Here is a 49464-nt window from a genome sequence, read left to right as displayed (position 1 = left end):
CGGGCGATGACTTCGGGGCGGCACTCAAGGTGGTGCGTGAACTACAAACCGGAAAGCGGCGCAAGCTGCCCGATCAGCCACCGAGCGGCTTCACGTAGCCCGGCTGGCGGTAGTTCGTTCTCAATGAGCAAGGGGAATGTGATCGCCACCTCTATGAATTGGGGGTTCTAGCGACCCTGCGCGACCGATTGAGATCGTGGGATGTATACATGGAGCAGACACGCCGATACGCCGACTTCAGCAGCTACCTGATCCCCCTGCCGAATGGGAAACTGCACGGGATGAGTTGTGCCGACAGCTCAGTCTGCCCGCATTGAGTACGGACCGCATCACGCAGCGGATTGACGAACTGGAAACCCTGCTTCAACCCATGCAGGAGTTGCTACTGGCTGGTGGCGATATACGGATTGAAAACGGGGAACTGTTGGTCAGCCGACTTACCGCTCAGGAGGTCTCCCCGGCTGTAAAGCTGTTGCAGCAGGAGATCGGCCAGCGCATGCCCGTGGTCGATCTGACTGACATCCTAGTGGAAGTAAACGCATGGGTGGGCTTCACCGATCACCTGCCGGGCCTGGAAAACGCCCACCGGAATGAGGGTCACCCCACTTTGCTACTGGCGTCCATCCTCGCCGCGGGCTGCAATATCCCCTTAACGGACATGGCTCGCTCGTCAGGACTCGCCTACCAGTCACTGTGGTGGACCTCGTCGAATTACCTGCGTGATGACACGCTCAAATCAGCCAATAACGCGCTGGTCAACGAACACCACCGGCAGGGGCTGGCCGCCTACTGGGGGGATGGCACCTTCTCTTCCTCCGACGGCCAGCGTTTCCCCGTCAGAGGTAAAATTCGTAATGCGCGGGCTCTGCCCACTTACTTCGGACCCGGCAAAGGGGTTACCATGCAGACGCACTCCTCGGACCAGTATGTGCAGTACGGCAGCAAGGTGGTGCCTGCCACCCTGCGTGATGCAACGGTTGTACTCGATGAAATTGTGGGCAACGAAACCGATCTGCGCATCGCTGAACATACCACAGATACGGCCGGCTACACCGATATCATCTTCGCTTTGTTCGATTTGTTGAACTTGAGTTTTTGTCCACGCATCCGGGACCTTGGGGACCAAAAACTGAGCAAAATAAAAGGGAAAGAGTGGATTTACCCAGATCTCAGGTTCACGGGCACGGTAAATCCCGACTACATCAGGCGTCACTGAGACGAACTGATTCGGCTGGCGGGATCCATACAGTCCGGCCGGGTGACGGCCTCATTGTTCATCAGCAAATTACAGGCTTCCCCCCGGCAGAACAATCTAACGTACGCGTTGCAGGAATATGGCCAACTGATTAAGACAAGTTTCATCCTTCGCTATTTGCAAAGCCAGCAGCTTCGTCGGCGCATCAACGCGCAGCTCAACAAAGGCGAAGAACTCCATGCGTTGCGGAGCTGGCTTTGGCTTGGCAGTGACGGCATGATTCGGCGTAAACAGCAAGAATCCCAGAACGACTCTGCCAGCTGCCTAACACTAGTGACCAACATGGTGCTACTATGGAATACGGTCTACATGCAGGACATATTGAAACAGCTTCAGTCCGAGGGCTATGCGATTGATGAAGCTCACTTCGAGTATCTGTCGTCGGGAACATACGAACATATCAATCGGTTGGGTGAATATTCCTTCACAGACCCCAATGAATCAGGTGTTCCGCGTCGACCCTTACGAAATTCAAACAGCACTCTAAATTCGTAAACTAAGGGCTTACCGTATAAATCCGTCCATTTGGAAGTAGAACCCCGAACATAGCGAATAAAAAGGAATAAAAACTAAAAAATCCTCGACGAGCTTTTCGTCAAGGATTTTGCGGGATGCGTGATATGGAAAGCCAGGAGCGATGGCTTGGAACCGATAGCCCAACCCGAAGGGGAATGCCTAAATTGTCGTGGACAAAAGCTTCCTAGATCATTGGATTTTAAAGTATTTTGCGTCGACTTAACTGAGAAATCCTATGAATTCGAAACTGACGATTCAGGAAAAATCGGAGGAGCTCCTCGCTTTTGTCTCCCGGCAGGAACTGGCCTAGAAAACGGCCGCCTTTTTTGCAAGGGAATCTAGAGGGCCGACGGATGGCAGATCATGCAGCAGACCAAGCACCGCATCCGCACAATGATTGACCGCTACACCCGCATCCAGCAGGTTGTTCACCAAAATGTCGCTAGGAAGTTGGGGCTGTGAAGCGAAATTTACGGAGAATAGGGGGTGACCTATAAATCAGACCATCCCAACTCTGCTGTGATAAAAACAGAAAGAATTAATTAAGTTCCCAGTCGAAATCGCTGAGAAATCTCCTTCTTTCGTAAGCGTTCTCGACCGTTCTGATACTCGCCTGGGCCGTGACTCCTCTGTCGTCCACGTTGACGACTTTGAAGTTTCCGTATTCGTTGCGCGAAATGTACAGGTTGTCGGCGATGTAGGTAGAGTGCCTCACCTTGGTACCGGGATACACGGGATTGTAGCCCGTGACCCGGTATCCGTTCAGGGTGTTCTCAAACCGGACAGTCTGCTCGACCATTTGGGTGCCTATGCCCTCGGCATAGTAGCGTACCCTCATCTTGCCCAGGCCACTGTCGAACAGCACGAGGGCGCCGCGGTGTTGGGTCAGGCCTGATGTAAATTTTACTTCAAAAACAGTCTGTGCCCGGCTTACCAGTGGCGAAAGAAACAGAAACAGAGCGATGACGATGTAGTTGGTTTTCATGGTTTTGGTAGTTTGAAAAGTGGGCTGTGTGGAAAAAAAGATTGTTGCACAAAATGGTCTTAGAGTACGGGGCAACCGTCGAGTGCGAAGACCCACTGCGTTCCCCCATCCAAGCAGCCGGATACGTAGATGTCCAGCCGCTTGCCCTTCTTGGGATCATAGAAGACCCGGAAGGAGTCCCGCTTGCCCACGAAGCCGTCGGCGGCGGTTACGGTGCCGCACCTGCCAATGGGCGGAACCTGATTGGGAGCCAGTAACTTGCCTGTGCTTGCGATCCACTCTCCGGCGTAGCGGATATCGATGCGGTCTTTCACAGTGTAGGTGTCGTAGCCGATTGTCACCCAGCCGGGTTTGTCGCCCAACTCATACGAACGTACCGTGATGCCATCCTGGCCTGATACACTGCCCAGCGAGGTACCGCCGGCATTGCAGTAGTCCACGGCAGACACGATTTCCACGCTCATGGTGATAGGCTGGCTCACTCGGCCTTTGTCGTCGTAAATCTGGTAGATCAGTTCAAATTTCCCCGTGAGAATGTGGGCCGGAATCCCGATATCTAGTACGAAGCCGTTGCGCTCGGGGTTGGCATTGGTGCCGTCCGTTCGGGCATTAGCGGCTCGATAGGGAATGTCCCAGTAATTATCGGAACCCCGGACTTGCAAATAAAAGCCCCGCAGTTTGTAGGCAGGGTCGATGCCGTACACGAAAGGAATGAACAAAGAATTATCGCTGGTCACGGATGCACTGGGCTGCGATTTCTCGACCAGCAGCGAACCATCCTTCACGCCGGCGAGGAGTCCGCCGGATTTCAGCTTGCCTCCGGTTTTCAGGGCACCCGTCAGTTGGGTGGGCTGGGTGGACGGGTCGATGGCTTGAGGGGGTACATCGGGATGGTGGCAACTGTGCAACAACAACAAGCTCAAGGCGAAGGCCCAGGTCAGCAAGGGGGGGGCAAAAGCGGGTTTGTTTTTCATGGTTGAGATTTGGTTTTGGTGAAAGTTCACAACCCATTCGCATTTCCGGGTGAAACGTCATCGAACCTAGCCAAAAAAAGTTTTTTCACCATGAGCGGTGACGTTTCGGGCATTCCTGCGAAGAGAGAGCATCACCCACTAACTAACTCACCGTATGAAAACAACCCTCGCTTCCCAATCCTTCCGGGACTTTCTTTCCCAAACCCTTAGAGAGGCACCTCGGAAGTTACCCGCCACGCTGCTGGCCCTACTGGGCTACTACAGCCTGCCGCTCTGCGCCCACCCCTACCTTTTGTTTTCGCTGCCGATGCTAGGCCCCGTATTGGCCTGTGGCCTCGTCTTCCTGACCCAGCCGCTGGCCAGCAAAACCCAACTTCGGCAACCGCAGGACCGCAACACGATGCGCTACCTGATGTGGGCCACCTTGGTCAGCCAAATGGTCACAGTGGCCGAATGGGCCTACTTTTCCCCCGACCACTCCTTTCGGTGGAGTAACGCCGCTATGGGCGGCCTGGCCCTGATGGCACTCGGGCTGGTAGTGCGCGTCGCGGCCATCACAGAATTGGGCAAGTACTTTGCCAACATCGTGTACATTCGCCACGATCATCAGCTGATTCAGACCGGAACGTATAGATACGTCCGTCATGGTAGCTACACCGGTGCTTACCTTATTGCGCTTGGCATCGGCGTGTCGCTGTCGGCTTGGGTGGGGGTGGGCGTGTCGGTGGTGGTGCTGGGCTGGGCTTACTACTACCGCATCAAGCAGGAGGAGAAAGTCCTGACCGACCGCTTCGGAGATGATTACCGAGCGTACCAGCTCCGTACCTGGATGCTGATTCCCTTTGTGCTGTAATGCCGCCGGGGCAGCTTTGTCCCCAAGCTGCCCCGGCTTTCTTACCATTCTTTCCACACCTAAAACATCATTCGTTATGAACCTGTATGTTTCAATTGCTTCAGAGGCGGAGCGTTTGGAAGCCGCTCAACTTTTTCAGAAAGTATATGAAGAAGAATTTCAGCTTGATTTCAAGCGTTTTGACGACGCCTTTCCCCTCGTATTTCCCTCCGACGTTTTGCTGATCCGTCTGCAAGAAAGTCGGCTCGTAGGAACGGCCAGCCTGATGCGCCCGGTCGAGGGGCTGTTTCCTTCGGAGTATATTTTCGGGGCCGACCTCAGTGGACTGGTCGATCCGCTTTCTCTTGCCCAAAGCGTGGAGGTGGGGCGACTAGCGAAAATCAGGGATTTCCCGTCGGGTGTAATCGCCAAAGCTGTGATGCTGGCTACCGACAAGTACCTCCATTCCCGCTGCCTCGGCGGCTGGGTGGCAACGGTGAAGCCGCCGCTGTACCGGATACTGGAAAAAACGGGCCTGACCATGACGCCCGTTGCGCTTTCTATCGAGAAGACGGGCGAGCAGGCCGAATGCGTCCGGCTTTATAAAGGCAGCGGTATCCTGGCGTTCCGGGCTTTGGCAGAAAGTACGGCTGCGGCGTTTGGTACGATGTCGCATACGATCGGGGAGTACGACATTCAGCTTTTGTTCTGACGCCAACGCAGAAACCGCCTCGACTTCGGCAAGCCACCTGGCTTGCCGAAGTCGAGGCGGTTTCTATTTTTATCCAAAAAACAGAATTACTGTTTCTTCAAATAAGCATATTGCCTATGGATAATCAGGCTATAGATCCCCTTGCACAGGCCATCTGATCACAAAAATTGTCAAATAACCAAAAATAAGTCAGCGGAACGATGATGTATTGGTTCAGGATGCGAATTATGAGTAGGCCAAAGGGAGGAAAATCGGAGCCTGGTATCCACTGGATAAAATTTTTTTAAAATTTATCAAACTCCTTTTCAAAATCTATATTTTACGCGTTCAAACCGGAATGCCAATGAAGACTCTGTTCAAGGTATTTGTAAGTCTTTTTCTTTTAAGCTCGCTGACCACCGCAAGCTTCGCCCAGAAAACAATGGGTACTAGTAAAATTTCGGGCGATTCCCGGCGCAAAGCACTGGTGATCGGCAACAAGGCCTATACCCACGTTCGGGCATTGGCCAATACTGGTCGCGATGTGGATAGTGTTAGCAAGGTATTGCGTGGGGTTGGCTTTCAGGTATTTCCCTACCTGGATCTAAACCGGCAGGGAACTGAAAAGGCATTTTCAGATTTCCTTGAGGCGATTTCCTCCTCGCCGACCGAAGTAGTTTTTGTGTATTACACGGGACATGGACTTGGCCTGGGCTCTACCAACTACCTGCTCCCGATCGATACTCGTCTGGATTGTCTGGAACAACTGAAAGGCTATTCTTCGGTTTCTTTAAATGCAATTGTGGAAGCGGTTTCGAAGAAGGAGATTAAACACAACTATTTCTTCATGGATGCTTGTCGTGATTTGCCCAATTTCCAGCATTGTGACAACACCCCCTGGGATGGAAACGTAATGGGCATGGTGGATCCCCTTAAAATAACTACGGGTGCGTTCATCACCTTTGCCACAAGATACGGAAGTGTAGCGGACGATAATACCTACGATAAGGCGAATAGCCTGTTTACATCCGAATTGATCAAACATCTGCCTACCCCCGATATAGATCTCTATGAAGTATTCAAACGGGTGAAACTCTGCGTGATTGCCCGAAGTGGGGACACTCAGGATCCCCAAATTTTGCACGATATCCGGGAGGATTTGATCCTTGTGCCAACCAGCGGCCCGACTAATGCAAATAACCCTAATTGGAACCCTGTGCCTCTGGTATCTAAGACTCTGGAGGTAATTGCTTACAAGCCCAATGGGAAGGATCTGGATTATGAACTTGGAAAAGCCACCGTGGCGGAGTTGAAAAAGAAGTACCCGGAACGAGTGGTAACGCTAAAAGCAAACGGGAAGGGACTCGCCAATTCTGCTACCTTGTGCACCGTAAAACGGCAAACTACGACCTCAAGCAATCCATTCACTACAAATAGGGCCACTTACGACCTTATCAAAGCGGAGACGCAGTTGACTATTTCTTTTCAAACGGGTGGTGAAGAAATTGATAAGATAGAACTGGAGGAGGCCGGCACCGACCATCAGGAACGAGTTGCGATCCAGAATTCCATTGAACGGGCCCTCGGGAAATTACAATCTGTTACCGTTAATCTTGACTAATCGCCGAATACTATGGAACGGATAACCCTGCTGCTACTCTGCCTGGTTGCAATTACCAGTACAGGATTTGCCCAAACGGATCATAAACAGGAACTCAAAAAACTGGCCGAAGACATTATCCAACAGGTCAAAGCCAGGGACGTTAAAAGACTTGCTGTGGCAAGTTTTGTAGATCAACAAAACAACGTAACTGAATTGGGCAAATATCTGGCTCAGCAGTTTAGCGTTAGCCTGATTCAAAATGGCCTTAAAAATGGTCTCGAAATTGTAGACCGAAGTAGAATCGACATGCTAATGGAAGAAAACAAGATGAATTCCCAAGGCTTGCTTGACCCTGAAAACCAAGCAAAATTGCAAAAGCTGGCAGGCATTGAGGTAATCATAACGGGCACCACTACACCGCTGGATAAAACGGTCGAATTGACGCTATCGGGTATTCATCTCAGTAAAGGGAGTGCTATTGCGGCTACCAACGGCACTATTATCCGTACTGAAGCGATCAACAACCTCCTAAGATCCAGTGTAGGTAGAACTGAAGGCGGAAGTAATTCCAGTAAGACTCCCTTTTTACCTGACGCACCGGGACAGAATGAAAACCTTTGGACGATTCTAATGGGTGACAAATTTATTGATATGAAAAAGGAAGATTGCCTGCAAAATGGGATGTACCACGGGCAGGTATGCCTTGAGAATACTACCAAAGAAGCTTTAGTAGTATCTCATATTTACGGAGGAAGTAATTATAAACCCAACATGCTTGTTGCTCCGGGCGCCCGCAATTGTACGGCTAATATTCGCACCCAAAGCACAACGGGTATATTAAGTGTACGTTTTGTTCTCCATACAGTTGAAGAAGACACCAACCGTAAATATGGTAGTATGAATGTCAATGTGGATGGGTGCAAAGTGACTGTCCGGGTGATAGATAATAACCGATTATTCATGAGTAAAACTAACCCAAAATATTAATCATGAAATACGCCCTGATATTCATTTCGATGATTTCGGCCTGCCTCCCGTCCAACGCCCAATATGAAGCCCAAATTAAAAGTATCACCCAGGAGATTGGCAATAAAGTGGCCGAAACTGGCAAAAAGCGCATTGCCGTGGCCGATTTTATGGATGCCAATGGGGTAGTGACAAAGTTGGGGCAATTTCTCAGCGAAGAGTTTAACACCGCCCTCCCAGAGTCCGGACAGGGTTTTCAGGTTATTGACCGCTCTCGCCTGAACGACCTGATGCGGGAAAACAAACTAGGGCCGCTTAGCGACCCTGAAACAGCCGTCAAACTGGGGAAATTAGCTGGCATTGAAGCACTGATCTATGGTACTATCACACCCTTAGGAGAAAGTGTACGGGTTAATATCAAGATACTGGATATTCAACGTGCTGTAATTCTGCGAGCTTTTGCGGGCAACATTACTCGGACGGCAGATATCAATACTCTGTTGGGTGCCAAAGCAGCAATACAAGTTGACGATTTTGATACCTCGTCAAATGATAAATCATCGCCTGATTGCGGCCAAAAAAGAACTTGTACAATATGTATAACCAACAAATCGGAACTAACAATTGAAGCTAAACCAAGCCTCAATACGATTGGAAAAGAAATACTGCTTCATCCAGGTGAGCGAAAATGTTGGACACAGGCGCAATTATCAGGAACAAATGATTATCTCAATACGCAATTGTATTATTATCAAAATCGTACCCTTTTTAAAAGAGAGTCTATTACTATTGAACCTTGTAAGACGTATAACCTATTTTTCACAAAAAAATAATTTTATATGAACAAATTTTTGTGCCTTCTTCTGCTTATCCAACCTGTTTTTACCTACGCGCAGAATATGGATGAGAAAATTAAAACTCTGGCCACTGAAATTGCTGATCAGGCGGTAAAGAACGGCTGCAAAAAAGTGGCCGTTACATCACTTGAATATAAGGGGTGCAATACCGAATTCGGTAAATTTATGGCCGAAGAACTAACAGGTAATCTGTCCGTTTCTGGAAGGAACCTGGTTGTGGTCAACCAGAAATTTTTAGACAACTTGCTCGAACAGAATAAACTGACAGTAAAAGGCTTGTTAGAAGAAAAAAACGAGGCCGCCAAGCTAGGTCAGGCATCAGGCATTGATGGCCTTATCTATGGCACAATCACCACCTTGGGAGAAGAAATCAGAGTATCCGTCAATATTGTGAAGCTCCCAACACTGGCCGTTTTAGGCTACACCAAAGGCGCGTTTTCACTTACGAACGGGATTAAGGAAATGCTGACTTGCATTGAAATGGTTGCCCAAAGTGGACAAAATACAAATCAAGTTAATACTTCTAACAGCAATGTGAATACCCCAAAACCGGCAACCGATTGTGCCACAAAATCTATTTGTGTAGTTTGTGCAACTAATAAGACCAATACCAATATAAAGGTTAAGCCAGGAAGATATGGACTGAAAGATTTATACTTACATCCAAATGAAACAAAATGCTGGGAAGATTTTTCAGTTGGTAATAACGTTGATTATGCAGATGTTTGGGTAGATTTTCAGAATGATGCCAATCAGCGATTAAAATTAGACGAATTTGTTATCGAGCCTTGTAAAACATATATGAGAACCTTAACAAAATAGCGCTATATTTCACCAATTTATAGCTCACCGAAAAAGTCAAGTGAGAAAATGATGGTATTTGCCAAAAACAAGACTATACCCCCCAACAAAAAAAAATATTGATTTTCCAGTGATGCTAGCCCCCTTCTGGCGAATGGGTAGTATAACCAAAACTACCCGACTCCATGAACACACACCATTCCCCTTCCGCTAACCCCTACCGTGACTTCGCCGTCAAAACCCTCCGCGAAGCGCCCGAGAAACTCCCCGCCACCTTGCGGACGCTCGTGATTTACTATGTGTTGCCTCTGTCTTTACACCCCGGTTTGCTGCTTTCGGTCGCCCTAATGGTGCCCATAGTAGATTGTGCGCTTATCTTTTTGACCCAGCCGAAATTTTCCCTGCAACAACTGAATGACCCGTAGGATGGTCAGTCGATGAAATATCTGTTTGGAGCCACCATGCTCAGCCAGATGATTACGGTGACAGAATGGGCCTATTTCACAAGAAATCATCCCTATTGCTGGACTATTGCCTCTGGGATCGGACTTGCCTTTATTGTGGGCGGGCTCATAGTTAGGGTGTGGGCCATTGCGGAAATAGGCGTCTATTTCGACAACCGAGTGCATATCCAGAAGGATCACCAGTTGATCGAAACCGGCCATTACCGCTATGTGCGTCATGGCAGCTACACGGGCGTATATGTGTTGGCGATGGAGATTGCGGTCTACGTATCTGCCTGGATCGGCCTAGTCGTGTCGGCCCTGGTGCTGGGCTGGGCTGGGCGTACCGCTACCGCATTATCTGGGAAGAGCAAACGCTCATTTACCACTTTGGCGACGCCTACCGGGTCTACATGCGCAAAACCCGTATGCTCATCCCCTTCTTACAGTAAACCACAAGTAGGGTAGCCAGCGCAACGGAGCTTCCCACCCAGGCAATTTTCTATACCACCCCTAAATCATTCACACCATGAACTTATTTGTCACTCTCGCCATCCCGAAGCGGGTTTTGTAAATAAAGCACGGCCTTTTTCGTATAGAGAAACCGCTATTCTCTATACGAAAAAGGCCATGGTCAAGTGAACGCCTTGGTATACCCCGACAGGTCCCCTTCGGCTCAGCTGCGGGTTAGCTAATTACAGTTTCTTCAAGTCCGCAAACTGTCCGTAGATAATTAGGCTGTAATTTCCCTTGCCGTTGCTTTGGTTAGGGTAGGCTTCGATGGTGTACACTCCCTTGTTGACGCCTCTAAGAATAAATTCATTGCGACCCGAATTACTATAAGCAACTGCATTACCAACTGGATCCTTAAGCGCTAAATACCCATCGATGTTAGGCGATTTCAAAGATACATCAAGTGAAGTGTTGTCTTCAGTGACACGTAATGTGTACCTATCTATACTTTTGGAATCTGCCCAACTACCCTTGATGGTTTCCGATTGAAATGTTATCTGGGTAAGGTTTTGTACTTTGCCAAAAATATTGATTTCATAAATGCTATTTAGGGCGTCGCGCTGTGTCGTTCCAAGTAGAATTGTATGTTTCCCTTTTGGCAACTCTCTGACCAACCATTCGCTTCTTCCCGAATTAGAATAACCTACTGCTTCTCCAAGTTGGTTATAGAGGATGAAAAATCCGTCATTTACTGACATATCCATACTTATATCTACCAAAGATTTATCCTCAGTTGTTTCAAATTGGTAGTAATGGTTCTTAAAGGTATATGAAGGCGTCCAGTAACCATTCCCCCCCCCTCCGTCCGCGCTGAACTTTACTTTCTCCAACTTCATCCTTTCGTAGGGGATACGGGTCAATCCTGACGTCCCAGTCACGCTCAGTTTGTAAGAGCCGAGTCCGTCTCGCTCACGGCAATTCACCCAAACACTATGAACTCCTTTTTTCAAGATAATCTCCCTCGTCTCCTCGCGACTTGCATTACTGAAAACAATCTGTTGCCCCAATGGATCATAGACATGGAATCTGACATCAGTGTCCGCGCTGAGTTTGACGGTAACGGTTTGGTCGTCGCTTTTGACCTCGAAGCTATACAGGTGATTGCGCGGAGATATAACATCGCCTCCTCCCTTCCCCAACGCCTCGTTCCATTGGCCCGAAGATTTGGCTTCTTTGGGGAGAATATCATTGACAAGGCTACACTGGCTGAAAAACAAGCTCATGGCGAGTAGGAGGGCGAGAGAGATTGACTTTTTCATGTTCGTTGTTTTTTTGTTTTGTTAAATAGGTGTTTGGATTCGTGATGAAAAAAGCTAGTTTCTAGTGGTGGGTATCATGGGTTTGAGAACTATTTTGGCATTCCTGATTTTTTGGCAAATGGCAGCAATCCCGGCGGATTCTGCTGCTGCCCGGTCAATGCCGACGCCCGTTTCGGTCAGTTCTCGGTCGGCCAGTATTTCCTGGCTGTGGGCCGAAACGAAATAGAGCCTGAACTTCACCTCCGCCCGCCATTTTCGGGTGGTGGCATCCTGAGAGTAGGCAGAGGTCGCCCGCGTGACGAAGCAGAAGCAGTCCACCCCGAATTCGTTCGCCAGTCCGCGACTTTTGGGCGGATAACCGTCGATGATCGCAATGACTGTGCCGTCCCGAATTAGCTTTTCCTTCCCCTCCTCAACCCCGTAGTCCGAAAAACTCCGGCGCAAGCTTTCGGTCACCTTTTCCGTCAGCTGCCGATCCATTTCCGACGAACTGCCTGGCAGTAGCCCCAGCACGGCCATTTTTCGGCCAGAAGACGGCTTTTCCTCAGACTCGGCGCAAACGGGCGTTGTGAGCGGGACTTCCTTTTCCTTCATTTTATAGTTAAAAATCGGGTAATCTAGAGCGGAGGGATTGTAGACCCTCGGGTGCTGTGATTCTTGAAAAACACTATCCACGAGATGGGGGACGCGATTCTGGACGTGCTGCGAAAGTTCTCCGACCGTAATTATCCCGTCCTTTTTTCTACCCCGTTCGGCGACGTCGGCGCGGCCCGCTAAACCTTCCAGCAGGGCGAAGGTGAACGCTCCCTGCTGCCATGTAGGATGCTCCCACGATGACTCGCTGCCCGAGCTGCTGGTGATCGTTACGAGGCCCGAAGGCGTTTGGGCCACGATGTTTTGGGCTTCCAGTAGCGTGCCGATCCACTTTTTTTCACCGCCCGCCGCCCCGCTATGGCAGGCGTCAAGCAGGACAATTCGCTTGCAGGGCAGATTTTCGATGTTGCTGATGATGTCTTTTTGGTAGAGCAGCAGCACGTACCGCTCGTCTCGGACGCCGAAACTGGCGTCGTTCGACACCAGCCCGAAGTCCTTGCCCTCCAAACTGCTCGGCGTGCCGTGGCTCGAGAAAAATAGAATCAGTACGTCTTCTTCGGTCATTTCCTCGCGCTGCAAGTCGGACAGCGTCTGGCCGAGCGGGGAGTAGCGGGTGTCCTGCGCGCAGACCAGCAGTTTTCCTTCCACTTTGCCAAACAAATGGCCCTCCTGCGTTTTGAAGCGATTGAAAATGGCCTGGGCGTCGCGCCGGGTGTATCTCAGATTGTATGGTACGCCCACGCAAAGCAAATACAGATTTGGTTTCCTAACCCTCCTGACTATACGCAGCAGCGGACTGCGCATTTTGACCCCCTCCGGCGTGGTCACTTCGGCCTGCCAGGTATTGTCGCCCTCTGCTAGGGGTACGCGCTTGGTAAGAACAACCGTTTGGCCCTCGGCCTTTGGCAGTTTTTCCTCACCCATCCTTTTTTGGCCACTCCCCGCGTACTTCTGTCCATTGCGGATGAGCTGGATCGTGGCTTGTTCGGCGGCTTCGGGATTCGACAGGCTGATTTCCAGCCGCAGCGTCGTGTCGGCCCGCGCGGTGAAGATGGTTGCCCGACCAAACGGCTCGGTCCAGCGCAGACTTTCCCCGCTTTGGCCGAACCCTAAATGGGAGCTCAACAAAATCAACAGCAAGACGGCGTACTTCATAGGAATTTTAAGATCGGTTTTCGTCGCATATTAGCACTGACTGGTGACGTACTTCAGGCGACGGCGGCTGATCGGTAGCCGGGTGCCGCCCGCAATACGGGCGTAGTAGTTCTCGTCGCGCTCCACGATGCTGTTCAGGTAATTCAGGTTCACGATGTGGGAGCGACTCAGGCGAATGAAAGACCCTTTTGGCAATCCGAGAGCTATGCAACCCAGGGTCTTACTGAGTAGAATTCTCTTGCCACATCTTAAATGGATGAACGTGTAGTTCCGGCTGCTTTCGCAGTATACCACCTCCGAAGACGGAAGCTGGATGCGGGCGGTAAGGGTGAGTAAGTCCATGCAGTTGGATTTTTAGAAATTAGTGTGTCAGATGTCGGAAAGCCTACTACTAGTTGCGGTTAGGGGGTGTCGGTGGCCCCAAGACGTTGATGATCGTTTCCTGTCTACGGGCGTCGCGCATATCGCTAGTTTCTTTTTTCTGACCGTCCATCACCAGTTCGAGCATATCCTTACCCGCCTTTTCACGCTCCCGCAGCACCCTCACCTCTTCCTTAAGGTCTTTGTCGGTCATTCGTTCCTGGTAGCCGTCCATCTGGCGCAGCAGTTCATCCACCCCCGCCCTGCATTTCTGTGAGGGAGGAATTTTGTTTAGGTACGCCACGGTTTTGTCCACCTCACGGGCCGCCCAGTGGTTTCTGGCCCGACCCAGATACAGTTGGCAGGAGAAATCGTCGTACTGATTGAGGATTTGATTAATTTTCTCAATGGACGACTGATAGCAACTGTAATTAGCACTGCGAATATTGTAAAGTAAGCCTATTGCCCAGCTGAACTGCGTCTCGGCGGTAATGGCCTTGTCGTTGATGGGACCCTTATTGATAGCCAGCAGGGCTTGGCGGCCCATTAGTTGGGCTTCGCTGATAATCGCTTCGCAGTTGGCGGCGAAATACCGGACAATAGCCTGCCGACTTTTATCGATAAATGCCTGCAAGCGCGGGTTGTCGGCGCGAAGGCTTCGAGCAGCTTCGAGCATTGCCCGCTCCTGTGATTTGCCCACGCCCTTGAGCGAGAAGGTTTCGCTGTTAAAAATAATGCTCTTGCTCTGGTAGCCGTTGGCCACAATTAGGGTCATTTCCAGGTTGACCACTGTCAAGGTCGGAGCGGAGGACGTGAGGTCCTGGCTGAGGATATTGATTTTGGGAAATAGTACGAAGTTGTAACTCTCATACTCGCTCATGCCCGTCTTGCTGACCGCCTGCTGCAAACGGGTCGCAAGCAGACGACCAAAACTTGTGGTGTCGTTTCCCGAAACGACCGAAATCGGGATTTTTACGTCCTGTTCCTGCGTTACGGGCGTTTGCTGGGCAAAAATAGGCGACGCGAAGGTCAACACGACACAAACGGCAAGCAAAAAACAACTTTTCATGACAAATTCGATTTATGTGGAAATTGCCGGGTTCAATTACCCAGAATAATGCGCCCCTCGCCAATGCCCTGCGACACGTTTTTGACTTTGACTTTGCAGGCTTTTTCGACTTCCTTCGCCACATCGCGCACCCAGTCGCGGGCCGAGATACCCCGGTTCTTGACGGGATCGACGTAATCGATCCTGATGTTGCTGATTTGCATTCGTTTCCCGGTCGTGGTGTTACCGCCATTGGGCGTTTCGGAGTCTTTTTTCCTGTGGGCCTCCACCGAATTCATGATAATGTCAATGAATTGCTCGCCCGTCGTGCCGCAGTCGTCTTCAAGGTCGAAATCCGCGTTGCCGTCCACCGACACCAGCAGCCTGATGGTGCGGCCGTTTTTCCTGACATCGGCAGCGTGGCGCACAATGGCGTCGGTGAAGTTTTTCAAGTTATTTTCCACCTGCTCGACCAGCAACGTCGGAACATCGGTTTCCGCGGTTTGCATACCCGGATTCGCGATTGTCGCGATTACCTTTGAGGTGTAGGAATCCTTAGCCACCAGCGAGAAAGTCAGGCGGTTGGTCATGCCTCCCTTTTGCAGGATATAGGACAATTCCAGGATCACATCGGGCCGCACCTGGTTGATCACCTGGGTGATGGCGTCGGTCTGTACTTCCCTAATATCATCCCGGATGGCGTCGTCCTGAGCGGTTTTCAGGGCTTGCTCGAAATCTTCCAGCGGCGGAAATCCCGCTTTCTCGAACTTCCCGGCAATAGCTCCGCTCACAAACCGCAGGTCGATCTGGTCAATGTACGCTTTCTGGTAATTACGCACGTACATGGTCTGCCCCTGGACGTTCTGCTCCGTCAGGCAGTTGAGCCGTTTCAGCAGATCATCGGCCGGGATAACCATCATTCTCGAGGTAGTTTGGGCCTGAGCACAGGGGAATATTTCCACCAACAGACATAGTAAATAGAGCAGGTTTTTCATAAAGTAGGCTATTTGTATTTTTAGAAATTTCTGGTCAGAAACGGGGCTTCTCAATGATGCCCTCATCCATCAAGTGCCGATTCAGGCTCTCGTAGGCCACTTTTGCGTTGATTCCTACACGGTAACCGCCCTTGATCGTGAAAACTTCATTTGGTTCGATGTCGGCTTGCTCGAGGTACTTCAAATAATCGCCGCTCTCGAAGAATTTATTAATCCACTTGCCGTGGTTATCTTGGTCGGCCCGAGAAATGAGCGGATTCTGGGTGGCACTATGGGTTCCCGAAACGCCGCGCAGCAGCACGGCGGCTACGGCGTATTTCTTGGCCAATCCGAAAGCTTTGTCCCGCGTGCTGTTCTCGGCTGCCACCCGCAGGCATTGCACCCCGGCATCCTGCGTTCCGGTGCGGCTGCACACCTGGTTCATATCTTTTACTTCAAACTTACCATCGATGCCTTCCGGAAAATTCACCTTCGCGCAGTTTACACACAGGAAGGCAAGAAATAGAAGGGAAATAGAGATTAGTTTTTTCATTGGGAAGAAGGGTTGTGATGTGGGTTAAAATTCAAAGCGAAGGTTCAGACTTCCTTGCGGTGCGTAGCCGACGACATAGGAGATTTCGGGGGCTAATTTCACCTTGAAGTTGCTCCCTTTGCCGAAGAGATTGAGGTAGCCCATCACGCCCAGCAGTAGGTTTACGTCGTCGTTGAATAGATTGATACCGGCCAAAGGCTTCACGTCGAATTTGCGGGAGATGTACAGCTCGCGGGCCAGGTACAGTTCGCCGATGATGGTACTCTCGTCATCGGGAATATTGTAGCGTTGGGTTACTGCCGCTGAGTTGGGAATTGCCAAATTGGCCCCAATTTTAAACCCGGTAAATGGCATCCGCATTTTCAGCATACTACCAATACGTGCATCCACGCCCACGACTACCGCAGTAGTTCCCAGCCGACTCCCGTAGCCCGCCTGTATGCCCACGCCCCGGTCGTCGTTCTGTTTTACCAAGTCGAACTCCCTGATATCGCCGCCATCGACCTGCTTGAAGACCGACATCGTTTTTGTGTCTTTTTTCATTAAACTGTCGAGTACCCGCTTCTCGATCTGAGACTGCTTGAGCGGCGCCGATTTGGCAACAACGGTAGAATCCCTTTTTCTAGACGTCAGGAGCGGCTTAGAAGAAGTCGCGGACGAGTCGCGCTTGAATAAACTCCCGAGCGAACCGAATTCGGTAGCAGAAGGCATATCATCATTGTTGGAAACAAAAAGTGACCTAAATGAAATTGCGGAGGAGTCGCGCCTGAGCGTCCCTCGGTTGTAATCCTTGAATTTGTCGGTGTTGTCCCCCACCTTGACCACTCTGAGCGTACCGACCCGCTTTTCCCGCATCTTGCCATTTGAAAGATCCTTACGGTATACAAAAAAACGCTGGTCGGTGTAGACGCCCTGCTTTTTGCCGATTTCGGCCGTGATGTAAGGGTCAGTCTTGAAGATAAAAGACTTGACTTTGAGTTCTTCCACCTTCCGTTCCATCTCACTCATCACCCGGTTGGTGGCACCTTGGGCAAATATCCAATCTTCGAGCAGGCCGCTCTCGTCGATCAGGCAGGGCGGCGCATCGTCCGTCGGCGGGGATTTGGCCAGTTGACTGTCGCATTCCGCAATGAGAGCCGTCAGCTTTTCCTTATCCGCGCCGGATGCCCCCGAAGCCAGCACGAATTCATAGTAGTTCTTGGCGCAGGCGTAGTCTTTGTTTTGGTAAAAAGCCTGCGCCTGCTTGCGGACATTGGCCAAGCGGAGGGTGTTGCTTTTTTCCCACAACTCATCGTCCGACCAGGCTCCATACTGCTCTGCGAGTTCTTCACTCATCGGGTCGCAGGTCATTTCACCAAACGACACCTTTTCGACAAATTGCAGGGGGTGTCGGGGCCTGATATCGTTGCCATCCAGATTGGTCGTGTCCACCCGGTAAAGCAAGCCCTCCACTCGGGCCTGGTACGATTCGTAAGTGCGTCCACTCTGGAGTTGTTCCACGACCTTCTCAGGATTGATCAGCACCAGCAAAAGCACATAGTTCTTGCGGAGCAGGTTTTTGAAAACTTCATACTTCAGTGGATCCACCTTTTGACGCTTGTCTGCCTCGGCAACCGAATAGTACAGTCTTTCCATAAGCGTAGTGCGGTTGGTCCAAATTTTCAGGACGTCGGTACCAACGTTTCCCTGGGTCATGTAATCCCGTAGTTTCTCATTCGACTTGTAGGCCGCAATCGCCGCTTTGGTTTGCTCCTCCACGGGGTCTTTTTTCAGGTTTATTTTAGGGATCAATCCATCTTTGGATATCAATTCCTTGGGCGGAGGTGGCAGATCGAGCATGGCGTAGAATGCAATTGAGTCCGACAGCATATCCGCCACCATCGCTTCGGCGTCGAAACGTACTTTGTTGTAGAAGTACTTCTCGCTCACCAGCACATCGCCCGCATGGCTCTTAAGCTTTTGGGCTTCGAAGAGCTGTCGGCGCGTGTAGATCGGCTTTTTGGTTTTTTCATCGACCTTGCCCAGCCCCGGCACAAATAACTGCACGGGTATCACCGTGAGGCTATTGCGATCCATACGGTGGTAGGTAGCTTCCTGGCTTTCTCCGGCCAGCAGGGCTTTGTTCTGCTCCTCGATTTTTTGGAGGTTTTCCTGGCTTTCGGCGTCTTGCCCGTAATCGTCCTGCACGAGGTCTTTCTTTACCTCGACCTTTTGAACCGGAGCGGTTTCGGCGGCTTTCGGTGCCGGGTCGGTAGCGGTTTCCTTTCTCTTAGTCGGGGTGGTAGTCTTGACCTTGGTTTTCGCGGGTGTCGGCTTTTGCTGGGCCTGGACGGCACTGGCCAGGAAAACGAGTAGAGCGAGGGCGGGTAAGAGTCGTTTCATGTTTCGTCAAGTGAGTGGGTGCAACAATCATCGTGACAAAACTAGGGGGCCGAGAACGCCGCCCCTACCCCCATTTTTGGTAAATCCCAAAATTGTTTAAAATATTTTTCAGGTCTCGAACTTAGCCTTGATAATGACCACTGTACCCGTTCTGTTGCTGTCTATGAACATTTTTCCGTCCAAGCTTTGCACACGAGACTTGATTTTTCCTAACCCATAGCCATTCCCGTTTTTTCGAGCTCTTTCGGGATTGAACCCCCGTCCGTCGTCCTCGATAATCGCCTCGAAGAAAGGAGCGTCGTAAGAAAGCTGGGCGTGGATGTGGCGAGGCTGCGCGTGTTTAAGGGCATTGGTGATGACCTCGGAAACCACGTTAAAGAGGATGGCTTCGGCATTCGAATCCAGGATAGTGTTCAGGGGCAGGCCTTCGTGGTCGATGGCGACCTTACTTTCGCCATCGAACCGCTCCGTCAGTTTCACGATTAGGGGCTGCCGTGTCTGGGACTCTTCGAGCTTGTGGGAAAGATCACGTACCAGATTGTAGGCCTGGTCGAGCCACCTGAACACAGCCCCCCAGTCCTCGGAGCTGATACTGTCGCTCCGCTGCATTTCGCCAAGTTTTGATTTGACCAGCACCAGATCCCCGGCGGCTTCGTCGTGAAGTTTGTGGGCGATCGTGTCCACGATTTCGGTGCGAGTCTCCACTTCAATGTCCAGTATTTCGTATTGTAGCCGAAGTTTTTCCATTTCGCTCCGGCGAAACCGATAGACGATACCGCAGGTGAGCAACAGAAGTTCGAATAGGGTGGTGGCATAGTAGAGATCGTGGATGTTCTGGGTGGGAATCTGGTGCAGCGTTGAGAAGGTTTCCAAAATTACGATCACGTTCACCGGAAATGTTGCGGCTAAAAACAGTTTGGCTGGCGCCGTTCTGATCTTGGCAAAAAGGTAATAGAGTGTGATGGCGCTCAGCGCGAACATACTGAAATAGAAGATACCCCGGTAGTCGAAAAGTGCTTCACCAGCCAGCATTAATCCCGCCATAATCAGGTACTGTAGTCCGATGATGCTGCGGCTGGCGATGAACAGCCACGATTGGGGCTTGATGGTTATGCCCAGAAATTTTTCGGCAAAGAGGAGATAAAAAACAGGAACACTAGCGCTGAGGATGCCCAAGGCGTTTTTGTTCCGCACGATCGTAGGCAATTGGTTCGTGAGCAAATACAGGAAATCGTTGTAAACGAACATAATCAGCGCGGCGCACGACACGCAACCCAAGTAGTACCAATAGATTTTTTCTTTGAAAAAATACACCAACGCTAGGCCAAAAAGCAGAATGAGAAACATGCTGCCTAGATAAAGGCTGTAAAAAAAGTGCTTGCGAAAAAGAAATCTGGCTCCGGCTTCGTAACTGTATAGGTCAAAAGGAGAAGCCGACAGGCGGTAGTTCACATTGCGGAGTCTCACCCACACTGAGTAGGTGGTTTGGGGCCGCATCTCGAAAGTCGTGCAAAGAAGCGGACTCACGGTATTCCGCCGAAAAATGGGCGTGTGGCTTCCCGTGGGAGCGAATGCGAAGGCGAGGCCCTTCGCAACGGCAATGTATGTCTGTACGCTATCGATTCCTTTGGTAATCAGCGACACTTTTTGGCTGCTCCGGCTCAGATTTTTGATCCGAAAAAAGAGCCAGTGGGCGTGTTCGGTATCTTTGAAGCTGGGGTACGAATCCCCAATTTCCGTTCCTCGGAAGTGCTTCCTGACATCGGCTATCGTGTGTCCTCCCGTGTAATCAATGGTGTAGGTCAGGTTTTGCTTCAAAGGGATTTTCTCGAAGCCTTCCCGCAGTTCGATCACCTGCTGGGATGCTGCTACCTGCGCCGAAAGAAACAGTAGCCCGATCCAGCACCATGAAGTCGTGGGTATGTTCAGACGCATGCGTTGCCAGAGTTGTGTTTTTGGGGTTAAATATACTTGTAATCGCAGGCTTTTTTGATGAGGTTGGTCGTGTTTTTGGCCCTGAATTTTTTAATGAGCTTCTTGCGGTACTCCTCAATCGTGTACCGGACCAGCCCCAAATGTTCAGCGATTTTCTCGGCGCTCATCCCGTCGCCCAGTAGTTTCAGTATTTCCTTCTCGCGGGGCGTCAGCCGGATTCCCTCTTCGATGAAGCGGCTCTCATCCTGCATCTTGCTTTCGATAATACTTTCGACTTCCTTTTGCAGATATTTCTTGTGAGTGGCCACGCAGCGAATGGCCTCGAGCAGTTCGGGATAGTCGATGTTTTTGAAAACGTAACCCTTGGCGCCCAGTGTCATCGTATTTTTGATGATTTCGTAATCGCGATGGGTCGAGATGACGAGCGAATCCAGAGTCAAGTTCTCTTTCCTGACGTGTTCCAGTAAGTCCAGCCCCGACAGCCGTGACTCCCCGTTCTTGAACCGTAACGGCATACTGAGGTCGAGCAGCAGCACATCGCAAGGATTAGTTCTGAGGGTACTGATCGCGTCGTAATAATTGGCGGCTGTCGCCACAATGCGGATGTCTTCGACATCGGCCAGCATATTCTGGTAGCCCTGCAGGAGCAGAGTATGGTCTTCTATAATGATGAGTCGGATGATACTTGCGGTCATATTTTCGTTGGTTCGATTACTGGACTCAAAAGTAATCGCCCGCCTCTCCGATACTCACCCCTTTTTTTGGGGGAAAGAAAATATATTTCCAAACCCATCTGTCTAACCGCTCTGCTTATACGTCAGTCGAGGCGCAGCACCACGGGCAGAACCTGGCCCCGCCCGCTTTTTGTTTCGTACCGGATGGGACGGGTATCGTAGCGCACATCGGCTCCGGCCAGAAGCTGATCCCCCAGCTTCGCCTGCACCTTTTTCAGCAACTGCGCCGAATTATGCCGCCCGTTCAGTTCGCTTTTTATTCCAAGCAGTTCGGCGTCGTCCAGCGGTTTAGTCGAGTGGAGTGCCACAAAGAATTCCGCGCCCGAAACGTCCTTCGTAAAAACGCGGTCTATCCATACGGCTCCCCCCACCGTGTCGGCCAGCCGCGGCCGCGGTAGTACGAAGGCAGTCCGTTGGTCGGAGACCAGTGCTGAGTAGGCCGCGTTGGTCTGGTGGCCAAAGGCGGTTTTCTGCGGCCAGTAAATCTGGGCCGTTCCCACCCCGTCCACGCCGAGTAGGTAAAGGTAGGTGCCGGGCGTCAGTCGGTCAACCACTAACTGAAACTGCTGCTTCAATGGCCATTGCCGGGGCTGCGCCATTTCGTACACACCTTCTGACTTTTTGAAATCCAATTCTTCAAACAGTGGATTACCGCTGGCGTCCGCCGCGACTGGAATCCGCATTCTTAGGTTTCCGTGCATGACCACGCTGGCCGACGAAGGCCCGGGACTGGGGGGCTTTACTGCGGGGGTGTGCGCGGGTAAGTTTGCCGAAGGTGGTTTGAGCTTGTCCTGAATTACGGCCGGTTCGGTGGGTTTGAAAACCTGGTAGAGTTGCTTGAAGTGGTACAAATCCTGGTAGGCAATGCGCCCGTAGCCGCCGTTTCCCCAGCCCGTTCCCCAGCAATTGACCACCTCTACCTCCTGCTTGCGATCGTCGTACCCGACGATCAGCAAGGCATGGGTGAACAGGCCCGGTTGGCTATCGGGTTGCCAGATGCCCGCCTTCAACTTTCGGAAGGCAGCATCAGCCTTCATGATGCCGATGACGGGTTGCCCAGCGTTTAATTTGCGCTGGATAGTGTGCAGCACCTGGCCCGAACTCAGCCCGCCGCCTGGAGGTGCGGTGAGTAGGACGTTGAGGATAATCCGGTGGCGCAGTTTGTTCTGGTAGCTGGCCGGGCTTGGGCGCACTTGGCAGTTGCCCGAAGCCGGGTAGTCGCTCTTGCGTAAGCAGCCCACTTCCATTAAAATCCGCTGGATTTCATGCATATACTTCTGGCTTGGCAACTGGCAGCGGTCGTTTGCTTTGGTCAGCATATCGAACAGAAAGTAGGGACTCAGGGCGTCGGCGGGCTTGAGGCCCAGGGTCATGGTGGCGGCATAGTAGCAGATGGCCCAGCCCAGTGACTGCCCCGCCGGTGCTTTACCTATACTACCCACGGGCGGCATCCGGCTACGCAGGTTGGCGGCCTGCGGCGCGGCGTTTCCGTCGGACGGGCCACCGTAGAGTTCCACGGCCTCGACGGTGGTCGCCACCGAGTCATCCAGCGGAAAAGACTCGTCCGGGAGTTCGGTTTGAGCCTGGGCCATGCCGAAGGCTAGGCCTAGCAATGTAAGGAGTAGCAAGAATTTATTCATGGCAAACGGGACGTTGAAAAGTTAGGATTACCGTGATTTCACTTCCAGCACAATGGGCAGAATGTCGCCCTGCCGGGGCGTGACCTGGGCCTCCATGTGGTCGGGCGCATAGGCGACTTGCCCGGCAATAGCCCGGCTTCCTAACGCATTTTTGATGCGCTGCATGATGGGGCCGGACGATGCCTGCACCCTTTCGAGTATCTGCTGTAGTTCAGGCTTGATGGGTTCGTTGCCGTACAGAATGCAGAGGTAGTCTGTTCCGGTTTCTTTGATAATCAAGGTCGATTCGGGATCCATCGGCACGACGATGCGGCCACTGGGCAGCACGAGGTCGCTCACCCCCGCCCCGAAGATGCGGGGTGCCTGGTTTTGGCCCTTAGCGTTTAGCGGTTGATACTTGATGTCTTCGGGAAAGTAGATATCTATCTGGTTGTTGAGAGAAATACTGAAGACACAGATATGTTCGCTCTGCTGGGTGTTTTCGGCCTGTAGCCGAAACCGTTGCCGGAGTTTCCAGTCCTTTTTATCCAAAAAGTACAGCCCATCGCCCACGTGCCTGGGTTTTTGGTCGTATTCATTGACCGCGCGATTCTCGATTTCAACATTTTTGAAGGCAAAGGTACCCCCGAGCCGCGTCAGGACGGGCTTTCCGTCGGCCTCTGGTTCGGGGGCGAGTACCATGTACAAAGCCTGTTCGACGGAAGCAGCGAAGTCGGCGTACTTCATGAAGAAAAACCCGTCCTGGCCCCAGTCTTCCCCGTAGCTATTGGCGAGTTTAAACTCCTCCTGGACATCGTCGTAACTAATTACCGTGGCGGCGTGTCCGCCCTTCGTGCGCCGATTGGGAGCATAGTAAGGATTGGCGCTGGTAATGCGCTTGAAAGTTTCCAGGATAGGTAGCCCCACTACCACGGGTCGTTTTTGGGCCAAGTGATCCTTCACATCCTCGACCACCCGATTAGGGCCTTTCAGGCTATCCCGGTTGAAAAAAGTCTCTGCCGCCTTAATCCGAATTAGGTTCGTCGTTCCCTTTAAGGAGCCGGGAATTTGGCTATCAGTGCAGCGGGTAGCGTCGTAAGTCGAGAAAGCGACGCTGCCCTCGTCTCGCAAAAAGGTCGCCACTGCCGCTAGAGTTACCCCGTTACCGCAGTCGCCGCCAATCTTGTTGAAGACATACATCGGCGACAGGGCATATTTCATCAGTATCGTCCGGGAATCGGTATCATTTGCTGCCGCTGCCCGCTGGGTCGCTATGGCGTGGACCGCCGTGGCAATGGCCACACAGGTATAGTCCCTCTCGCCCTGCCGGACCAGTGTCGGCACGTAAGGCGTCAGGTCCATTCGCATGGGAGCAGTTCCCAAGTCCTTGACTCCCGTTTTCGGACGCGCTTTGGGCAACTTGCTAAACTCAGCGGAATCGAAAATAAGCCCCTGCCCCGCAGTAGGCCGGGGAAATAAGGCGACTAACAAGACAAAGAGCAGCGCGTTTTTCATGTTTATTGTGGTAGGTTCAGATGGAGTTCGCAGATTGGTAACAAACATCATCGGTTTTTTGAAAAAAAAATTCGGGTGTTTGGTCGGGATGCTTCCTAAATTTCCGGGTCGGGGATTTTTGGCGGGGCTAAATGTAGGCGATTGGGACAATTGGGCCACCAATTGGCTCCGAAAACTTATCGAGTGAATGTACTAGCCGGAAGGCGATTGAGTAATTTTGCGTGATTTCGAATCTTCATTTTCCTGAATGGCAATGATATTTCGCCGAGAAATACGAATAGTGCAGGGAAAGCGGCAGGTGAAGTAGCAGGGGCTGTTCCGAATGACTTGGCCATTTGAAAACGAACACATAAAGTATAAACCGACAGAAGCAATGACCTCAGACAACTGCCAGGCTTACTACGGCGACAATGATTTATTCTACGAAGCTTTGAAATCAAAAGCATATAACGCCTGGACCTGCCTTCACCAGTGTTCCAATGCCTTTCTCAGCAGTGTGGGAAAACGCCTAGGCAATAGCCGACATCTTGAAGATCTGGACATCATGCAGGACGCCCAGATCAGGCTGTACATGAAGGTCGTGTACGAAAACTACTTTTTCCTGCCAGAGCGGAGAGCGTATCCCTTCTGTTCGGTGCTGCGGCGAATGTTTGTGAACCTATGCACGGATACATACCGAAAACACAAAAAATATTTCACCTCCGACGAGCTTGGGGAAGCCGAGAAAATGAAAACGCAATTGCCCAATCTCCTAGACGAAATAATTGACAAAGAAAAACTGAAAGCGATTGAGCGGTCGAAATCCGCCTTACTGACGCCAAGACAATTGGAGGCTTTCGACTGTATCGTCATAGAGGGACTGGCTTATGAAGAAACCGCCGAACGTATGGGGATTAGCGTACGGGCAGTCACCAACTTGATTTCCTTGGCCAGGAACATTCTGAGAGAACACTTTCAAAACTAACGACAAAGCTAAAACGACCTTACCCGTGGAAGAACTGACCGAAGAAGAATTGGCCCGAATCCTGGAAAATCTCAACGGCCATACCCCGAAAGCCGAAGCCCTGGCCTTTCGGGAACGCCGCAAAACTGACCCCGGCTGGGACGCCAAGGTCAGGGAAGTGGAAGAGATGCAGTACCAGCACCGCTACATCCAGGCCAGGAAAGAATTGGAAAAAATTTGGCGGAAAGACTCCGTGACTCCCGAAGTCGAACCCGAGCCGTTGCCCGTTCCCGTCCGTTCCCTCTGGCAGCGTCCCCAAACCTGGCTCGCCGCCGCTTCTGTGGTTCTTCTGCTGGGCTTCGGAATCTGGTTCGCCCTGAATTCTTCCCTCGACTCCGGCGATCAAGCGGGCAATAACCAAAATCCGCCCCTGGACACCTTTCCACAAAACGGCACCGTTCTACCTGAATTCACGGCCTCGGATGCCGCCGCCTACCACATTGCCCAGGTGCCACAGTTTGAGAATGTACCGCCGAAACTAGCCGACCAGGCCTTAGCCATCGCTATCGACGTTCAACGTCAGCAGGCCCTCGCCGAACTCCAAAAGATGAAAGCCGTTGGCCCGGCCAAGCCCTCTGACGGGCCGCTCTACGGCAGCGGCCAGGAGGACACCACACCTGATAATACGCTGTCGGCCAGGGAGGAGTCCTATCGCCAGTTGCTGCTCGGAATTGGGTATTTGAAAGAGAAAAAAGTGCCGGAAGCCTTACAGGTTTTGGGTTTAGTTAAGGATAAATCCCTGACGCAGGAGGCGCACTGGTACAAAGCCCTCGCTTACCTGCAAACCAACCAGAACGACTCCGCCCGCCGTGAACTGAAACAAATCACCGACAGCCGCTACCTGGTCGACGCCACCGAACTGCTTGAAAAGCTGCAATAGATAAAGTACACTAATTAACCCCTGTCCCGGCAGCCGGGCAGCCGTTGCTGAGAGGGGGCAGGGACGGTCGGCCGCAGCCGTGAGGTGATCAAAAATTATTTTCCCATTCCCCGATGACGTTTACCTCTACTTTGCGAATAGCAAGTAACGCCAACCACCTCCCGACGTATGAACGACATGATTACACCTTTCCAAAAAGAAAACCTCACCAAAGCCCTCGCCCTGTTCATCGAGGCCGTGCGGACGTACTTTATTCGGCTGCTGGTGCGGGAGTTCGGGGAAGACGAATGGATAGATCGTTATGAAGACCTGCTGAACCCGGACCACCGGGCCAGACTGGTCGAAAACCGGATCGGGAACTGGGACCCCGCCGACATGATCGACTACGCCAATCTGGCGAATTTCTGCTATAAATATCGCGAACTGCTTCGCCCGGATTTCCGCCGGGAAGCCAACGAGTGGGGAATCAACTTCAAGAAAATCAATGACCTCCGCAACCAGGCGAATCATTACAATTCCAACATCGCCAGGGATACGCTGGCGCAGTTTTGGATTCTGACGCGCTCCTTTGCCCGTCACACGGGAAATCAACCACTTTTCGACGCGCTCACGAACCTTGAAAACGCCCGGCCACCCGAAGAAAACGCCACCGCCACATCCGCCCCCAATAAGCCCGGCGAAGCGTCGCCCGGCACGGAAATCCCCCGCGCGGAGGTACCCAATGCTCACTATTTCCTGCCGATTCTGATTCGGGGGCAAAAGGCGCAGGTCATACACCTTTGCCCGGAGGATGAAACCAGCAACGCCTACCCGCGTGAGTTCCTCTATGAGCAGAACGCCGAGCAAATTCACCTATTCAGCCTGATTGAAGGCGCTTTTCAGGGCCGCACCTCAGCGGACCGCCACCAGATTTGCCGGATTCGGTCACTGGTCGTTGTGGGGAAAGATTTAGTCGTGGGGCTGGAAAAGGTCGATACTCCCGACGGAGCCACCGTGGAAACGCCTGGTAACATTTCAGTGCGAACCGACGCGACGGGCAAAAGCCAGGCGGTATACGTGACGGTCGGCGCGGCATTCGAGCGGATTATTTTTAATTTAAAAAATCAGGAAAAAAACTATCGGGGTGCGGTGAGAACGGCCTTTGCACCACCCGCCCAAATTGTCGATTTGGCGCTGGATTTCGGCTCAGAGGCCAGCCAGGTCGTGGTGCACCACCGCGAACACGTCGGCAAGCTGAACCGCAAGGAACTGGTGACGCTGATGCAGGAACGCTTTTTCGCCGACCTCAGCGGCCCGTTGCACCAGCAAGACCCTGACCCCGAGCTTTTCCGGTCGCAGGTCTTTGTACTGAAAGACAATGTGGTGATGGATCAGAACGCCATGCCCAACCAGTTCGAGGGGCAGGATTTGGTGCGGACGCTTACCGAAAAGGCGGAAATCGAAAATTTGAAAAATACCCACGCTCTTATTCCCAACTCCAAACTCGCACATTTGGGGGTTTATAATTTCAGGATCCACTACCGCGACCGCGACGCCAACCCCTACCGGGCCGAGGAAAGCGAGTTCAGCACTATCGTGCCGGACGTGCAGCAGACGGTCATCAATCACTTTCTGCACACGTTGCTGCACAACATTGACGCCCAGAAAAACGATCAGAAGGAGCGGTTTATCAATATCAAGTTTTTGGTACCCAATATTTTGGAACAAAGCCGCCTGACCCGGCTTGTCAACCAGACCTATCAGTTTTTCGACCAACCGGAAATAAGGCAAAGATACCACATCGGGGGCGTGGAAGTGACCACGCTGTCGGAAAGCGACGCTTCGTTCTTGGGGTACTGGAACCGCGCCAACATCCCGCAGCGCCACGCCAACTACCTGATCGTGGACGTCGGCAAGGGGACTACTGATTTCTCGATTATCAAAAGCAACCACGATTACCATCTCAGTTCAGAGTACCGGGCGGGGTTCATTGGGGCGGGCAACGTGATTACCTACGCGTTCATCGACACCATTCTGTCGGCGGTGCTGGGCGGGCCGGAGGCTTCTTGGGAGGAACGGCGGCGGTTGCTGAAAATCATCGCTTCCCCGCAAACGGACATCAGTGTCAAATATCACTTTCTGGAAATGGTGGAACGCATCAAGCACGACTTCCAGGGCGACAACACCAACCAAGGCTACCTCCAAGACCTCATCCCGGCCCAGACGGTCGAAGACATCCGCAAGCGTGTCAGAGAAAATACGGCCGTTTCGAGCCTACTTTTCGATATAGCCAAAGCCCTCGAAGAAGTACTCAAGCAGCAAAAAAGCATCCGCGACGAGTTCGGTTTCATCAACAACGCCGTGCAGAAAATCGTAGGCAAGCTGAAATACCAACTCGACCTCGCCGATACCGATTCGGTGGGCCGGAATTTTGAAAAACTAAATAGAATCTTGCTGACCGGACGGGGGTTTCTGTTCCGGAAACTGGTGGACGAGATGCGTCGAGAGTTGGGCGAAGGGCGCGGCAGCCGGGACCGCATCGTGATTCGGGAAAATCGGTCGGACCGCTCCAACGAACTCAAGAAGATTTGCCTGAGCGGGGCGTTCAGTGGACGCACCATCAATTACGACTCCAATCTGGTGGGTATTCCCAGCCTGCACACGCTCACCGAAGTGCGGACGCCGCAGGGTTCGTACACCCGGCGCACCATCCAGAAAGGCGCGGGCGACCCGACGCCCCGCACCCGTACCGATGCCCTGGGCGAGTACCTGCACAAGCTGTTCAAGGACGAGGACTACCACGACGACGAACCGGAAACCACCCCGCCGCCGTCCACCGACACGCTGCCGCCGCTGCTACAGTTCCTGACGCGGGGCGCGCAGTTCAGAGAGCGGTATGTCCCTAACATCCATGCCGTCCACATCAGCGGCGTGAAGTACCGCTGTGACTTGCTGCCCACTGGAGCGGCCATCGACCTGCTTTTCGACGGCGAGGAGTTCTGGCTGCGCACCGACCAGGGGCTGGCGGCCATCAGTTACCCGCTCGATTTTCTGGCTTCAGAACCAATGGTCTGGCAGACGCTTTTCCCGTTTTTCGATGCCGTGGCCGACGCCCAAACGCCCATTGACAACGCCCTGGCCGACTCCGATTCCGAAATTTGACCTATGGCATTCAAAAACAACCATCGAACCGCCGCCCTCCTGACCGCCCTGCTCGGTTTGGCGGGTTTGGTGTGCTACGTTTTCGGCGAACGTGGCATCTCGCTGCCCCGCTACTTTGTTTTTTGGCAGGAAATAGCTTTGGGCTGCTGGCTCGCAGCCAGTATTCTGGGTGTAGCAGGCTGGTCGCGCGGGAAAACGGAGGAAGAGGCTGAGACAAACGATGAGGCAACAGAAACTACCAATCCTGAGATACTTGAAGCAGACAGCGCCGCTGCTTTGGCTGCGGTGGGCGAAACGACCCAGGTTCACGCCTACGTCCGCAAGTTTTACGACCGCTACGGCTCGCTGTTCGAGGATTTGCAGACGCTGCCGCTACCGCCTAACGACACCGCCCGTGCGGTGGTGCTGCAAAAACTGGTCGAGATGGCACTCCACGCCCACAGTTTTGCCTACTACGGCATCATGGACCGCCTGGCCCAACTCGACCAAAGTCCTAACGCCCGGCTGCTGCTTGAAGACTGCCCGGCCAGCCGACTCCCGCACCGCCTTTTCACCACCGACGCCTACCAAACCGACGCCAAGTTTCGCGCCCTGTACGAAATCGTGAAAAGCGTCCCTATCCAAGAACTCGACGTGCTGCTGGAAGATCAAGTGTACGTGCCACCAGCGTTTTTTATGGTAAAAGAAAGCTAATCTGTGGCTGAATATTTTTGGTCAAAATAAAACCAACTAACCCAATGAAACGACTCATCCCGCTGCTGCTCTTATCCTTTACCCTTGCCCACGCCCAGGAAAAAAGGCTTGGCATCGGCAAACTTCCGATGGGTACCGAACGCCGTGCGGCGGTCATTTTCGCAAATCAGAATTACTTCGACAACGCATATGATTTGAAAAATACCTACAACGATGCTCATGATATCGAAGCCACCCTCAAACGTATGGGCTTCGATATCATTTCTTCTAAAGTTGATTTGACACATCAAAATTTCAACGATGAGATGGAAAAGGTATCACGAGAGTTAAAAGGAAAAGGGTATCAGGTGGTATTTTTCTATTACTCTGGCCATGGTTCTGAATATGATGGAGAAAATTATCTTATTCCTACGGATGTTAGAGTAAATTACATTAAGGACATCCCAAGAGAATGTTTTCCACTCAGTAAGGTTTTTGAAGCATTTACCAATGCTGATATAAAAACAAGTATTCTAGCATTGGATGCATGTCGATCCTTACCAAGATATATAAAAGGGAGACTTCCTGAGGGACTTGTTATCCCCAAAGACAACCCTTCTGGTACGTTCACTTTCTATGCTGCCAAGTCAAGAGAAAGTGCTTGGGAAAATCCTGATGGACGAAATAGTTATTTTACACAAGAACTGCTCAAGTATCTCCCACAGCCAGATCTAACTCTTACCCAGATTCACTACAAAACTCGTCAAGGGGTGAAAACCATTACGAAGGATCAGCAAGAACCCATGTTTCTTAGTGATCTAGAAAACGAATTTGTACTTCTAAAAAGTAATGCCTCTGCTGATGTTTTCAAAACAGCACAGGAAATAAAAATACTGGCGCAAAAAGGAATAGAATCATATCAAAAAAAGCAATTTTCGAACGCCTTGCCTTATCTAGAAGAAGCTGCTAGGCTAGGAGATCCTGATGCGCAAAATATGCTGGGAGAAATGTTCTATTATGGGCACTCGATAACACTAAATTATACGCAAGCTACCAATTGGTATAGGAAATCTGCTGAGCAAGGTCATCCTGAAGCACAGTACAATCTGGGGTATGTATATTCCTACGGAAAGGGCGTAAATCAAGATGATGCAGAGTCGGCCAAATGGTACGAAGAGGCTGCCAAGCAAGGCAATCCTATCGCTCAGAACATTGTTGGAACATTATATGAAAATGGTAAAGGCGTGAAACAAGACTACAACAAAGCAGTCGATTGGTATAGAAGATCCGCCTTACAAAAGAATGCTGACTCACAAAACAAGCTAGGACTTATGTATTACAATGGTAAAGGCGTAACAAAAAATATCGCTCAAGCGGCAGAGTGGTTTCGTTTTGCTGCCGACCAAGATAATGTGAATGCACAGTATAATTTAGGCTACATATATTCATTTGGTAATTACAAATCTCCAATAGAATCAGCAAAATGGTATAAGAAAGCTGCTGAGCAGGGCCATATTGCTGCTCAGAAAAATTTAGGTGAAATGTACGAGAACGGTCAAGGTGTGGAGAAAGATTATGACCAAGCGTTCAAATGGTATAAGATAGTTGCCGAACAAGGTGACGATCATATAGAGAACAAACTGGGTGATATGTACAAATATGGGCAAGGCATAAAACAGGATTACGAGCAAGCAGTTGGCTGGTATGGAAAATCTGCAGAGAAAGGAAATATTCTTGCTGAAGAGAACTTGGGTGAGATGTACTATTATGGCAGAGGTGTCAAGCAAAGCTATACCCAAGCTATAAACTGGTATCAAAAGGCTGCTAATCGTGGTAGTGCTGAAGCAGCATTTATTCTAGGCAACATTTACGATAATGGCAAAGGTGTAAGCCAAGATTATAATAAGGCGGCAAAATGGTATCAAATGTCTGCAGAGAAAGGAAAGTCATTGGCCCAGAGCAACTTGGGCGAGCTATACTATTTCGGTAGAGGCGTAAAGCAAAACTACTCTCAGGCGGCAGAGTGGTACAGGAAGGCAGCCGAGAATGGTAATGCCAGAGGACAAATTAACTTAGGATACATGTATTCGCATGGTAAAGGGGTAGAACAGGACTACACTAATGCAGCTAAGTGGTACAAAGAGGCCGCAGATCAAAAGAACGACATAGGTCAAAGTAATATTGGATATCTGTATGAAAACGGATATGGGGTTAAAAGAGATGAAAAGATTGCCATTGATTACTACCAAAAAGCAGCGCAGCAAGGAAACGAAGAAGCACAAAAAGCCTTAACCCGCCTAAAAAAAACCTGGTGATGTCTCCCTCATTTCTGCGAATAGCCATTATACCAACCTCTCCCTCCTCCCGTGACTAAAAAGCTACGCTACCAAATCGCCGCCATCACTCTAGGTATTTTGGGGCTGATTTTGCTCCTCAACTTCTTAAGCCTGGCCGTTTTCCTGGCCATCAGCGTGTTGCTGGTAGCGCGACTGGCCTGGGTGGATTTTCGGGTTGAGGAAGCCCCGCTGGGCGAGCAGCGTAGTCGGCTGGCGACGCAGAAGGTGCTGCACGCGCTGAGCCTGACGGTGGCGGGCGTGGCGGCGGCTTTTACGCTTTACAACTACTGGGCGGCCCCGCCGCGAATTTTCAAAAATGCCGACCACCACGTGGTCGGTCACTTGGGCTACGACTTCGGGCGCGCCCTCCGGCTGGTCAGCGAACGGGAGCCGCAGCGGGCTCTATGGGATCGAAAACTCGGCGAGTTGAACGTGACGACCAATCCCACCGAAAACAGCTTCACGTTGCGGGGTGAGCGATTTTTTGAACCCATTTATTTCAAAAAAGACGACCGCTACGTCTTGGCTAACGATGCCGGAGCCAATCGCTTCGACAGCACCCTCAGCGCGGAATTTGGCGGCGGGCGGCGGCTCACGCTCTGGGTACAGAACCGCGACCGGGAAAACGTCAGCTACCGGTACCAATACGCCGACGCCGACAGCAGCTACGCGCCGCTCGACCTCCCCTTCGACCGCGTCATCCGCACGGGCATTTCTCTGCGCGATTTGCTCAGTCGCAATCCCGTCGCCGCGCCAGACTTCGGGGCGGTACTGGCCTTGCTGGGCGACACCTATTTGGTTCGGGAAGAATATTTGCTCCAAAAAAATGGTAGCCAAAACACCTCGCCACTACGGTTGTTCCCGTCGCGCGTCTGGGCCGATTCGGTCGTGGCCCTGAGCGTGGATGGCACCGCCGTGGCGTTGGCGCGTCGGCCCGCGTTCGACTTGCCGCTCGCGGCGGGGCAGTCGTTTTACGTCGGCTTGCGCACCAAGCGTACCACGACCTACTTCCTGCGGCGGGAGGGCGAACGGGCCGCGCTGTACCTGGGTTTCCCAGAACGCCACTACCTGCGCAGTTCGGAAGCCGACGAGGAGACGCTTTTCCTGACCTCCTCCGGCCACCACATCACCAACACCACGCTGCTGGCGGGACTGCTGTTCGACGGCCCCACTCGCGACGACAACCGCAACCATCTCACCGCCAACCTCAGCTACGCCACCGGGCCGACCACCCAAAAAATGCGCTTCCGCGTGGTGAACGAAGTGCAACAAAACGACCTTGACCCCGGCCTCGCCCTGCAAACCGCCCAGGCCGGCGATACCCTGCGGATGGCGACCACCGGACTGGCCACCGACCCCCGGCACGATGTCCGCTGGATTCTGGCCGTCGAGGATCTCAAAGCCACCAACGGACTGCCGTGGGGGGCGTTGCTAAGCTATATTTTGGGTTTCACGGTGCTAGCCCTGCTTTCGGTGCAGCTCACGCCACTCGACCGCATCCGCAATAGTTTCAAAGTGGAAGTGGGCGTGTATTTGGCTTTGCTGGCTTTCATGACGGTCAGGACAGTGATTCTGTGGCGGGCCGTTACTTTCGTTCCCCTCGACGACGCCACAGCCACCGACTACGAAACCCTGCGCGGATTAAGAACCTATTTTTGGTACCAGATTTATTTCACGTTGGCCTTTTTCGGCGTTATTCTGGGGTACAAGCTCTGGGTCTTCCGCTGGCATCGTCCACTGCCCGCTTCACCTCGTTGGCGATGGTTTCAAACTGCCTGGATGCCCTATTTGCTTTTTGGCCTGTACGGGCTGGTCGGGTTGAAAAATGTGGGTAGTTTGGAACGGCTGATGAGCGTCCTGGTACCCGTCGCGACCTATTTTCTGATTGATTTCGTGTTCCAGCGGCGGGCGGTGGCCCGCCACGAGTACGCGGTACAATCGCCCGAGTACCGCTTTGTCCGGAAGCTAAACTGGTTGGCGGCCCTCGGGGCTTTCACGCTGGGCGACGCGGGTTTCGCTATCATTTTCCTGGTCTTTTCCCTGCTTTACTGGTACCTGCGCAAAGAGGCATTTCCCGACCACCGCCTGAGTTCCCAACGCTTTACCCACAAAATCTTGCGCCAGCTATCGAATTATCGACTTATTCTGATTCCGCTGCTGCTGTTGGCGTTCATCGGCTTTTCGCCGCTGATTTTGTCTTTTTTATTCAGAAATGTCCTGATTTCGGTGGAGTTGCTACTGGGCGTGGCGGTGCTGCTGGCGTGGCGGGAAACGTACTTGTCGCGACGGGTCAGGCTGCTGGCGGCGGGGATTCTGCTGGGGGCGATGGGGCTGGCTTTTGCCCTGCAACCCCGTCTGGAAGCTCTGGCCCAAAGCAAAAACCGGATGCTATACCGCGCCGAGGTGCGCTTTCGGACGGCGGACGATATCATCGCCGCCGAGCAGTTCAATCTAGGCAACGACCGCCGTCTGCTCAACGCCGCCCAGAACCAATGGTTTATCAATTATTTTTACGAGAAAGGCGAGTTCAACCTCTACAATTATTTCCGGCGCGTGCCGCATTTCCAGCAAGGGTCGTCGTACCTGACACAGATTTCGGACCTGGTGTCGGTGCGCTACGTCATCGCCGAACACTCGGAATGGGTGCTGGTCGGGCTGATTCTGTTGCTGGGGTTGCTCACGTTCCTTTCGGTCAGGAACCGGATGCCGTTCCACGCCTTCACCCGCCTGCGAGCGCAACTGCTCTGTTTCCTGTTCGCGCTGTCGTTCACGATTTGGCTCGCCGCCTCCGACCGCATGGTCTTTGTGGGTCAGGATTTCCCTCTCCTCAGCCTGAACAGTCTGCTGACATTACTCGTGGGTTTCGGGCTGCTCCTGCTGGTGGTGCTAGCGGGCTACGGGGAGGCCTCTGTCACGGAAACTGAGGTGACTCACCGCACTTTCGAGTTCAAGGGGGCGCGGCAGTTTGGCTACCGGGCCGTGTTATTGGTGCTGATTTTCGCCGTAGGTTCCTTCTTTTTGACCAATAAAAATGTCCGCCGTTTCGACTTGAACCAAACGGTTTCACGTCTGGAAAAAACTTTCGACGGCCTGAATTCAGTTTTCGAGCTTTACCAAAAAGACGTACGCTCCGCCCGAAAAATGACCCCGGCGGAACTGGTGCGGGGCTTCGATGTGTACCTGCAAAAGGAGGATAAGAATTTCTTTGCCGACAAGCCCTTCGAGCGTAGTGCCTACGACGCCTTCCGCGACCGTTACGTGCAGGTCAACTCGCCCGAGCAACTCGTGCATTTGCGCAAGAATGAGGACGGACTGTACGAGTTCGCGGTGAATGGCTTCTTCTACAACGTCAACAGCCCCGATGTCTATCAAAATTCCTGGCGTGGCCATTTGACCTCGGCTTCGGTGCACAAGTCGCTGTCCATCGGGAGTTTGACCAGTGAGGCACGCAGCGTCCGCCTCGATACCGGAAGACTGGTGACCGACCTGAGTGCGTTTTTGGCGAACAAAAACCTGCTCGACAAGAACGAAAATCTCAACCTCCGCCTCAGTCTAGTGCCGGCGGGTTGGACGCGCGACTCCCTGCCCGTGTTGCTGCTGGGAAGGACGCAGGGCGAAGAAAGAAAAACCCGCAGCGGTTTCTTGATAAAAAACGGCACCGAAGTCATCTCCGCCGACCAAACCCGTCACGCTTTGTCGCTGCGGGCCAATGATGTCCTGCACTTGCAGCCGATGGCCCCGGCGGGCAAGCCTTCCCGGCTGGTGTCCCTGAAAGTAGCGCAGAAAACGGGGGAATACCTAGCCAAAAACAGTTGGATCAATGGCCGTCCCCAGCATTACTACCCGTTGCGCGAACGTTCGTTGTGGACCTATTACTTCACCAATCTGGTCAAAAGCAGCTACGATTTGCGGCCCGAATTGTGGAATGCCAACGTGCAAACCACCCTCGATCCCATCCTGTCGCGCCAGATTTATGACCGCATGGAAAGATATTTCCAGCCTTCTGCCGCCAACGAAAAACGGGGCTTCAGCTTGGTGGTGCTGGACAGCGAGGGGCGCATCCGGGCGTTGAGCGATTACAAGACCGACCCTAAAGCGCGGCTGGATCCCAACCGGATGAACGAATACGCCGACCTGTTCGAGCAGCTTTACCTCGACCCATCCAGCTACAACGATCGCAACCTGTTCGGCAACCGCTGCCTGGTTCGGATGCCCAATGGCCCGGCCTCGACCTTCAAGCCCATTCTTTACGGGGCCGTTACTTCGCAGTACGACCTCGGCTGGCCCAAGCTGCTATTCGGCGGCATTGGCAACTATCCCAGGCAGTCCGCCGGGGGTACTGATAAGCTTATCCGGCACTTTGGCGGGCGCAAAATGCGGCTCACCGTGGGGAGCGACAATTTGGGGGAACACGATAACCTGTTCTATATCAGCCATTCTACCAACACCTACAACAGCATGATGGTGTTTTTAGGCTCCCTCACGCCCACCCAGATGGGCCAGGTCGCGCGCGGATTGCGAGACCGCAGTCCCTCCGCTTACCTGCGGCCAGGCGCCCACCCCACGCAATCCGAACTCAACTTTCCCCTCATCAAGTACGACCAGCATACCTACCGTCTCGACCAGATGCCTGACTGGGACCAGAAGGCTTCGTTGCTGGCCACGGGCTTGTCCCAAAACTTCCGGTTGCCCCTGAGCCAGGAGGCCGAACGCGACCCGGAGGCGGCCAAAGACCGCAACCTGGCCCCCGGCCTGGACGACGAAAAATTCAACGCCTCCGGCAGCTCCTATAAATTGTGGAGCTTCCCCGAACCTTCGCACCTCTACCTTGTGGACCGGAAGGAAAACACCCAAAACGCTATTCCGCAAATCGCGATGGGCGCGTATCCAATCACCGTCACACCGCTCAAAATGGCGGAGATGGCGGCCAGTTTGTTCAGCTTCAACGCTCGCTATCACGCCAGTATTCTGGCCGATACTCCCCGCCCTGCGGGCTATTTTTCGGTGGGCAAAACCTGGGGGCAGGAGGCGCGTCTGCTGTCGTTCTATTCCCAAAATCTGTTCAAGGCCATGAATCTTGCGGTGGAATCGGGAACAGCCCGATTTTTGCAGGGAATCGCCGCCCCTGGCTACCATCTCTACGCCAAAACCGGCACCATCAGCGGCGACCGAAGCGGGGGCGCGTTCAGGGACAAAAACCTGCTGCTCGTTATAAGCCAGAAACCACTGCACGACCAGCCGCTGAACACCAAAACCATGCGGGACAACAAATTCTACGTCCTCTACTTTTCATTTTACAGCGACGCTTCCTCCTCGGGCGCGTGGAGCGACGACGCCAAACGAACGGCACGTGACTTGGTCAATTACATCCAGGAATCGGATGACTTTAAATATCTAATGGAAGAGAAAAAGAAAATCTTATGAAAAGAAATTCACAAATAGAGCGCGTTTCCCAGTTGGCTGTATTGGCTGTTCTGGCGATAGCGGCGGTTTTTCTTCTGTGGTCGGCCAGGGGAACGGATGCGCCCGTTCGTTCTGATAAAATATTGGTAGCAGATTCGCTGGATACCGAAAGACAATTAATCGAAGTACGGGCTGATTCGCTGGTGAAACTGCTTCAAAGAATTAAAAATAATAACGCGGATATTTTCACTTTCACATTGAGCGAGCAAACGTTGATAATTTCTTGCCTGCCTGAGCGGCAGGTGGCTTTCAATCAGCTTTTTCTCAACGATGCCAGCCTGTCGGCTTACACCCGAATAGAAAACACGCAGCTAACTATCGACACGGAAGGTTATTCTTTTTCTGTTCCGGTCCATGCGTTTCAGGGAGTTGCGTTTATCGAGCTTCCCGTCGATATAGTACAGAGTATATTGTTGTCGCAAGAGTCTTGAATGGCCAATGAAAAACGACTGGACATTTTCGTTATTCGACGATCAGCTACGGGCAAAAGGCAATTTCTACGAATTGGCCAGCGATTCGCTTTATGCGTCGGTACGGTGCATTTCGGGCGGCTACAAATCCTTTGCCGCTTCGTTCGGAACGCCGCGACCGTTCGACGCGGCCACTTTCAACCAAGCCCTAGAAAAGGCATTTCTGGATTACCGCGCGAGCTACACCGAGCAGAAACACGCTGAATTCGAAGGTGAAAACGACTCTATTGTCCGCCGTTTCGCGCAGGTACTGATCGACGCCAAAGGCATCCTAACTGCCTATACGTACAGTGGGTGTACAGTGCTGCTCAGGCGGAACGGTGAAACAATCGTCCTGAAATCGGAAAGCTATCCTTGCCAGCCGGGCGACCTAATCCTCATCAATTTAGAAGGAGAATCATCCACGCAAAGCCGATTGGAAAGCGGAAACCTGGATTCGACAGGGAGCGATTATCCGGTTTTGATATTGGCAATAAATAATCCGGAATTTGGTAATGAAAAAGAGCAGGAGAAAACCATCTCTGACGAAGAGTCGGTTTCAGTACCTGATAAACCAAGTCAAGACGATACAGAAAGTATCAGTAGTGAACCAGCGTATTTAGCTGGCAATGAATCGCCGAATCGAGAATCTGCTATTTCCAATACGCCAAAAATTCGGTCAAAAAAAATTCTCTTTTTGGCGGCAATGCTATTCGTATTTATTTTAGGATTTAGTGGCTATCACTATTTAAAAAATAATGGCACGAGCGTCAATACATTAAATTCTGATTCTAAAAAACCAAAAAACGATAAAGAAATTTCCAGAATAGAGGATTATTTGAGCAAGTCTCTACTGGCACTCCAAAACGGCAAAATTGACTCGGCCGAAGCTCTTTTGTCAACCGCCGAAAGATACTATTCGGATACTTTGAAATCAAGATTGACCAACGACCCCAAAATACAGGAAATAGATCAAGAATTGAGAAACCGACGGGGGCGGTTGGAAAATTTCAAAAAGACTGATTTCTGATAGTGACTGGTCCACTTGAATTCGATTGTTTCGCGTCTCTGGACTTACTAGTAATCATCTAACTATTTTTTAGTTAGTCCGCTCCCCTCAATACCCCCACTCCTCATGCCGTACCGGCAGCTTGTTCAGCTCCGCCTTCAATTGCCGCCAATGGGGCAGAAAGCGGTCCATGTAGGCCAAGAAAACCTCGTTATGGTGCCGTTCCAGCAGGTGCACCATTTCGTGAACAATGATGTATTCGAGGCAAGAGGCGGGCTTTTTGACCAATTCGAGGTTCAAGCGGATCTTCTTTTGGTCGGGATTGCAGGAGCCCCAACGGGTTTTCATCTGCCGTACCTGCCAGCCATTGACCTGGACGTCCATGATCTGCTCCCATTTTTCGATTAGGGCCGGGATTTGCTTTTTGAGCTGGGTTCGGTACCAACGGGTCATGAGGGCATGACGTTTTTCGAGAGTTGTGCCCGGTCGGACGTAGAGCTCAATCCAGGTTTTATTTTTCAGTATTACTTTGGGCCATCCTTCCGCTTCGACGATATGGAGCAGGTATCTTTTCCCCTGGTAGTAGTGACTCTCGCGTTCTTTATATTCACGGGGCGGCAGGCGTTCCTGCCCGGCAAACTGTCGCTGTTGCCGTCGGATCCAGCTGAGCTTGGATATGGCGAACAGTCGGATGGCGTCGTCTTTGACTAGGAAGGGAGCCGCAATCCGCACCCGTCCCATGGGAGGGTACACCGCCAGGTGGATGTTCTTGATGTCCTTCCGCACGATGTCAATCGTGATGTTGCTGACGGTGATCTGCTCGGTGCCGGCAGGTGTTTTAGTATTCATTCTTGTGCTTCATGACTAGCTCCAGCACAAAATCTGCGCTGGGCTCTTCTACTTCGTATTTGTCCAGCACTCCCTCGATGGCGTATTTGACGGCTTTGGTTTTTTGGGGGTTACTGCGCCAGCCGTCTTTTTTAGTCGTCTTTATCTTCTGGTCAAGGTCGTTGGTCAGGGCTTCATTTTTGCCAATATTATCATAGAATGCCCTTTTGGCTTCGGTATTGACCGTGGTCGGATAGGCATTGGTACTTTCCGGCTTGGTTACCTTGCCGGCCAGGGCGATCATCCGCTTCAGGTACTCTTGGTATTCCATGGTGGCTTCCTTGCGCAACTGGATGAGTTCTTTCAGCAGGGTGCTCATCTTTTCGTAGTAAGCCGGGTTAGCCAGGCTTTCCTCGATGATAACCCGCCGCAGGTTGTTTTCGATGGTTTCGGCCATGGCTTTCTCATTCTTGCGCATGGACTCCGGCAGGTTCTTCAGGCCATCTTCGCCTTCCTTGACCAATAGCTCTACCAAACTGAAATCATCGAAGTTGGCCAGCATCCGGCTTTCTTCGGCTCCGATATAGCTGTCCAGTAGGTGCCGCATGGCAGGTTCGTACTGCTTTAAGTCGATGTAGTCGCCGCTTTTTAGCTGGATTTCCTTCCGCAGGTTTTCAAAGTGCTTTACTTCGGACTGGATGGTTTCGATTTCCTTTTCGCTGTATCCGGCCTCCTTCATCTCATCGGCGATGTTGGCGTAGGCCCGAATCAGCGCGATGGTGAGTTTGTACAAGGCGACGCGTTGGGGTTCGGTGTCTTTGAGGTCTTCGGGATTGCTGGGATCACCACAGAAGTAATGCTGGTGCTCAAGATCACCTTTCGGTGGCTCCACTACCTCACACAGCGCTTTGATCGCTTCCAGGGCGTTGTCCAGGCGCTCCCGGCCACTGGTCAGGCGGCTTTTTAGCAGCCCTTCGATGTCGGCTTTTTCGTAGCTGCCGAAGGCGTCGGTGGTGAAGTCGTTAAAGGCCTGTTCGAGGCTATTGAACAAATCCATATAATCCACGATATAGCCGTAGTCCTTGTCGTCGCCGTCCAGGCGGTTGACGCGGCAGACGGCCTGAAACAGGCCGTGGTCACGGAGCTTCTTGTCGATGTACAAATACGTGGCCGACGGCGCATCGAAGCCGGTGAGCAGTTTGTTGACGACGATCAACAGCTTCATCTGAGCGGGTTCGTCCACGAATTTCTTCTTGACCTGCTTCTCGAATTCGTCCACTTTGTTGATGGCCGTGTCGGGATCTTCGTTGAAGTAGTCGGCCAGCATCCGTCGGTAGATCTCATACCGCTGCAATTTCTCGGTGTACCCCTCCCCCGTTTCCTCGCCCTTGATGTCGGCGTGGGTAGGAACGAAGGAGGTCACGATAGCCACGTTTTTCAGGCCCGCCTGGCGAAACAGCTCATAGTAGCGGCAGGCATTGTAGATGCTGTCCGATACCAGCAGGGCGTTTCCCCGGCCATTTTGCAGGCGCTCTTTCCGCGCCATGTCCAGCATCATATCCATCACGATTTTTTCCAGGCGTGACTTGGAGCTGAACACCTTCTTCAAGGTACCCCACTTTTGTTTCAGTTCGGCTTTGGCGAAGTCGGTCAGGCCGCGGGTTTTGAGCTCGAACCATTCGTCGATCCGTTCCGCCGAGCGGATGTTCTGCTCGATGTCGCGGGCTTCGTAGCGCAGGTCCAGCACCACTTTATCCTGCACGGCCTCGTTGAATTTGTAAGTATGGATGTAGCGCCCGAACACTTCCAGGCTGGTCTGCTTGTCGGATTTGAGCAGGGGGGTACCCGTAAAACCGATGAACAGCGCCTCGGGCAGAAACTGCTTCATGGCCTGGTGCAGCTTGCCGGTCTGGGTGCGGTGGCATTCGTCCACGAACACGTACAGGTCGCCTTTGGCCTTGAAGTCCGACGGGATGCTCCGGCGCAGGTCGGCCAGGTAGCTTTCCATGTCTTTTTCGTCCACTTCCTCCTTGCCGGCAAACTTGTGGATGAGCGAACACAGCAGCCAGGGCGAGGGAGCATTGAGCTGGGCCAGCAGGTCGCGCCCGCTCGTGGTGCGGTAGATGCTTTCATTCACCCCCAGGTACACTTTTTCGATCTGTTCGTCGAGTTCCTCGCGGTCGGTGATGATGAGTACCCGGCCGTTGGGGTTGTACTCCCTAATCCACTTGGTGAGCCACACCATGGTCAGGCTCTTGCCGCTGCCCTGCGTGTGCCACAGGATGCCCCCCTCGCGGCGATGGATGAAATCCTGCGCGGCTTTGATGCCAAAGTACTGGTTGGGACGGCAGAGCTTCTTCTGGCCGCGGTCGTAGACGATGAAGTCGTGCAGGATTTCCAGGAAACGGTTCTTGTGCAGCAGCTCCACCACGTTGCGGTCCAGCGGGTAGTCGTAGCGGGCGGTACGCTCGCGCAGGGGGCGGGTGAGTTGCAGCAGGTACGGGTGGTCCTTGTTGGTTTCCTCGCTCACTTCCTTCCATTTCAGGAAGTACTTCTCCTTGGTGTCGATGGCGGCGTAGGCCAGGCCCTCGGTGTCGCTGCCGGCCATGACCAGCTGGACGGTGGAGTAGAAGTTTTTGATGAAGATCTGCTTCTGGTTGTCCAGGTTCTGGCGGATGCCCTCGGAGATGGACACGGTGCTACGTTTGAGTTCCAACACGCCCAGGGCGATGCCGTTGACGTACACTACCAGGTCGGGTCGCTTTTTGTGTTTGCCCTGAATGCTCACTTCTTCGGCGACCGCAAAGTCGTTGGCCTCCGGGTGCTCCCAGTCGATGAGCCAGACGGTCTGGCGGTTTTGCCCGATTTCGGCCTGAACGTTTACGCCATACCGTAAGAGCGAATACACTTCTTTGTTGACGTCATAAAGCGACTTACTTTGGTCGTTGGCTACCTTGACCAGCTCGTAGAGGGCTTTGGTGATGAGTACGGGGCTGTATCCCTGCTGGCTAAGGTACTTTGTCAGCAGGTCTTCTTCGATGTGGCTGTTGTTGGCACGATCCTCCCAATTGCCCAGGTTGCGATAGCCGAGTTCATGCTGGAACAGCCGGACGAGGCGGTTCTGGGTCTCCCGTTCAATTTTGCCGACTTTACTCATTGGTTTTGTGGTGTGTTGAAGGGTTTAGGAGGGTTTTATTGTCTACACGCTGCGTAGACAATTCGATTTAGGACTTCGACGGCAATTGTCGCGACAGTATAGCGATGATTCAACCACCCGCTCATACCAGCCTGATTTTTCCTGTGAGCAGATTCTGCATCATGCCCTGTTTCACGCGTTGGTACTTGGCCAGCTTCTTTTCCAGAAGCTCTATTTCCGAGTCCATATCGGAAAGGGTTTGGGCTATTTCGAGTTGCACTTCTTTGGTAGGAGGAACACAAAGCTCAATTGATCTTAATTTATTGGGACTAATCTCTAAGAAGGTACTTCCACTGGCATTTTGTATTAGCAAAGGCTTAATTGTAAGGGTTAAATAGTATAAGAATTCATTATAGTATCCTGGTTTTGCGATCAAAGATTGAAACCCCTGATTGGTACAACCCTCTAACATTAATATACTTATATCTCCTATACTTGCTCTGCTTGTCAAAAGTATAGCACCAATTGGTAAAATTTTTGCTGAACTATTTGTAAGACCTTCTTTTGAAATTTTTCTTACACTTTCATAGGTGTATTTCTTATCACCAATTTCAGTAGGAGTGAACCAGTTCACATCGCCCTTCCAATAACTTGAATTGAACGAACTAGGTGTACCGCCACCAACAACTTCTGCCACTTCCCCCAACCGCTTCACCTCCCACCCCTCTTTGGGTTTGAGCAGCTCCTGCATGGTACCTTGCTTGATGGCCCGCTTCTTGGCGATGAGTTTTTCCAGTTGGGTAATGAGCGCATCGGCATCGTTCAGGGCCGTGGCAATGGCCGTTTGCTCAGATAGAGGAGGATAAGGAATCAACATTTTGATCATATCACCTACATTGATATGCTTCATTGTTGATCCTGTTTCTATTTCTTTTAGTCTTCTTCTTCCAACAGAAAAATTAAAATAATAGCTATAAAAAAATGGTTCTGCTGTATTTTTCTTAAAACGAGTTATGATTAGAGCATGACAATTTGCTCCAACTAGTTGCTCTGGTACTACCGTGGTTACTCCTATATCACCAGTTTGAACTGTTAATAAATCTCCCTTTTTAAGACTAGATTTCTCATGTTTACTATGGAAATCATTCGTAACCCTCTTTATTCCATTAAAATTGAAAGCGTTTTCTTCGACATTATATCCTTGAATATATAATACACCATGATCAAAGTCTGTGTAATGGGTTTTAACAATCCCAACAAACCCGTTTGTCATTAGAGACGTTAAATCGGCGATGAGTCTGACCCCCCAATCACTTGGAATTCTTCCCACTTCCGTTTCCTTAAACGCTGCTTGTATTTCAGTACTTTCTACCATGTCAGGCTATTAATGTATTTTTCTGTTTTCAAAATTTGGGCTATCTTAATGTATCAACTACTCAACTTCTGGCGGGCAATCTCGATTGCTTTATGCAGCCGGTCTTGCAGCACGCTTTGTGAGGGAAGCGCGGTCAGGTAATCCGCTACCCGTATATTGCTTTGATCCAGCTGCATCAGTTCGATGTGTTCCTCGTTTTTGCCCGTGCATAGTATGAGGCCGATGGGGGTACTCTCGCCTTCCACCCGTTCGTGCTTTTCCAGGTACCTCAGGTATAGCTCCATTTGCCCCTTGTAGGCCGCTTCAAACTCACCTATTTTCAGATCGATGGCCACCAGGCATTTGAGGCGGCGGTGGTAAAATAGCAGGTCGATGTAGTAGTCGCGGTGGTCGATCGTGATGCGCTTCTGTCGGGCCAGGAACGCAAAGTCGCTGCCCAGCTCCGTGAGGAAGCGCTGCAGCTCCACGATGATGGAGGTTTCCAGATCCTTCTCGGAGTAGGTATCCGCCATGCCCAGAAAATCCAGCAGATAGGGGTCACGAAACACCAGATCAGGCGATAGCTGCTGCTCGTCGCGCAGCAGGGCCAGGTCGTTCAGGATCGTTTCTTCGGGCTTGCGGCTGATAGCAGTCCGCTCATAGAGCATCGACTGGATACGCTCCCGGAAGGTTCGCACGCTCCACCGTTCGTGAATACAGATTTCCAGGTAAAAAGCGCGTTTTACCGGATCATCCAGGTAGATGACCAGTCGCAAATGCGACCAGGTCAATTGTCTACACAGTGTGTATACAATTTGTTCATCGGGAAAAACGGCGGCAAACTGCATGCATTGCCGGAGTTGCTTTTCGCCCCAGCCTTTGCCATACTCCTCGGTGAGCTGCCTGGCCAGGGACTTGACCACCTGCTGTCCGTATTCGGCGCGTTCGTTGCCGAGCACGTCCTGGTTGATGCGCCTGCCCACATTCCAGTACAGGAGGGTAAGCTCGGCATTGATGGCCAGGGCCACTTTGTGGCGGCTCTGCTCGATCAGTTGCTTCACGTCGGTGGTAACGGACGCAAGGGGCGATAGATTTTCGTTCATGGGTGCTTTCTTTCCGGGGCCGGTAGCTTCAAATTGTCTTCTTTTGACCGAATTTCAATTCGCCAGACGCCGCCTGGCGAATTGGCTCTTTACCGTAATCTGTGTTAATTCACGATAAGAAAATCCTCAGAACCCCATCGCCGCCAAATGGCCCTTTACCCGCTGCTCGATTTCTTCCACGTCGGTTTCCAACTCGGGCAGCGGCGTTTCGTAGCGTTCGGCCAGCTCGCGGATGCGCTGCGTGAGGCGGTGGCTGATGTTGTCCATCTCGGTACCGATGCGCTCTTCCAGGGTACGCATCCACTTCTGCTCCACCACCACGGTTTTTATTTCGTCGATGGATAGCCGGGGGTACTGGTCGATCACATCCCGCTCCAGCTCGATGCGGGCTAGTTTGATGCGGTCCTGCACCTTCTTTTCGGCCTCCATGGCTTTACGGTAGGTTTGCAGCATATCGTACTCGTCGGCGGTATCGGCGGTGCGCTTGCCCAGCTCCTTGATGGCTTTGGCCAGGTTGCCCTTGCTGATCTTGCCTTTGTCATCGGTGGCGTTGGTTAGCAGGCCGTCCTCGCCGCCGTGCTCTTCGCGCAGCTCGTCCATGGTTGCGTTCAGGCTCTCGGCCTCGGCTTCCAGTGCGTCGATGGCGGCTTGCTCGGTGGCAAAGTACTCCTGTACCATCAGCGCGGGCGGAATCAACTGGCCTTCCAGTCCTTCCAGGCCGGGGATAGGTTTCTGGATTTCCTTATCGCCCTTTTTAGTAGTTTTCATCAGGCGCTTCACCACTTTGCCGGCCGCCCAGCCGTCGGCGGTTAGTTCGTAAAAGTCGTCCTGCATGGTTTCTGCCCAGTAGTCCATCAGATGCTGGTAGATGGCGTAAGGATCGGTGAGGGGGCGGTTGGCATACTGCCGCAGCAGCTGCTCCGACAACCGGTGAATCTCGGTCTTGGGGTGTAGGCCCTTGTCCAGCGCTTTGGCGTAGTCTACGGTGCGGGTCTTCCACTCGTCAAAAACGGCCACCATTTGCGCCCCGAAGGCCGTAAACTCCGGATGCTGAAAAATGGCATGCTTGATGTCGGCAATGGGTTGGTTGAGCTGATAGTAGTTGGGCCGGGAAGGCATGATCGAAAACAGCTCCGCTTTGAGGGAAGGGTACACGGTCCAGTACTTCTGCAAGGCATCCACGTCGCGCTTGGGGATACCACCCAGCAGGTGGGCGGCGATGTCCTGCACGTCTTCTTCCTGCTGGCTGTCGATGTAGCGGGGAATATTGAGGTTGTAGTCGTTCTTGGAATCAGCGATTTCGTCCAGCGGAATACTCCGCGAATACCCCGGAATCTCGATCCGCTGGTTGAAGGTATCCACCATGCGGTGAATGTCCTGCTCACGCAGGCGGTTCTTGTTCCCGTCCTTGATAAAGCCCCGGCTGGCGTCGATCATGAAAATGTGGGTACGGCGGGGGGCGTCTTCCTTGTCGATCACGATGAGCGAAGCCGCAATGCCCGTACCGTAGAACAGGTTAGGCGGCAGGCCGATGATGCCCTTGATGTAGCCCCGCTGAATCAGCTTCTTACGGATGTCCGACTCAGCATTGCCCCGGAACAGTACGCCCAGCGGCAGAACGATGCAGGCCTTGCCCTTGGATTTGAGCGACTTGATCAGGTGCAGCAGGAAGGCGAAGTCGCCGTTCTTCTTAGGCGGCGCAGCATCGTAGCCGTCGAACCGGCTGTAAACGTCGTTGGCAGGGTCCAGGCCGTTCATCCAGGACTTGTAGCTGAATGGCGGGTTGGCCACGGCATAGTCGAAGGTCTTTAGCTCGCTGTTGTCGGCGTCGGTAAACTGCGGCGACGCCAGCGTATTGCCCTGCCGGATGTCGGCGTCGGCGTTGCCGTGCAGCCACATGTTCATCACGGCCAGGGCGCGGGTGGCGTTGTCGTTTTCCTGTCCGTAGATCGTAATGCCGTGCGGGGATTCATCGGCGGCTTTCAAAAGTAAAGAACCCGAACCACAGGTGGGATCATAAATGGTCTCGGCCTGGCTTTGTGACTTCTCAATGCTGATGACCTTCGCCATAATTCGCGACACTTCCGAGGGCGTGTAAAACTGGCCCTTGCTCTTACCGCTCTCGGTGGCAAAGTGGCGCATCAGGTACTCGTAGGCGTCGCCCAGCAGGTCGTCGTTTTCGGCGCGGTTGTCGCTGAAATCGAGTTCGGGCTTCTGAAAAATAGCCACCAGGTTGGTCAGTCGGTCGACCATTTCCTTGCCCCGGCCCAGTTTTTCGGGGTCATTGAAGTCCGCCACGGTAATGATCCCCGTCAGGCTATTGGCTTCGGCAAAGGCGCCGATGATCTTGTTGATTTTATCGCCGATGTCCGGCTGGCCCTTCTGTCGGACCATGTCAGCGAAGCTGGCCCCGGCAGGAAGTTCGATCATAGGATCCTGCTTATCGGAGACATACTTCATGAACAGCATCACCAGCACGTAGTCTTTGTACTGGCTGGCGTCCATGCTGCCCCGCAGCTCGTCGCAACTTGCCCACAGGGAACTATATAATTCAGATTTTTTAACGGCCATGGATTGTGGAAAGTGAGTTGGGTTTTAGTTGGGGGGATTCCTAATAGCAAAGATAGGTTTCTCGAAGAGTTACCCGTGCCCTTAGGAGTAATACCAGTTGTATTTCGCCTGGAAATACCGGGTGTGATCGGTGGACATACCCCGAGAAATACCCAGAGAGCCCCCGTAATTCCTCAAAAATACCCCTGGCAATACCTGCTCGGGCGGCGTTAGGCCGAATCCCAGCCCTCAGGCAGGGGTATTCCCTACCGGATAAAAACATATCCTGGGTATTCGTAGGCCTAGGGGAAATGGGGACGGGTCATGACTCAACTGGAATTCCCCGGAAAATACCTTGGGTATTTCATCCAGCAACTGCGAGGGGGTGCGATGGTATTTCCAAGAGACCAAGGTGATGACCGCCCCAAATATCTTAACTATCCCTAAGTATCCCTAGGTAAAGACTGGCGTCGATCTCACGAAAATTTTTATCGAAGTGGCTTATTACAAAATTCATAAATCCTGGGTATGACTGGTCCAACAAGCCATACCTTTCTGAACCCCGCATGGGGGGGTCAGAAAGGTATGGCCTCAAAAACAGGGTCCAGAAAGTAGATTCAGGTGCAATTCGTGCTTTTCTTTGATGAACCTAACTTGTTGAGCCTTTATGAACCGGATTTTCGGATATGCCAGGGTTTCGGCTGCTGATCAGAATACCGACACCCAACTTGACGCCTTACAACGTCACGGTTGTGACCGCATCTTTGAGGAGAAGATCAGCGGCATGGCCACGCAGCGGCCCGCGCTGGATGAAATGCTATCGCTCCTGCGAGCGGGCGAGACGGTGGTACATTGAGAACGAACTACCGCCAGCCGGGCTACATGAAGTCGCTCGGTGGCTGATCGGGCAGCCTGCGCCGCTTTCCGGTTTGTAGTTCACGCACCACCTTGAGTGCCGCCCCGAAGTCATCGCCCG

General features: G+C 52.2%; 35 protein-coding genes and 1 pseudogene. 18 read left to right on the top strand and 18 right to left on the bottom strand.

Going from position 1 to position 49464, the window contains the following annotated elements; translation table 11 throughout:
* The first annotated feature begins 370 nt into the window (after window positions 1-370).
* Window positions 371-1750, top strand: a pseudogene (locus IE117_RS26365) (Tn3 family transposase).
* Window positions 1751-2309: 559 nt separating this feature from the next.
* Here the strand turns inward: IE117_RS26365 and IE117_RS26030 are convergent.
* Window positions 2310-2756, bottom strand: a complete 447-nt coding sequence (locus IE117_RS26030) for a hypothetical protein (protein ID WP_189569289.1) — start codon at window positions 2754-2756, stop codon at window positions 2310-2312.
* A gap of 59 nt (window positions 2757-2815) precedes the next feature.
* Window positions 2816-3730, bottom strand: a complete 915-nt coding sequence (locus IE117_RS26025) for a hypothetical protein (RefSeq protein WP_189569286.1) — start codon at window positions 3728-3730, stop codon at window positions 2816-2818.
* 154 nt (window positions 3731-3884) lie between these two features.
* On the opposite strand from IE117_RS26025, the gene IE117_RS26020 reads away from it, so the two are divergent.
* The 8 genes from IE117_RS26020 (at window position 3885) to IE117_RS25985 (ending at window position 10391) form a co-directional block, all read left to right on the top strand.
* The gene (locus tag IE117_RS26020; protein ID WP_189569283.1) at window positions 3885-4583 is read left to right on the top strand and encodes a methyltransferase family protein; all 699 of its coding nucleotides are present in this window, start codon (window positions 3885-3887) and stop codon (window positions 4581-4583) included.
* Between the two features lie 76 nt (window positions 4584-4659).
* Window positions 4660-5274: a hypothetical protein gene (locus tag IE117_RS26015; protein WP_189569280.1), complete on the top strand. Its 615-nt coding sequence runs from the start codon at window positions 4660-4662 to the stop codon at window positions 5272-5274.
* A gap of 343 nt (window positions 5275-5617) precedes the next feature.
* Window positions 5618-6874, top strand: a complete 1257-nt coding sequence (locus IE117_RS26010) for a caspase family protein (RefSeq protein WP_189569277.1) — start codon at window positions 5618-5620, stop codon at window positions 6872-6874.
* 12 nt (window positions 6875-6886) lie between these two features.
* Window positions 6887-7843 (top strand): FlgO family outer membrane protein, encoded by a 957-nt coding sequence (locus IE117_RS26005; protein ID WP_189569274.1) that lies wholly within the window; start codon window positions 6887-6889, stop codon window positions 7841-7843.
* A 2-nt stretch (window positions 7844-7845) separates the two neighbouring features.
* Window positions 7846-8655 carry a FlgO family outer membrane protein gene (locus tag IE117_RS26000; RefSeq protein ID WP_189569271.1) on the top strand — a complete coding sequence of 270 codons (810 nt, stop codon included), beginning with the start codon at window positions 7846-7848 and terminating at the stop codon, window positions 8653-8655.
* A 6-nt stretch (window positions 8656-8661) separates the two neighbouring features.
* Window positions 8662-9501, top strand: a complete 840-nt coding sequence (locus IE117_RS25995; RefSeq protein ID WP_189569269.1) for a CsgG/HfaB family protein — start codon at window positions 8662-8664, stop codon at window positions 9499-9501.
* 164 nt (window positions 9502-9665) lie between these two features.
* Complete coding sequence (locus tag IE117_RS25990) at window positions 9666-9905, top strand: hypothetical protein (protein WP_189569266.1); 240 nt, start codon at window positions 9666-9668, stop codon at window positions 9903-9905.
* A gap of 12 nt (window positions 9906-9917) precedes the next feature.
* On the top strand, window positions 9918-10391 hold the full coding sequence (locus tag IE117_RS25985; protein ID WP_308439305.1) for a methyltransferase family protein: 474 nt from the start codon (window positions 9918-9920) through the stop codon (window positions 10389-10391).
* Between the two features lie 227 nt (window positions 10392-10618).
* On the opposite strand, the gene IE117_RS25980 is transcribed toward IE117_RS25985, so the two are convergent.
* The 11 genes from IE117_RS25980 to IE117_RS25930 all read right to left on the bottom strand — a co-directional run bounded on the left by IE117_RS25980 (window position 10619) and on the right by IE117_RS25930 (window position 24564).
* Window positions 10619-11695: a hypothetical protein gene (locus IE117_RS25980; protein WP_189569260.1), complete on the bottom strand. Its 1077-nt coding sequence runs from the start codon at window positions 11693-11695 to the stop codon at window positions 10619-10621.
* A 54-nt stretch (window positions 11696-11749) separates the two neighbouring features.
* On the bottom strand, window positions 11750-13444 hold the full coding sequence (locus IE117_RS25975; protein WP_189569257.1) for a caspase family protein: 1695 nt from the start codon (window positions 13442-13444) through the stop codon (window positions 11750-11752).
* Between the two features lie 30 nt (window positions 13445-13474).
* Window positions 13475-13786, bottom strand: coding sequence for a LytR/AlgR family response regulator transcription factor (locus IE117_RS25970; protein ID WP_189569254.1), 312 nt, complete (start codon window positions 13784-13786; stop codon window positions 13475-13477).
* A 49-nt stretch (window positions 13787-13835) separates the two neighbouring features.
* Window positions 13836-14873: a hypothetical protein gene (locus tag IE117_RS25965; RefSeq protein WP_189569252.1), complete on the bottom strand. Its 1038-nt coding sequence runs from the start codon at window positions 14871-14873 to the stop codon at window positions 13836-13838.
* Window positions 14874-14905: 32 nt separating this feature from the next.
* On the bottom strand, window positions 14906-15847 hold the full coding sequence (locus IE117_RS25960) for a DUF6175 family protein (RefSeq protein WP_189569249.1): 942 nt from the start codon (window positions 15845-15847) through the stop codon (window positions 14906-14908).
* Between the two features lie 34 nt (window positions 15848-15881).
* A complete protein-coding gene (locus IE117_RS25955) occupies window positions 15882-16379 on the bottom strand; it encodes a hypothetical protein (RefSeq protein WP_189569246.1) in 498 nt (165 codons plus the stop codon).
* Between the two features lie 24 nt (window positions 16380-16403).
* The gene (locus IE117_RS25950) at window positions 16404-18761 is read right to left on the bottom strand and encodes a hypothetical protein (protein ID WP_189569243.1); all 2358 of its coding nucleotides are present in this window, start codon (window positions 18759-18761) and stop codon (window positions 16404-16406) included.
* Between the two features lie 108 nt (window positions 18762-18869).
* Window positions 18870-20696, bottom strand: a complete 1827-nt coding sequence (locus IE117_RS25945; RefSeq protein WP_189569240.1) for a sensor histidine kinase — start codon at window positions 20694-20696, stop codon at window positions 18870-18872.
* Between the two features lie 26 nt (window positions 20697-20722).
* A complete protein-coding gene (locus tag IE117_RS25940) occupies window positions 20723-21391 on the bottom strand; it encodes a response regulator transcription factor (RefSeq protein ID WP_189569237.1) in 669 nt (222 codons plus the stop codon).
* 122 nt (window positions 21392-21513) lie between these two features.
* Window positions 21514-23070, bottom strand: coding sequence for a C1 family peptidase (locus IE117_RS25935; RefSeq protein WP_189569234.1), 1557 nt, complete (start codon window positions 23068-23070; stop codon window positions 21514-21516).
* A 27-nt stretch (window positions 23071-23097) separates the two neighbouring features.
* A complete protein-coding gene (locus tag IE117_RS25930) occupies window positions 23098-24564 on the bottom strand; it encodes a C1 family peptidase (protein WP_189569231.1) in 1467 nt (488 codons plus the stop codon).
* 373 nt (window positions 24565-24937) lie between these two features.
* Between IE117_RS25930 and IE117_RS25925 the strand changes: the two genes are divergently transcribed.
* The 8 genes from IE117_RS25925 (at window position 24938) to IE117_RS25890 (ending at window position 39538) form a co-directional block, all read left to right on the top strand.
* Window positions 24938-25528: an RNA polymerase sigma factor gene (locus IE117_RS25925; RefSeq protein WP_189569228.1), complete on the top strand. Its 591-nt coding sequence runs from the start codon at window positions 24938-24940 to the stop codon at window positions 25526-25528.
* A gap of 25 nt (window positions 25529-25553) precedes the next feature.
* Complete coding sequence (locus IE117_RS25920) at window positions 25554-26447, top strand: hypothetical protein (protein WP_189569225.1); 894 nt, start codon at window positions 25554-25556, stop codon at window positions 26445-26447.
* A 168-nt stretch (window positions 26448-26615) separates the two neighbouring features.
* A complete protein-coding gene (locus tag IE117_RS25915) occupies window positions 26616-29588 on the top strand; it encodes a hypothetical protein (protein WP_189569222.1) in 2973 nt (990 codons plus the stop codon).
* 3 nt (window positions 29589-29591) lie between these two features.
* A complete protein-coding gene (locus IE117_RS25910) occupies window positions 29592-30281 on the top strand; it encodes a hypothetical protein (protein ID WP_189569220.1) in 690 nt (229 codons plus the stop codon).
* 44 nt (window positions 30282-30325) lie between these two features.
* On the top strand, window positions 30326-32575 hold the full coding sequence (locus IE117_RS25905) for a caspase family protein (RefSeq protein WP_189569217.1): 2250 nt from the start codon (window positions 30326-30328) through the stop codon (window positions 32573-32575).
* Between the two features lie 51 nt (window positions 32576-32626).
* Complete coding sequence (locus IE117_RS25900) at window positions 32627-38020, top strand: penicillin-binding transpeptidase domain-containing protein (RefSeq protein ID WP_189569214.1); 5394 nt, start codon at window positions 32627-32629, stop codon at window positions 38018-38020.
* Window positions 38017-38490, top strand: a complete 474-nt coding sequence (locus IE117_RS25895; RefSeq protein ID WP_189569211.1) for a hypothetical protein — start codon at window positions 38017-38019, stop codon at window positions 38488-38490. The genes IE117_RS25900 and IE117_RS25895 overlap by 4 nt, the downstream gene beginning before the upstream one ends.
* A 454-nt stretch (window positions 38491-38944) precedes the next feature.
* Entirely contained in the window at window positions 38945-39538 is a 594-nt protein-coding gene (locus tag IE117_RS25890; protein ID WP_189569208.1) for a hypothetical protein, read from the top strand.
* Between the two features lie 87 nt (window positions 39539-39625).
* Here IE117_RS25890 and IE117_RS25885 read toward each other — a convergent pair whose 3' ends face one another.
* From IE117_RS25885 to IE117_RS25865, 5 genes are all read right to left on the bottom strand, one after another.
* Window positions 39626-40366 carry a M48 family metallopeptidase gene (locus IE117_RS25885; RefSeq protein WP_189569205.1) on the bottom strand — a complete coding sequence of 247 codons (741 nt, stop codon included), beginning with the start codon at window positions 40364-40366 and terminating at the stop codon, window positions 39626-39628.
* Complete coding sequence (locus IE117_RS25880; RefSeq protein ID WP_189569202.1) at window positions 40356-43502, bottom strand: type I restriction endonuclease subunit R; 3147 nt, start codon at window positions 43500-43502, stop codon at window positions 40356-40358. The genes IE117_RS25885 and IE117_RS25880 overlap by 11 nt, the downstream gene beginning before the upstream one ends.
* Before the next feature lie 121 nt (window positions 43503-43623).
* Window positions 43624-44856: a restriction endonuclease subunit S gene (locus IE117_RS25875; RefSeq protein ID WP_189569200.1), complete on the bottom strand. Its 1233-nt coding sequence runs from the start codon at window positions 44854-44856 to the stop codon at window positions 43624-43626.
* Between the two features lie 53 nt (window positions 44857-44909).
* Window positions 44910-45938 (bottom strand): PDDEXK nuclease domain-containing protein, encoded by a 1029-nt coding sequence (locus IE117_RS25870; RefSeq protein WP_189569197.1) that lies wholly within the window; start codon window positions 45936-45938, stop codon window positions 44910-44912.
* Between the two features lie 126 nt (window positions 45939-46064).
* The gene (locus IE117_RS25865; protein ID WP_189569194.1) at window positions 46065-48509 is read right to left on the bottom strand and encodes a type I restriction-modification system subunit M; all 2445 of its coding nucleotides are present in this window, start codon (window positions 48507-48509) and stop codon (window positions 46065-46067) included.
* 646 nt (window positions 48510-49155) lie between these two features.
* On the opposite strand from IE117_RS25865, the gene IE117_RS25860 reads away from it, so the two are divergent.
* Window positions 49156-49344: a recombinase family protein gene (locus tag IE117_RS25860; RefSeq protein WP_189569191.1), complete on the top strand. Its 189-nt coding sequence runs from the start codon at window positions 49156-49158 to the stop codon at window positions 49342-49344.
* The last annotated feature ends 120 nt before the right edge of the window (window positions 49345-49464 follow it).

This window comes from Persicitalea jodogahamensis, assembly GCF_014651615.1.
Lineage (GTDB): Bacteria > Bacteroidota > Bacteroidia > Cytophagales > Spirosomataceae > Persicitalea > Persicitalea jodogahamensis.
This window is presented reverse-complemented; position numbering and strand designations above follow the sequence as displayed.

Bases quoted from the DNA above. Each gene is read 5' to 3' on its own strand.
- IE117_RS26005 (WP_189569274.1), top strand. From the start codon at position 6,887: ATGGAACGGATAACCCTGCTGCTACTCTGCCTGGTTGCAATTACCAGT.
- IE117_RS25905 (WP_189569217.1), top strand. From the start codon at position 30,326: ATGAAACGACTCATCCCGCTGCTGCTCTTATCCTTTACCCTTGCCCAC.
- IE117_RS25985 (WP_308439305.1), top strand. From the start codon at position 9,918: ATGAAATATCTGTTTGGAGCCACCATGCTCAGCCAGATGATTACGGTG.
- IE117_RS25970 (WP_189569254.1), bottom strand. From the start codon at position 13,786: ATGGACTTACTCACCCTTACCGCCCGCATCCAGCTTCCGTCTTCGGAG.
- IE117_RS25965 (WP_189569252.1), bottom strand. From the start codon at position 14,873: ATGAAAAGTTGTTTTTTGCTTGCCGTTTGTGTCGTGTTGACCTTCGCG.
- IE117_RS26020 (WP_189569283.1), top strand. From the start codon at position 3,885: ATGAAAACAACCCTCGCTTCCCAATCCTTCCGGGACTTTCTTTCCCAA.
- IE117_RS26010 (WP_189569277.1), top strand. From the start codon at position 5,618: ATGAAGACTCTGTTCAAGGTATTTGTAAGTCTTTTTCTTTTAAGCTCG.
- IE117_RS25860 (WP_189569191.1), top strand. From the start codon at position 49,156: ATGAACCGGATTTTCGGATATGCCAGGGTTTCGGCTGCTGATCAGAAT.
- IE117_RS25940 (WP_189569237.1), bottom strand. From the start codon at position 21,391: ATGACCGCAAGTATCATCCGACTCATCATTATAGAAGACCATACTCTG.
- IE117_RS25960 (WP_189569249.1), bottom strand. From the start codon at position 15,847: ATGAAAAACCTGCTCTATTTACTATGTCTGTTGGTGGAAATATTCCCC.
- IE117_RS25895 (WP_189569211.1), top strand. From the start codon at position 38,017: ATGAAAAGAAATTCACAAATAGAGCGCGTTTCCCAGTTGGCTGTATTG.
- IE117_RS25910 (WP_189569220.1), top strand. From the start codon at position 29,592: ATGGCATTCAAAAACAACCATCGAACCGCCGCCCTCCTGACCGCCCTG.
- IE117_RS25990 (WP_189569266.1), top strand. From the start codon at position 9,666: ATGAACACACACCATTCCCCTTCCGCTAACCCCTACCGTGACTTCGCC.
- IE117_RS25980 (WP_189569260.1), bottom strand. From the start codon at position 11,695: ATGAAAAAGTCAATCTCTCTCGCCCTCCTACTCGCCATGAGCTTGTTT.
- IE117_RS25995 (WP_189569269.1), top strand. From the start codon at position 8,662: ATGAACAAATTTTTGTGCCTTCTTCTGCTTATCCAACCTGTTTTTACC.
- IE117_RS25935 (WP_189569234.1), bottom strand. From the start codon at position 23,070: ATGAATAAATTCTTGCTACTCCTTACATTGCTAGGCCTAGCCTTCGGC.
- IE117_RS26030 (WP_189569289.1), bottom strand. From the start codon at position 2,756: ATGAAAACCAACTACATCGTCATCGCTCTGTTTCTGTTTCTTTCGCCA.
- IE117_RS25945 (WP_189569240.1), bottom strand. From the start codon at position 20,696: ATGCGTCTGAACATACCCACGACTTCATGGTGCTGGATCGGGCTACTG.
- IE117_RS25870 (WP_189569197.1), bottom strand. From the start codon at position 45,938: ATGAACGAAAATCTATCGCCCCTTGCGTCCGTTACCACCGACGTGAAG.
- IE117_RS25885 (WP_189569205.1), bottom strand. From the start codon at position 40,366: ATGAATACTAAAACACCTGCCGGCACCGAGCAGATCACCGTCAGCAAC.
- IE117_RS25955 (WP_189569246.1), bottom strand. From the start codon at position 16,379: ATGAAAAAACTAATCTCTATTTCCCTTCTATTTCTTGCCTTCCTGTGT.
- IE117_RS25880 (WP_189569202.1), bottom strand. From the start codon at position 43,502: ATGAGTAAAGTCGGCAAAATTGAACGGGAGACCCAGAACCGCCTCGTC.
- IE117_RS26000 (WP_189569271.1), top strand. From the start codon at position 7,846: ATGAAATACGCCCTGATATTCATTTCGATGATTTCGGCCTGCCTCCCG.
- IE117_RS25925 (WP_189569228.1), top strand. From the start codon at position 24,938: ATGACCTCAGACAACTGCCAGGCTTACTACGGCGACAATGATTTATTC.
- IE117_RS26015 (WP_189569280.1), top strand. From the start codon at position 4,660: ATGAACCTGTATGTTTCAATTGCTTCAGAGGCGGAGCGTTTGGAAGCC.
- IE117_RS25950 (WP_189569243.1), bottom strand. From the start codon at position 18,761: ATGAAACGACTCTTACCCGCCCTCGCTCTACTCGTTTTCCTGGCCAGT.
- IE117_RS25865 (WP_189569194.1), bottom strand. From the start codon at position 48,509: ATGGCCGTTAAAAAATCTGAATTATATAGTTCCCTGTGGGCAAGTTGC.
- IE117_RS26025 (WP_189569286.1), bottom strand. From the start codon at position 3,730: ATGAAAAACAAACCCGCTTTTGCCCCCCCCTTGCTGACCTGGGCCTTC.
- IE117_RS25930 (WP_189569231.1), bottom strand. From the start codon at position 24,564: ATGAAAAACGCGCTGCTCTTTGTCTTGTTAGTCGCCTTATTTCCCCGG.
- IE117_RS25875 (WP_189569200.1), bottom strand. From the start codon at position 44,856: ATGGTAGAAAGTACTGAAATACAAGCAGCGTTTAAGGAAACGGAAGTG.
- IE117_RS25915 (WP_189569222.1), top strand. From the start codon at position 26,616: ATGAACGACATGATTACACCTTTCCAAAAAGAAAACCTCACCAAAGCC.
- IE117_RS25975 (WP_189569257.1), bottom strand. From the start codon at position 13,444: ATGAAGTACGCCGTCTTGCTGTTGATTTTGTTGAGCTCCCATTTAGGG.